The organism is Methylobacterium litchii, from assembly GCF_038442315.1.
Taxonomy (GTDB): domain Bacteria; phylum Pseudomonadota; class Alphaproteobacteria; order Rhizobiales; family Beijerinckiaceae; genus Methylobacterium; species Methylobacterium litchii.
Genome location: NZ_JBBXMY010000003.1, coordinates 112,825 through 167,140, shown reverse-complemented (window position 1 = coordinate 167,140; position 54,316 = coordinate 112,825). Strand labels below are relative to the sequence as shown.

56 protein-coding genes (2 of these 56 running past the window's edge) are annotated in these 54,316 nt (G+C 69.8%); 23 read left to right on the top strand and 33 right to left on the bottom strand.

The window, feature by feature from the left end:
- On the top strand, nucleotides 1-457 hold the final stretch of the coding sequence (locus tag AAHF99_RS08210) for a gamma carbonic anhydrase family protein (protein ID WP_342163666.1). It extends 566 nt beyond the left edge of the window; only the last 457 of its 1,023 coding nucleotides appear in the window; its start codon lies off the left edge, out of view; the stop codon is at nucleotides 455-457.
- 19 nt (nucleotides 458-476) lie between these two features.
- Here AAHF99_RS08210 and AAHF99_RS08205 read toward each other — a convergent pair whose 3' ends face one another.
- The 10 genes from AAHF99_RS08205 to AAHF99_RS08160 all read right to left on the bottom strand — a co-directional run bounded on the left by AAHF99_RS08205 (nucleotide 477) and on the right by AAHF99_RS08160 (nucleotide 9,725).
- Nucleotides 477-1,205, bottom strand: coding sequence for an amino acid ABC transporter ATP-binding protein (locus AAHF99_RS08205; RefSeq protein ID WP_342163919.1), 729 nt, complete (start codon nucleotides 1,203-1,205; stop codon nucleotides 477-479).
- Between the two features lie 148 nt (nucleotides 1,206-1,353).
- Nucleotides 1,354-2,046: an amino acid ABC transporter permease gene (locus AAHF99_RS08200; RefSeq protein WP_342163665.1), complete on the bottom strand. Its 693-nt coding sequence runs from the start codon at nucleotides 2,044-2,046 to the stop codon at nucleotides 1,354-1,356.
- A 58-nt stretch (nucleotides 2,047-2,104) separates the two neighbouring features.
- Nucleotides 2,105-2,827 (bottom strand): amino acid ABC transporter permease, encoded by a 723-nt coding sequence (locus tag AAHF99_RS08195; protein ID WP_342163663.1) that lies wholly within the window; start codon nucleotides 2,825-2,827, stop codon nucleotides 2,105-2,107.
- Between the two features lie 77 nt (nucleotides 2,828-2,904).
- Nucleotides 2,905-3,828, bottom strand: coding sequence for an amino acid ABC transporter substrate-binding protein (locus AAHF99_RS08190; protein WP_342163661.1), 924 nt, complete (start codon nucleotides 3,826-3,828; stop codon nucleotides 2,905-2,907).
- A 380-nt stretch (nucleotides 3,829-4,208) separates the two neighbouring features.
- The gene (locus tag AAHF99_RS08185) at nucleotides 4,209-5,330 is read right to left on the bottom strand and encodes a branched-chain amino acid ABC transporter substrate-binding protein (protein WP_342163660.1); all 1,122 of its coding nucleotides are present in this window, start codon (nucleotides 5,328-5,330) and stop codon (nucleotides 4,209-4,211) included.
- A 57-nt stretch (nucleotides 5,331-5,387) separates the two neighbouring features.
- A complete protein-coding gene (locus AAHF99_RS08180) occupies nucleotides 5,388-5,741 on the bottom strand; it encodes a DUF6867 family protein (protein WP_243956267.1) in 354 nt (117 codons plus the stop codon).
- A complete protein-coding gene (locus AAHF99_RS08175) occupies nucleotides 5,734-6,540 on the bottom strand; it encodes an ABC transporter ATP-binding protein (RefSeq protein ID WP_342163659.1) in 807 nt (268 codons plus the stop codon). Before AAHF99_RS08175 ends, AAHF99_RS08180 begins: the two co-directional genes overlap by 8 nt.
- A gap of 10 nt (nucleotides 6,541-6,550) precedes the next feature.
- Nucleotides 6,551-7,411: an ABC transporter ATP-binding protein gene (locus AAHF99_RS08170; RefSeq protein WP_342163658.1), complete on the bottom strand. Its 861-nt coding sequence runs from the start codon at nucleotides 7,409-7,411 to the stop codon at nucleotides 6,551-6,553.
- The gene (livM, locus tag AAHF99_RS08165; RefSeq protein ID WP_342163657.1) at nucleotides 7,411-8,808 is read right to left on the bottom strand and encodes a high-affinity branched-chain amino acid ABC transporter permease LivM; all 1,398 of its coding nucleotides are present in this window, start codon (nucleotides 8,806-8,808) and stop codon (nucleotides 7,411-7,413) included. The genes AAHF99_RS08170 and livM overlap by 1 nt, the downstream gene beginning before the upstream one ends.
- A complete protein-coding gene (locus AAHF99_RS08160; protein ID WP_342163655.1) occupies nucleotides 8,808-9,725 on the bottom strand; it encodes a branched-chain amino acid ABC transporter permease in 918 nt (305 codons plus the stop codon). The genes livM and AAHF99_RS08160 overlap by 1 nt, the downstream gene beginning before the upstream one ends.
- Nucleotides 9,726-9,958: 233 nt before the next feature.
- Here AAHF99_RS08160 and AAHF99_RS08155 point away from each other — a divergent pair, with 233 nt between their 5' ends.
- The 7 genes from AAHF99_RS08155 to AAHF99_RS08125 all read left to right on the top strand — a co-directional run bounded on the left by AAHF99_RS08155 (nucleotide 9,959) and on the right by AAHF99_RS08125 (nucleotide 16,876).
- Nucleotides 9,959-11,239: a dicarboxylate/amino acid:cation symporter gene (locus AAHF99_RS08155; RefSeq protein ID WP_342163654.1), complete on the top strand. Its 1,281-nt coding sequence runs from the start codon at nucleotides 9,959-9,961 to the stop codon at nucleotides 11,237-11,239.
- Nucleotides 11,240-11,263: 24 nt separating this feature from the next.
- A complete protein-coding gene (locus AAHF99_RS08150) occupies nucleotides 11,264-12,178 on the top strand; it encodes an amino acid ABC transporter substrate-binding protein (protein ID WP_342163653.1) in 915 nt (304 codons plus the stop codon).
- 81 nt (nucleotides 12,179-12,259) lie between these two features.
- Nucleotides 12,260-12,916, top strand: coding sequence for a DUF1007 family protein (locus tag AAHF99_RS08145; protein ID WP_342163651.1), 657 nt, complete (start codon nucleotides 12,260-12,262; stop codon nucleotides 12,914-12,916).
- Nucleotides 12,907-13,908: a nickel/cobalt transporter gene (locus AAHF99_RS08140; RefSeq protein WP_342163649.1), complete on the top strand. Its 1,002-nt coding sequence runs from the start codon at nucleotides 12,907-12,909 to the stop codon at nucleotides 13,906-13,908. Before AAHF99_RS08145 ends, AAHF99_RS08140 begins: the two co-directional genes overlap by 10 nt.
- Nucleotides 13,909-13,973: 65 nt before the next feature.
- Complete coding sequence (locus AAHF99_RS08135; protein WP_342163648.1) at nucleotides 13,974-14,876, top strand: beta-keto acid cleavage family enzyme; 903 nt, start codon at nucleotides 13,974-13,976, stop codon at nucleotides 14,874-14,876.
- Between the two features lie 94 nt (nucleotides 14,877-14,970).
- Nucleotides 14,971-16,194 carry an ABC transporter substrate-binding protein gene (locus AAHF99_RS08130; protein WP_342163647.1) on the top strand — a complete coding sequence of 408 codons (1,224 nt, stop codon included), beginning with the start codon at nucleotides 14,971-14,973 and terminating at the stop codon, nucleotides 16,192-16,194.
- A gap of 142 nt (nucleotides 16,195-16,336) precedes the next feature.
- Nucleotides 16,337-16,876, top strand: coding sequence for a YciE/YciF ferroxidase family protein (locus AAHF99_RS08125; RefSeq protein WP_342163646.1), 540 nt, complete (start codon nucleotides 16,337-16,339; stop codon nucleotides 16,874-16,876).
- A 37-nt stretch (nucleotides 16,877-16,913) separates the two neighbouring features.
- Here the strand turns inward: AAHF99_RS08125 and AAHF99_RS08120 are convergent, their stop codons facing one another.
- Entirely contained in the window at nucleotides 16,914-17,075 is a 162-nt protein-coding gene (locus AAHF99_RS08120) for a hypothetical protein (RefSeq protein WP_342163644.1), read from the bottom strand.
- A 275-nt stretch (nucleotides 17,076-17,350) separates the two neighbouring features.
- The gene (locus tag AAHF99_RS08115) at nucleotides 17,351-17,947 is read right to left on the bottom strand and encodes an LOG family protein (protein ID WP_342163642.1); all 597 of its coding nucleotides are present in this window, start codon (nucleotides 17,945-17,947) and stop codon (nucleotides 17,351-17,353) included.
- A 230-nt stretch (nucleotides 17,948-18,177) separates the two neighbouring features.
- Here AAHF99_RS08115 and AAHF99_RS08110 point away from each other — a divergent pair, with 230 nt between their 5' ends.
- From AAHF99_RS08110 to AAHF99_RS08090, 5 genes are all read left to right on the top strand, one after another.
- Nucleotides 18,178-19,578, top strand: a complete 1,401-nt coding sequence (locus AAHF99_RS08110; RefSeq protein WP_342163640.1) for a LysM peptidoglycan-binding domain-containing protein — start codon at nucleotides 18,178-18,180, stop codon at nucleotides 19,576-19,578.
- A gap of 87 nt (nucleotides 19,579-19,665) precedes the next feature.
- Nucleotides 19,666-21,567 carry an ABCB family ABC transporter ATP-binding protein/permease gene (locus AAHF99_RS08105; protein WP_342163639.1) on the top strand — a complete coding sequence of 634 codons (1,902 nt, stop codon included), beginning with the start codon at nucleotides 19,666-19,668 and terminating at the stop codon, nucleotides 21,565-21,567.
- Nucleotides 21,568-21,721: 154 nt separating this feature from the next.
- Nucleotides 21,722-22,693, top strand: coding sequence for an ABC transporter substrate-binding protein (locus AAHF99_RS08100; RefSeq protein ID WP_412759857.1), 972 nt, complete (start codon nucleotides 21,722-21,724; stop codon nucleotides 22,691-22,693).
- A gap of 4 nt (nucleotides 22,694-22,697) precedes the next feature.
- Entirely contained in the window at nucleotides 22,698-23,507 is an 810-nt protein-coding gene (locus AAHF99_RS08095; protein WP_342163637.1) for an ABC transporter permease, read from the top strand.
- Nucleotides 23,508-23,513: 6 nt separating this feature from the next.
- Entirely contained in the window at nucleotides 23,514-24,308 is a 795-nt protein-coding gene (locus AAHF99_RS08090; protein WP_342163636.1) for an ABC transporter ATP-binding protein, read from the top strand.
- Between the two features lie 6 nt (nucleotides 24,309-24,314).
- Here the strand turns inward: AAHF99_RS08090 and AAHF99_RS08085 are convergent, their stop codons facing one another.
- The 3 genes from AAHF99_RS08085 to AAHF99_RS08075 form a co-directional block, all read right to left on the bottom strand.
- On the bottom strand, nucleotides 24,315-24,689 hold the full coding sequence (locus AAHF99_RS08085; RefSeq protein WP_342163635.1) for a helix-turn-helix domain-containing protein: 375 nt from the start codon (nucleotides 24,687-24,689) through the stop codon (nucleotides 24,315-24,317).
- A 32-nt stretch (nucleotides 24,690-24,721) separates the two neighbouring features.
- Nucleotides 24,722-24,979: a type II toxin-antitoxin system RelE family toxin gene (locus AAHF99_RS08080; RefSeq protein ID WP_342163634.1), complete on the bottom strand. Its 258-nt coding sequence runs from the start codon at nucleotides 24,977-24,979 to the stop codon at nucleotides 24,722-24,724.
- A 146-nt stretch (nucleotides 24,980-25,125) separates the two neighbouring features.
- Nucleotides 25,126-26,016 (bottom strand): NAD(P)-dependent oxidoreductase, encoded by an 891-nt coding sequence (locus tag AAHF99_RS08075; RefSeq protein WP_342163633.1) that lies wholly within the window; start codon nucleotides 26,014-26,016, stop codon nucleotides 25,126-25,128.
- A 62-nt stretch (nucleotides 26,017-26,078) separates the two neighbouring features.
- Between AAHF99_RS08075 and AAHF99_RS08070 the strand changes: the two genes are divergently transcribed.
- From AAHF99_RS08070 to mscL, 5 genes are all read left to right on the top strand, one after another.
- Complete coding sequence (locus AAHF99_RS08070) at nucleotides 26,079-26,309, top strand: hypothetical protein (RefSeq protein WP_342163632.1); 231 nt, start codon at nucleotides 26,079-26,081, stop codon at nucleotides 26,307-26,309.
- Nucleotides 26,306-26,620 carry a type II toxin-antitoxin system RelE/ParE family toxin gene (locus AAHF99_RS08065; RefSeq protein WP_342163631.1) on the top strand — a complete coding sequence of 105 codons (315 nt, stop codon included), beginning with the start codon at nucleotides 26,306-26,308 and terminating at the stop codon, nucleotides 26,618-26,620. Before AAHF99_RS08070 ends, AAHF99_RS08065 begins: the two co-directional genes overlap by 4 nt.
- Nucleotides 26,621-26,680: 60 nt before the next feature.
- Nucleotides 26,681-27,391, top strand: a complete 711-nt coding sequence (locus AAHF99_RS08060; RefSeq protein WP_342163630.1) for a phosphatidylserine decarboxylase — start codon at nucleotides 26,681-26,683, stop codon at nucleotides 27,389-27,391.
- Between the two features lie 10 nt (nucleotides 27,392-27,401).
- Nucleotides 27,402-28,238 (top strand): CDP-alcohol phosphatidyltransferase family protein, encoded by an 837-nt coding sequence (locus AAHF99_RS08055; RefSeq protein ID WP_342163628.1) that lies wholly within the window; start codon nucleotides 27,402-27,404, stop codon nucleotides 28,236-28,238.
- 73 nt (nucleotides 28,239-28,311) lie between these two features.
- On the top strand, nucleotides 28,312-28,740 hold the full coding sequence (mscL, locus tag AAHF99_RS08050) for a large conductance mechanosensitive channel protein MscL (protein ID WP_342163627.1): 429 nt from the start codon (nucleotides 28,312-28,314) through the stop codon (nucleotides 28,738-28,740).
- A gap of 4 nt (nucleotides 28,741-28,744) precedes the next feature.
- On the opposite strand, the gene AAHF99_RS08045 is transcribed toward mscL, so the two are convergent.
- The 14 genes from AAHF99_RS08045 to AAHF99_RS07980 all read right to left on the bottom strand — a co-directional run bounded on the left by AAHF99_RS08045 (nucleotide 28,745) and on the right by AAHF99_RS07980 (nucleotide 42,669).
- The gene (locus AAHF99_RS08045; protein ID WP_342163625.1) at nucleotides 28,745-29,014 is read right to left on the bottom strand and encodes a hypothetical protein; all 270 of its coding nucleotides are present in this window, start codon (nucleotides 29,012-29,014) and stop codon (nucleotides 28,745-28,747) included.
- Between the two features lie 137 nt (nucleotides 29,015-29,151).
- A complete protein-coding gene (locus AAHF99_RS08040) occupies nucleotides 29,152-29,565 on the bottom strand; it encodes a DUF1236 domain-containing protein (RefSeq protein ID WP_342163623.1) in 414 nt (137 codons plus the stop codon).
- A 158-nt stretch (nucleotides 29,566-29,723) separates the two neighbouring features.
- A complete protein-coding gene (locus AAHF99_RS08035) occupies nucleotides 29,724-30,458 on the bottom strand; it encodes a NepR family anti-sigma factor (protein WP_243956321.1) in 735 nt (244 codons plus the stop codon).
- 150 nt (nucleotides 30,459-30,608) lie between these two features.
- Complete coding sequence (locus AAHF99_RS08030) at nucleotides 30,609-31,406, bottom strand: class II glutamine amidotransferase (RefSeq protein ID WP_342163621.1); 798 nt, start codon at nucleotides 31,404-31,406, stop codon at nucleotides 30,609-30,611.
- Nucleotides 31,407-31,475: 69 nt separating this feature from the next.
- Nucleotides 31,476-31,787, bottom strand: a complete 312-nt coding sequence (locus AAHF99_RS08025; RefSeq protein WP_243956325.1) for an oxidase — start codon at nucleotides 31,785-31,787, stop codon at nucleotides 31,476-31,478.
- Nucleotides 31,788-31,789: 2 nt separating this feature from the next.
- A complete protein-coding gene (locus AAHF99_RS08020) occupies nucleotides 31,790-32,455 on the bottom strand; it encodes a cytochrome c oxidase subunit 3 (protein WP_342163620.1) in 666 nt (221 codons plus the stop codon).
- A complete protein-coding gene (locus AAHF99_RS08015; RefSeq protein ID WP_342163619.1) occupies nucleotides 32,452-34,128 on the bottom strand; it encodes a cytochrome c oxidase subunit I in 1,677 nt (558 codons plus the stop codon). Before AAHF99_RS08015 ends, AAHF99_RS08020 begins: the two co-directional genes overlap by 4 nt.
- Nucleotides 34,125-35,093 (bottom strand): cytochrome c oxidase subunit II, encoded by a 969-nt coding sequence (coxB, locus tag AAHF99_RS08010; protein ID WP_342163618.1) that lies wholly within the window; start codon nucleotides 35,091-35,093, stop codon nucleotides 34,125-34,127. Before coxB ends, AAHF99_RS08015 begins: the two co-directional genes overlap by 4 nt.
- Complete coding sequence (locus AAHF99_RS08005; protein ID WP_342163617.1) at nucleotides 35,090-35,575, bottom strand: hypothetical protein; 486 nt, start codon at nucleotides 35,573-35,575, stop codon at nucleotides 35,090-35,092. Before AAHF99_RS08005 ends, coxB begins: the two co-directional genes overlap by 4 nt.
- Nucleotides 35,572-36,615 (bottom strand): hypothetical protein, encoded by a 1,044-nt coding sequence (locus tag AAHF99_RS08000; protein WP_342163616.1) that lies wholly within the window; start codon nucleotides 36,613-36,615, stop codon nucleotides 35,572-35,574. The genes AAHF99_RS08005 and AAHF99_RS08000 overlap by 4 nt, the downstream gene beginning before the upstream one ends.
- Nucleotides 36,612-37,145: a c-type cytochrome gene (locus tag AAHF99_RS07995; RefSeq protein WP_342163615.1), complete on the bottom strand. Its 534-nt coding sequence runs from the start codon at nucleotides 37,143-37,145 to the stop codon at nucleotides 36,612-36,614. Before AAHF99_RS07995 ends, AAHF99_RS08000 begins: the two co-directional genes overlap by 4 nt.
- Entirely contained in the window at nucleotides 37,142-39,118 is a 1,977-nt protein-coding gene (locus AAHF99_RS07990) for a quinol:electron acceptor oxidoreductase subunit ActD (protein WP_342163613.1), read from the bottom strand. The genes AAHF99_RS07995 and AAHF99_RS07990 overlap by 4 nt, the downstream gene beginning before the upstream one ends.
- A gap of 3 nt (nucleotides 39,119-39,121) precedes the next feature.
- Nucleotides 39,122-42,064 carry a TAT-variant-translocated molybdopterin oxidoreductase gene (locus AAHF99_RS07985; RefSeq protein WP_342163612.1) on the bottom strand — a complete coding sequence of 981 codons (2,943 nt, stop codon included), beginning with the start codon at nucleotides 42,062-42,064 and terminating at the stop codon, nucleotides 39,122-39,124.
- On the bottom strand, nucleotides 42,061-42,669 hold the full coding sequence (locus AAHF99_RS07980) for a cytochrome c3 family protein (RefSeq protein WP_342163917.1): 609 nt from the start codon (nucleotides 42,667-42,669) through the stop codon (nucleotides 42,061-42,063). Before AAHF99_RS07980 ends, AAHF99_RS07985 begins: the two co-directional genes overlap by 4 nt.
- Before the next feature lie 199 nt (nucleotides 42,670-42,868).
- Between AAHF99_RS07980 and AAHF99_RS07975 the strand changes: the two genes are divergently transcribed.
- From AAHF99_RS07975 to AAHF99_RS07965, 3 genes are all read left to right on the top strand, one after another.
- Nucleotides 42,869-45,433, top strand: a complete 2,565-nt coding sequence (locus tag AAHF99_RS07975; protein WP_342163611.1) for an ABC transporter ATP-binding protein — start codon at nucleotides 42,869-42,871, stop codon at nucleotides 45,431-45,433.
- Nucleotides 45,434-45,545: 112 nt separating this feature from the next.
- Nucleotides 45,546-46,706, top strand: coding sequence for a L,D-transpeptidase family protein (locus AAHF99_RS07970; RefSeq protein WP_342163610.1), 1,161 nt, complete (start codon nucleotides 45,546-45,548; stop codon nucleotides 46,704-46,706).
- Between the two features lie 271 nt (nucleotides 46,707-46,977).
- Nucleotides 46,978-47,901: an MBL fold metallo-hydrolase gene (locus AAHF99_RS07965; RefSeq protein WP_342163608.1), complete on the top strand. Its 924-nt coding sequence runs from the start codon at nucleotides 46,978-46,980 to the stop codon at nucleotides 47,899-47,901.
- Between the two features lie 14 nt (nucleotides 47,902-47,915).
- Here the strand turns inward: AAHF99_RS07965 and AAHF99_RS07960 are convergent, their stop codons facing one another.
- On the bottom strand, nucleotides 47,916-48,110 hold the full coding sequence (locus tag AAHF99_RS07960; protein ID WP_342163607.1) for a hypothetical protein: 195 nt from the start codon (nucleotides 48,108-48,110) through the stop codon (nucleotides 47,916-47,918).
- 189 nt (nucleotides 48,111-48,299) lie between these two features.
- On the opposite strand from AAHF99_RS07960, the gene AAHF99_RS07955 reads away from it, so the two are divergent.
- Complete coding sequence (locus AAHF99_RS07955) at nucleotides 48,300-49,490, top strand: complex I NDUFA9 subunit family protein (protein ID WP_342163605.1); 1,191 nt, start codon at nucleotides 48,300-48,302, stop codon at nucleotides 49,488-49,490.
- On the opposite strand, the gene AAHF99_RS07950 is transcribed toward AAHF99_RS07955, so the two are convergent.
- The 3 genes from AAHF99_RS07950 to AAHF99_RS07940 are packed head-to-tail and all read right to left on the bottom strand — an operon-like array spanning nucleotide 49,487 to nucleotide 52,378.
- Complete coding sequence (locus tag AAHF99_RS07950) at nucleotides 49,487-50,686, bottom strand: CaiB/BaiF CoA transferase family protein (RefSeq protein ID WP_342163604.1); 1,200 nt, start codon at nucleotides 50,684-50,686, stop codon at nucleotides 49,487-49,489. The two genes, AAHF99_RS07955 and AAHF99_RS07950, sit on opposite strands and share 4 nt — an antisense overlap.
- Before the next feature lie 10 nt (nucleotides 50,687-50,696).
- Complete coding sequence (locus AAHF99_RS07945; protein WP_342163602.1) at nucleotides 50,697-51,485, bottom strand: IclR family transcriptional regulator; 789 nt, start codon at nucleotides 51,483-51,485, stop codon at nucleotides 50,697-50,699.
- A complete protein-coding gene (locus tag AAHF99_RS07940) occupies nucleotides 51,482-52,378 on the bottom strand; it encodes an NAD(P)H-dependent flavin oxidoreductase (protein WP_342163916.1) in 897 nt (298 codons plus the stop codon). Before AAHF99_RS07940 ends, AAHF99_RS07945 begins: the two co-directional genes overlap by 4 nt.
- A 395-nt stretch (nucleotides 52,379-52,773) precedes the next feature.
- Between AAHF99_RS07940 and AAHF99_RS07935 the strand changes: the two genes are divergently transcribed.
- On the top strand, nucleotides 52,774-54,316 hold the 5' portion of the coding sequence (locus tag AAHF99_RS07935) for a 3-hydroxyacyl-CoA dehydrogenase NAD-binding domain-containing protein (protein WP_342163601.1). 530 nt of this gene lie beyond the right edge of the window; the window shows 1,543 of its 2,073 coding nt (coding positions 1-1,543); the start codon lies at nucleotides 52,774-52,776; the stop codon falls past the right edge of the window.

The following is a 54,316-nucleotide window of genomic DNA, read 5'->3' as shown; positions in this document are numbered from 1 at the left end:
GCGCCTGCGCGGGCGCGTCGGGCTGGGGGCGGGGGCGAGCGTGCTGTTCTGCTGCGCGCTGGAGGCCGAGGCCGGACCCATCGTGGTCGGCGCCGACACCAACATCCAGGACAACACGGTGATCCGCTCGCGGGGCGAGGGCGTGGTGATCGGGCGCGACACCACCATCGCGCACAATGTCCGCATCGCCGATTCCCGCATCGGCGCCCGCAGCCTCATCGGCATCGGCGCGGTGATCGCACCGGGCACGCTGATCGCCGACGACGTGATGGTCGCCGCCGGGGCCACCACCGATCCCGGCCAGATCCTCGAATCCGGCCATCTCTGGGGCGGGCGCCCCGCGCGCATCCTCGGGCCCCTCGACGCCGAGCGGCGGTCGATGATGCTGCGCATCGTGGAGAGCTATTGCCGCCACGGTCGCGAGTACCGGGCGGCGCAGGAGGAGCTGGCGGGCTAGCGACCGCGCCCGCCGCCGTTCAGTGCTGCAGGATCTTCGACAGGAAGGTCTGCGCGCGCTCGGAGCGGGGGCTGCCGAAGAAGTCCTCCTTCGTGGCGTCCTCGACGATCTCGCCCCGGTCCATGAAGATCACCCGGTCGGCGACCTTGCGGGCGAAGCCCATCTCGTGGGTCACGACCATCATGGTCATGCCCTCCTTGGCGAGTTCGACCATCACGTCGAGCACTTCGCCGACCATCTCGGGGTCCAGCGCCGAGGTCGGCTCGTCGAACAGCATCACCACCGGGTTCATGGCGAGCGCGCGGGCGATGGCCACGCGCTGCTGCTGGCCGCCGGAGAGCTGGCCGGGGAACTTGTGCGCGTGGGCGCCGAGCCCGACGCGGGCCAGCAGGTCGAGGCCGCGCTTCTTGGCATCCTCGGAGCCGCGCCCCAGCACCTTGCGCTGGGCGATGGTGAGGTTGTCGGTGATCGTCAGGTGCGGGAACAGCTCGAAATGCTGGAACACCATGCCGACCCGCGAGCGCAGCTTCGGCAGGTTGGTGGACTTGTCGAGCACCTTCGTGCCCGCCACCGTGATCTGGCCCTTCTGGAAGGGCTCCAGGGCGTTCACGCACTTGATGAGCGTCGACTTGCCCGAGCCCGAGGGGCCGCAGACCACCACCACCTCGCCCTTGGCGACCTTGGTGGTGCAATCGGTCAGCACCTTGAAGTCGCCGTACCATTTGCTGATGCCGTCGATGGCGATCATCGTCTCGCCCGGCGCGCCCTTCGGCAGGCCGGAGACGAGGCTGCCCGGCTGGAGGCCGGGATCCTTCGGGGCGTGGTCGGCGTCGACGGCGGGCTGCGAGGCGGTCGGGGCCGGCATCGGGGAAGAGGTCATGGTGAAAGTCCCCTGATCAGCGGATGATGGCGACGCGGCGCTGCAGGCGGCGCACGAGGAACGAGGCGGCGAAGCAGATCGCAAAGTAGACGAGCGCCGCGAAGATATACATCTCCACCAGACGCCCGTCGCGCTGGGCGACCTTCGAGGCCGCGCCCATGAAGTCGGTGAGCGACAGGACGTAGACCAGCGACGTGTCCTGGAAGAGCACGATGGTCTGGGTCAGCAGCAGCGGCAGCATGTTGCGGAAGGCCTGGGGCAGCACGACGTTGCTCATCGTCTGCCAGTAATTCATGCCGAGCGCCTGCGCGGCCCCGGTCTGCCCCTTCGGCACCGACTGGATGCCCGCGCGCATGATCTCGGCGAAATAGGCCGCCTCGAACGCCGTGAAGGTGATGAGCGCCGAGGGAAAGGCGCCGACCTGGATCGGCGTCGTCGAGCCGACGACGTAGGCGCCGATATACGGCACCAGGAAGTAGAACCAGAAGATCACCAGCACGAGGGGCAGGGAGCGGCACAGCTCGACATAGCCCTTGGCGAGGTGCCAGACGCCGGGGATCCCCGAGAGCCGGGCCATGGCGAGCAGGGTGCCGAGCACCACGCCCCCCGCCGCCGCCATGGCGGTGAGCGACAGGGTGAAGACCATGCCCGTCCCGAACAGGTAGGGCAGGGCGGTCAGGATGACGGAGAAATCGAAGTTCGAGAGCATCGCGGCCTGCGCATCATCGCCGCCTCGTCGGCGGCCGGTTGCAGCGGGGTTCGGGCGGTCAGCGCTGCCCGGGGATGGTGACGGCGCGTTCGAGGAGGCTCGCGCAGACGACGACCACGAGGTTGATCGCCACGTAGAGGAGCGTCGCGGCGGTGAAGGCCTCGAACACCTGGAAGGAGAATTCCTGCATCGAGCGCGCCCGGCCGGTGAGCTCGAGCAGGCCGATGGTCAGCGCCACGGACGTGTTCTTGAGGTTGTTCAAGAACTCGGAGGTCATCGGCGGCAGGATGATGCGGTAGGCGTTCGGCAGCAGGACGTAGCGGTAGGTCTGCGCCGTGGTGAAGCCCATGGCCGTGGCCGCCATCCGCTGCCCGCGCGGCAGGGCCTGGATGCCGGCGCGGACCTGCTCGGCCACCCGCGAGGCGGTGAAGAAGCCCAGGCACACCACCGCCGTGTAGAACGGCGCATCCGGCATCTGCTTCACGGAATCCCCGAGCCCGCGCGGCAGCACCTCCGGCAGCACGAAGTACCAGAGGAACATCTGCACCAGCAGCGGCACGTTGCGGAAGATCTCGACATAGGTCGTGCCGATGGCGTTCGCCGTCTTGCTCGGCAGGGTGCGCAGCACGCCGATGATCGAGCCGAGGGTGAAGGCGATCGCCCAGGCGCACAGCGCCGTCACGATGGTCCAGTACAGGCCGGACAGGAGCATGTCCGCGTAGGTGCCGGTCCCCTCTGGGGACTGGTCGAAGAAGATGCTCCAGTTCCAATTGTAGTTCATCGCCCGCCCGGCCCCGCTGCCGTTTCTTGGTTCGCCCCGCGGATCGTGCCGCGGGGCGCTCGTTCAGGTGCGAAGGCTCAGTAGGCAGCCGGATCGGGGCTGTCGATCGGCTTCGTGAACTGCTTCTTCATCTCGTCGCTCATCGGCAGGTTCAGGTTGATGTTGCGCGGCGGGATCGGCTGCGTGAACCACTTGTCGTAGAGCGCCTTGCCCTCGGGGCTGGTGTAGAGCTTGGCGGTGGCCTCGTCGGCGACGGCCTTGAACGGCGCGTCGTCCTTGCGGAGCATGATGCCGTAGGGCTCCGGCTTGGAGAGGGCTTCCTTCGAGATCTCGTAGGCGCCCGGATCCTTCGAGGAGGCGACCAGCGAGGCGAGGAGCACGTCGTCCATCACGAAGGCGACGGCGCGGCCGGTCTCGACCATCAGGAACGCCTCGGCGTGATCCTTGGCGGGCAGAATGGTCAGGCCGAGCTTCTTCTCGGTGTTGGCCTCGTTGATCTGCCGGATGTTCGTGGTGCCGGAGGTCGAGACGACGGTCTTGCCCTTCAGGTCCTCGATCGTGTGCAGGTTCGAGGACTTCTTCGAGACGAAGCGCGTCGCGGTGAGGAAGTGGCTGTTGGTGAAGCCCACCTGCTTCTGGCGGTCGGCGTTGTTCGTGGTCGACCCGCATTCGAGGTCGATCGTGCCGTTGGCCATCAGCGGGATGCGGGTCGCCGAGGTGACCGGGTTCAGCTTCACGTCGATCTTCGGCAGGCCGAGCTTGTTCTTCACCGCGTCGGCGATCTTGTAGCAGATGTCCATGGCGTAGCCGACCGGCTTCTCGTCACCGCCGAGGTAGGAGAACGGCACGGAGGAGTCGCGGTAGCCGATGGTGATGGCGCCGGAATCCTTCACCTTCTTGAGGGTGCCGGTCAGGTCCTCGGCGCCGGCGGCCAGGGGGGCGACGGCGAGGCTCAGGCCAAGCGCCGCGGCGAGGCCACGGCGAGCGTTAACGAACTGCATCGGTACGGAACTCCTGGGTCTGGCCGAACGTCGTCGGCAGGCGGTGTCGGGTGCAGGCCCGCCCGCTCGAGCGAGCCTTTGCAACGTTGATGCCGGAGAGACAGGTCTGAATACGAGATACCGGTCGGCGCGCGGTCTGGAGGCCGGTGAACCGGCCGTCCTGAACCGCATCGATCCATCCGGAGCCACACTCGCCGCCTCTCCGACACTCGGAGCCGGGCCGAGCGCCCGCGCGAGCGGCATGTTGCATGATTTTAAGGCGGACGCATCGGGGCGCGTCACGGAGCCCACAGGCTGCGCCTGACGATCCGGCCGATGTCGCAATGCGAAAGCCGCCCCGCAGCGTGGCGGGACGGCATCCGGTCGGCGTGCGTGAAACGTTACTGGGTCAGTTCATTGCCGGCATAGCCGATCTGGCCGTCCTTGCCCTTCTTCCACTCGTAGATCACGTAGTCGGGCTTGGTGATGTCGCCCTTCTTGTCGAGGGAGATCGGGCCGAGCACCGTCTGGAACGGCTTGCCCTCGCGCATGTAGGCGGCGACCTTCTTGCCGTCCGTGGACTTCACGGCGTCCGCCGCCTGCTTGAAGATCTGCGCGGCGGCGTAGGCGTAGAGGGTGTAGGCCTCGGGATCGATGCCCTTCGCCTTGAAGGCGGCGACCGCGTCCTTGGCCGCCGGGTTCTTGCGGGCGTCCGGCGGGAAGGTGGTGAGCGTGCCCTCGGCAGCCGGGCCGGCGATGGCGACGAGCTCGCGGTCGACCATGCCGTCGCCGCCCATCATCGGCGCCTTCAGGCCCTGGTCGCGCATCTGGCGCAGGATCAGCCCGGCCTCGGTGTAGTAGCCGCCGAAATAGACGATATCGACGCCGTTCTGCTTCAGCTTGGAGACGAGGGCCGAGTAGTCCTTCTCGCCCGGGTTGATGCCCTCGTAGAGGGTTTCCTTACCGCCCTTGGCCTTGAACGCCTTCAGCGTCTCGTCGGCGAGACCCTTCCCGTAGGGGGTCTTGTCATGGACGATGGCGACCTTCTTCCCCTTGAACTTGGTGGCGAGGTAATCGCCCGCCACCGCGCCCTGCTGGTCGTCCCGGCCGCAGGTGCGGAAGGTGTTCCACAGGCCGCGCTCGGTGAACTTCACGTTGGTCGAGGCTGGGGTGATCTCGACGATGTTGGCGTCGGCATAGACGTCCGAGGCCGGGATCGAGACGCCGGAATTGAAGTGACCGACCACGAACTTCACCTTGTCGGAGGCGAACTTGTTGGCCACCGACACGCCCTGCTTCGGATCGGAGGCGTCGTCACCCACGACCAGCTCGACCTTCTCGCCGTTGATGCCGCCGGCCTTGTTGAAGTCTTCCACCGCCTGGGCGGTGCCGTTCTTGAGCTGCGCGCCGAAGGCCGCGCTGTTGCCGGTGATCGGCGCACCGACGCCGATCTTGACCTCCGCCAGGGCGGGGCCGGAGGTCAGGACGCCGAGCGCGAGGCCCGCCAGAAGTACCGATCGCATCGCCACACTCCCCTTCATGCGCCCCGGACAATCAGGGCGAACCGAATCGTCGAAGGCTCAAGACCCGCGCGGACGCCATGTCAGCGGCGAGGTCTTCTCGTAGAGCCAGCGGTACTGGCTCGTCATCTGGCGGGTGCGCGTCGCACGAAACCCCGCCGAGCCGATCAGCAGCACCACCAGCGCGTCCACGGCATAGTAATGCGCCGACAAGAGCGTCCCGCCGAACAGGGCGAAATGGATGAAGCGCACGGCGGCCGCCACGAGGAGCAGGGCCGGCACGCAGTGCCAGTAGGGCCGCCAGCCCTTGGCGATGCCCCGCGCCGCCATCCAGCCTGCCCAGCCGCCCATCACCACCGTGACAAGGAGGAACAGCCAGACCGAGCCTTCCTCGAACAGCAGGCCGTCAAGCATGGTCGCCCCCCGCAGGCGCGGCGTGGCCGCCTTCGAGATAGGCCGCCTTCACCGAGGGGTCGTCCAGCAATTGCCGGCCGGTGCCGCTCATGGTGATGCGCCCGTTCACCAGCACGTAGCCGCGATGGGCGAGCTTGAGGGCGTGGTAGGCGTTCTGCTCCACGAGGAAGATGGTCATCCCGTCCTCCCGGTTGAGGCGGCGGATCGCGTCGAAGATGCCCTTCACCACCAGCGGCGCGAGGCCGAGCGACGGCTCGTCCAGCAGGAGCAGCTTCGGCCGGCTCATCAGGGCGCGGGCGATGGCCAGCATCTGCTGCTCGCCGCCGGACATGGTGCCGGCGCGCTGGTGCAGCCGCTCACCGACGCGGGGAAACAGGGTGACGACCTTCTCCAGATCCTCCGCGAAGTAGCGCCCGCCATGGAGGGCGGCACCCATCTGCAGGTTCTCGTGCACGCTCATGCGCGGGAAGACCCGGCGGCCCTCCGGCGACTGCGCGATCCCGAGGCGGGCGATCTCGTGGGTCGGCACGCGGGTGATGTCGCGCCCCTCGTAGGTGATGGTGCCCGCCCGCGCCTGGGGGGCGCCGAACACGGTCATCATCAGGGTCGACTTGCCGGCGCCGTTGGCCCCGATCAGCGTGACGATCTCGCCCTCGCCGACATCGAGATCGACGCCCCTCAAGGCGGCGACGCTGCCGTAATAGGTCGAGACCCCGCGCACGGTGAGGAGCGGCGGCTTGCCTCCCGCCTGGATCGCGCGGGTCTCCTCCACGAGCACGTTGATGCCGGCGACGCTCAACGGTCGGCCCTCATGCGGGATGCCCTTCGTGCGGCAGGGACAGGCCCACCTCGGCCTCCACCGCCTCGACCTCCTCGTCCTCGACGCCGAGATAGGCGGCGATGACGCTCGGGTTGGTGCGGATCTCCTCCGGCGTACCGTCCGCGATCTTCTTGCCGTAGTCGAGCACGACGATGTGGTCGGAGATCTCCATCACCACCGACATGTCGTGCTCGATGAGCAGGACCGAGGTGCCCTCGTGGTCGCGGATGTGCCGGAGCAGGGCGTTCAGCTCCAGCGACTCGCGCGGGTTCAGGCCGGCGGCGGGCTCGTCCAGGCAGAGCAGCACCGGATCGGTGCACATCGCCCGCGCGATCTCCAGCCGCCGCTGCGCCCCGTAGGGCAGGCTCCCCGCCGGCTCGTCGGCCCGCGCGAGCAGGTCGATCCGCGTGAGCCAGCCCTTGGCCTTCTCCACCGCCGCCGCCTGCGCGTCGCGAAACCCCTTGAAGCCGAGGAGCCCCAGCACCGTGTAGCCGGAGGCGCGCATCAGCGTCTTGTGCTGGGCGACCAGCAGGTTCTCCAGCACCGTCATGCCGGGGAACAGGCGGATGTTCTGGAAGGTCCGCGCCACCTGCGCCGTCCGGTTCACCTGATGGTTCGGCAGGCGCTCCAGCAGGTGTTCGCTGCCGTCCTCGTGGGTGAGGGTCAGCATCCCCTCGGTCGGCTTGTAGAAGCCGGTGATGCAGTTGAAGACCGTGGTCTTGCCGGCCCCGTTCGGGCCGATCAGGGCGGTGATGTCGCCCCGGCGCGCTTCGAAGGACAAGTCGGCGATGGCGGTCAACCCGCCGAAGCGCATGGTCAGGTGATCGACCGTGAGGACGGGGGCCGCCATCAGCCGTGCCCCTCGCTCACATGGGCGCCGGAGATCGCGCGCCGCTCCCCCAATGTCACCGAGGGCATCCGCACCGAGATGAGCCCGCGCGGGCGCCAGACCATCATCGCCACCATGGCGAGGCCGAACAGCAGCAGCCGGTACTCGTTGGGATCGAACCCCTCGCCGAACACCGCCTTCAGGCTGCCGAGGTTGCGCAGCATCTCGGGGCCGGCGACCATCGCCACGGCCGCGATGGCGACGCCGAACTGGCTGCCCATGCCGCCGAGCACCACGATCGCCAGGATGATCGCGCTTTCCAGGAAGGTGAAGCTCTCCGGCGAGATGAAGCCCTGCCGCACGGCGAAGAACGAGCCGGCGATGCCGCCGAAGGCCGCGCCGAGCGCAAAGGCCGTGAGCTTCGTCGCCGTGGTGTCGATGCCGAGCGACCGGCAGGCGATCTCGTCCTCGCGCAGGGCCTCCCAGGCGCGGCCGATGGGCAGGCGGCGCAGGCGCAGCGTCACGAGGTTGGTGATCAGCGCCAGCACGAGGATCAGGTAGTACAGGAACACGACCCGGTGCATCGAATCGAATTCGAGGCCGAAGCGGGCGGCGAACCCATCCTCGTCCGCCGTGAAGGGGATGCCGAAGAAGGTGGCGCGCGGAATCGAGGACACGCCCGCCGCGCCGCCGGTCACGTCCGTCCAGTTGATGAGGACGAGGCGGATGATCTCGCCGAAGGCCAGCGTCACGATGGCGAGGTAGTCGCCCCGCAGCCGCAGGACGGGGAAGCCCAGCAGCATCCCCCACAGGCCCGCGAACAGGCCGGCGAGCGGCAGGCACACCCAGAAGGACAGGCCGAAGGTCGTCGAGAGCAGCGCGTAGGAATAGGCGCCGACCGCGTAGAACGCGACGTAGCCGAGGTCGAGGAGGCCCGCGAGGCCCACGACGATGTTCAGCCCCCAGCCGAGCATCACGTAGGTGAGGATGAGGATGCCGAGGTCGATCCAGTAGCGGGCCGAGCCAAGATCGCCGGTGGCGAGCGTCGCCAGGACCGGCAGGGAGAGCGCCACCGCCACGAACAGCCTCAGGCCGACCTTCGAGACCTTCTGCCCGGCATCGGGCTCGCCCCCCACGGCCTCGGTGGCCTGGGCGGGGGCGGGCGTCAGCGCCCGCCGCGCATCCCGGCGCAGCAGGAGCAGGCGCTGGCCGAGGCGCACGCCGAAGGTGATCGCGCAGAGGATCGCCACCAGCCCCCAGCGGGGGACGAGGACGAGGTCGCTGCCCGGCCCCGGATCCATCCGGTAGGCGATCAGCGGCAGGCAGAGGCCGAGGGCGACGAGGGCGCAGAGGGCGGCGTCGCGCAGGATGGCGCCCATGGCGCTGTCCGGCAGGGCGTCGGTGGCGGGGCGGGCCATCAGACCTTCTCGACCTCAGGCCGCCCGAGGATCCCCGAGGGCATGAAGATGAGCACGATGGCCAGGATCGAGAACGCGGCCACGTCCTTGTACTCGATGGAGAAATAGGCCGACCAGAAGGTCTCGATCAGGCCGATGATCAGCCCCCCGAGCACCGCGCCGGGCAGGGAGCCGATGCCCCCGAGCACCGCCGCCGTGAACGCCTTCACGCCCGGCACGAACCCGTCCGAGAACGAGACCACGCCGTAATACATCACGTAGAGCACCCCCGCGACCGCCGCGAGGGCGGCGCCGAGGACGAAGGTCAGGGAGATCGTCCGGTCCACGTCGATGCCGAGCAGGGCGGCCATCTTCCGGTCCTGCTCGCAGGCCCGCTGGGCGCGGCCGAAGGGCGTCCGCTGGACGAGGTACCAGAAGCCCGTCAGCAGCACCGCCGTCACCACCATGATGAGCCCCTGCTTGTAGGACAGGACCACGGTGTACCCCTCCCGCTCCAGCACGGTGATGCCCCCCGAGAGCACCGGCGGCATCGACTTGTTGCGGGCGCCCTGCACCACCTGCACGAAGTTCGACAGGAAGATCGAGACGCCGATCGCCGAGATCAGGGGCGCCAGCCGGAAGGAGCCCCGGAGCGGCCGGTAGGCCACCCGCTCGATGGCCCAGCCCCAGAGGGCGGTGAGCGCCATCGCCAGCACCAGCACCACGAGGAAGGCGAGCACGATGGAGGAGACGCCGAGCCACGTCGTCAGCAGCAGGAACAGGATCAGGGAGATGAAGCAGGAGACCATGAAGACGTCGCCATGGGCGAAGTTCACCATGCCGATGATGCCGAAGACCATCGTATAGCCGATGGCGATCAACCCGTAGATCGAGCCCAGCGTCAGGCCGTTGATCAACTGCTGCAGGAAGACGTCCATACACCCGTCCGCTCGATGCCCCAGCGCGTTGTGATCCTCCGGGGTCGGTCCGCAAGACCCGTACCGTAAGCGTAGCCTCGACGCCACAGGGGGTCCGGGGGCGTCATCGACACAAATCCGGGCATTTGCCGCACAAATTTCAGCAAGCGGGCTTGCGGATGGCATGGTGTCTGCTGGACCGTTACCAGAAATTGTAACCAATCGACCCGGGCGGGTGCGGGGAGGGATCAGCAATGTCGGGATCGAGACTGACCACGCTCATCTTTGTCGGCATGGTACTCGGCATCGCGGTGGGTTACGCCTGCAGCATCACTTGGCCGGATCCGCAGACCGCCAAGGAGATCGCTGGATACATCGCACTGGTGTCCGATATCTTCCTGCGGCTCATCAAGATGATCATTGCGCCGCTGGTGTTCTCGACGCTGGTCGTGGGCATCGCGCACATGGGCGATACTGCTTCCGTCGGGCGGGTCGGCGGCAAGGCGCTGCTGTGGTTCGTCGGCGCCTCGTTCTGCTCGCTGCTGCTCGGGCTCGTTCTGGTGAATTTCCTCCAGCCTGGCCACAACCTGAACTTGCCGCTTCCCGATGCCGGAGCGGGCACCGGCCTGAAGGCCGCCTCGCTCTCCCTCAAGGAGTTCGTCACCCACCTCGTGCCCAAGAGCGCGGTGGAGGCGATGGCCAACAACGAAATCCTGCAAATCGTTGTGTTCTCGATCTTTTTCGGCGTCGCCCTGGCCTCCCTCGGGGAGAAGGGCCAGTTCCTCGCCAGGGGAATCGAGGGCGTCGCCGACGTGATGCTCAAGGTCACCGGCTACGTGATGCTGTTCGCCCCCGTCGCCGTCTTCGCGGCCATCGCGGCGACCATCACAACCCAGGGCATCGGCGTCCTCGTCACTTACGGCAAGTTCATGCTGATGTTCTACTTCGGCCTGTTCTGCCTGTGGATGCTATTGATGGGCGTCGGCACGCTCCTCGTCGGCACAGGCGGGATCAGCCGGCTCGTGAACCTGATCAAGGAGCCGTTCGTACTGGCCTTTTCCACCGCGTCGAGCGAGGCGGCCTATCCGAAGCTGCTCTCGAACCTCGAACGCTTCGGCGTGCCGAACAAGATCACCTCGTTCGTGCTGCCGATGGGCTACTCGTTCAACCTCGACGGCTCGATGATGTACTGCACCTTCGCGGTGATGTTCATCGCGCAGGCCTACAACATCCCGCTGAGCTGGACGCAGCAACTGACGATGCTGCTCCTGCTGATGGTGACGTCGAAGGGCATGGCCGGCGTGCCGCGCGCCTCGCTGGTGGTGATCTCGGCGACCCTGTCGCAGTTCAATATCCCCGAGGCGGGGCTGCTGCTCATCATCGGCATCGACCAGTTCCTCGACATGGGCCGCTCGGCGACCAACGTCCTCGGCAACAGCATCGCCACCGTCGCCGTGGCGAAGTGGGAGGGCCAGCTCACCCTGGAGGACCAGCGCCTCGATCACATGCCCGGCGCCGCCGCGCCGGCCGAGTAGGGCGACGGGGAGGGGATGGCCGACATGGCTACGCGGAACCGGCTCCTCGCCCTCGCGGTCGCGCTGACCCTCGCCGCCTCCCCCGCAGGGGCGGTGGAGGTCCTGACCGGCACGCTCAAGACCGCCGCCGAGCGGGGGGAGATCGTGATCGGCTACCGGGAGAGCTCGATCCCGTTCTCCTTCGTGGAGGGCAAACGCGCCGACGGCACGCCCCGGGTGGCGGGCTACGCCATCGACCTGTGCGGCGAGATCGTGGACGACGTGCAGACGGCGATCGGTCGCCCCCTCAGGGTGCGCTACGAGCCGGTGACGTCCGAGACGCGCATCGGCGCCGTCACCTCCGGCAAGGTCGATCTCGAATGCGGCTCGACCACCGCCAACGCCGAGCGGCGCAAGCAGGTCGCCTTCTCGCCCGTCGACTTCATCAGCGCCACGAAGCTCCTCGTAAGGAAGGGCTCGACGCTCGCGTCCTACCGGGACCTCGGCGGCAAGACGGTGGTCGTCACCGCCGGCACCACCAACGAGCGTATCCTGCGCGATCTCCTCGCGCGGCTGAAGATCGACGCGCAGGTGGTGACGGCGCCGGACCACGCGGCCTCCTTCGCCCTGGTGAAGGCCGGCAAGGCCGATGCCTTCGCCCTGGACGACATCCTCCTCTACGGGCTGATCGCCACCGACCCGGCGGAGGGCTCCTCCTACACGGTGCTGCCGGACAAGCTCTCCTTCGAGCCCTACGGGATCATGTTCCGCAAGGACGACCCGGAATTCGCGTCCCTGGTCGCCGACACCTTCCGGCGGCTCGCCGAATCCCGCGAGTTGCGCTGGACCTACGAGCGCTGGTTCCTCAAGCGACTCCCGAACGGCGAACGCCTCGATGTGCCGATGTCGGACGACCTGCGGGTGAGCTTCCAGCTGATGGGATTGGACGCGGGGCAATAGCGCGCCTCGCTTTCGCCCCACGGCCGGGCGAACAAGCGCGCGTTCATCCTTCGTTGACCCATCGCCGCGAGCGTGCCGCCCATGCCGACCGCCGCCCTTCGCAGCCTCCTCGCCGTCGCCGCCTGCTGTGCCGTGACGGCCGCGCAGGCCCATCCCCACGTCTGGGTCTCCGCTAGGGCGCAAGTCGCCTACGCGGACGGCAAGGTCACGGGCGTGCGCCACACGTGGTCGTTCGATCCGGAATACTCGGCCTACGTCACCCAGGGGCTCGATGCCAACAAAGACGGCAAGCTCAGCCCCGACGAGCTGGCCTCCCTCGCGACCACGAACACCGAAAACCTTGCGGAGTTCGGCTACTTCACGAAGCTGAAGGTCGCCGGCAAGGAGCAGGCCTTCGCCGAGCCCCGCGAGGCGGCGATGCGGATGGAGGGCAACGCCCTCACGCTCAGCTTCCTCCTGCCCCTCAAGAGCCCGGCGGCGCCGGGACGGGGCGTGGCGGCGCTCGAAGTCTACGACCCGACCTATTTCGTCTCGTTCGGCTTCGCGGAGGGGCAGGATGCCGTGACGCTGACGGGTGCGCCGCAGGGCTGCACCGCCTCGGTGACGCGGCCGAAGAACGACCAGACGAAGGTCGCCGACGCCAAGACCGGCATGAGCGAGGCCTTCTTCGAAGCCCTCACCGCCGCCTCGAATTACGGTGAGCAATTCGCCAACCGGGTGATCGTCGCGTGTCCGTAGGGCTCGGCCTCGCCCCCGCCGCGCCGGCCTCGCGCCTGCCCCAGCGCCTTGCGCTGATGGCCGGGGCGGTCGCCTTGGCGGCCCTCGTCGTCGCCCTGCTGGCGTGGCTCATCGCCCCCGGTATCGCGACTCCGCCGCCGCGCTCGCCCTTCGGCATCGGATTCCGCGAGGCCGCCCCCGCCGCCACCGGACTCGGCGGGCTCATTCTTTCGCTTCAGTCCAGCTTCTCGCGGGCCATGAACGCCGCCGTCACCGCCCTGAAGGGCGGGGGCGACTGGACGCCGCTGATCGGCCTCGCCTTCGCCTACGGCGTCTTCCACGCCGCAGGGCCGGGGCACGGCAAGGCGGTCATCGCCGGCTACATCCTGGCGGGGGAGCGCGCCTTCCGCCTCGGCTGCGCCCTCAGCGCTTGCGCCGCCCTGTTGCAGGCCGCCGTGGCGATGGCCCTCGTGGGGGTCGGCAGCCTCGTGCTCAACGCCACCGCCGCGACGATGACGCGGGCCGGCACCTTCATCGAGACGGCGAGCTTCGCCCTGGTGGCCGCCGCCGGCCTCGCCCTGACCTGGCGCAAGGCCGGGCACCTCGCATCGGGCCACTTGGCCCAGAGCGCCTGCGGGCCGGATTGCGCCCACATGCCGGCGGCCGAGCGCATCGACTCTGCGCGGACCTGGCGGGCACGGGTGGGAATCGTTCTCGCGGCGGGCTCGCGGCCCTGCGCCGGGGCGGTGCTCGTGCTCGTCTTCGCGATGGCGCAGGGCGTGCCGCTCGCCGGCATCCTCGCCGTCCTCGCCATGGCAGTGGGCACCGCGCTCACCACCACGGCCCTCGCCGCGCTCGCCGTCTTCGCCAAGCGCGCCGCCCTGGCGCTCGCCGGAGGACGCGGGCAGGCCGGGGCGATGGCGATCGGCGGGCTCGAATTGCTGGCCGCCGCCTTCGTGCTGGTTCTGGGTGTCGCGATGCTCGCCGGTGTCGCTACGGGCGTCGGCGGCTAGGGCGCGACGCCTCGCCAGCCTCCCGCCGCCGTGCCACTCTCGCGCAAAACGCGGGAGGAGTGGACATGACCGACAGGACGATCGTCACCTGCGCGCTGACGGGCTCCTTCGACACCCCGAAGAAGAACCCGGCCGTGCCGGTGACGCCCGAACAGATCGCGCGCTCCGCCCTCGACGCCGCCGCGGCGGGGGCGGCCATCGTCCACATTCACGTCCGCGATCCCAAGACCGGGGCGCCGAGCATGGAGCTTGCCCTCTACCGCGAGGTCGTGGAGCGCATCCGCGAGCGCAACGGCGACGTCATCCTCAACCTCACCACGGGCGCGGGCGGACGCTTCGTGCCGGGGGAGGCGGACCCCGCCGTGGCGGGGCCGGGCACCACCTTCGTCACGCCCGAGGCGCGGACCCGGCATGTCGGCGCGCTGAAGCCCGAGATCTGCACCCTCGACATCGCCACGATGAACTTCGGCGAGCACCTGTTCCTCAACACGCCCTCGCACCTGCGGGCGATGGCGCGGGCGATCCGCGAGGCCGGGGTGAAGCCCGAGGTCGAAGTATTCGACCTCGGCCATATCGAACTTGCCCGGCACCTCATCACGGAGGGGCACCTCGCCCGGCCGCCGCTGTTCCAGCTCTGCCTCGGCATTCCGTGGGGGGCGCCGGCCACGCCTGAAACCCTCGTCGCCCTGCGCGCCCGCCTGCCGGAAGACGCGGTCTGGTCGGCCTTCGGCATCGGACGCGCCGAGTTCCCGATGCTCGCCGTGGCGGCGGGGATGGGCGGGCATGTCCGCGTCGGGCTGGAGGACAACCTCTATCTCGGGCGGGGGCAGCTTGCCCCGAGCAACGCGGCCCTGGTCGAGAAGGCGGTGAGCCTGCTCGCTCATATCGACCGCACGCTCGCGACGCCGGCCGAGGCGCGCGCCATCCTGGGCCTGACTCCGGGGACGCTTCCTCAACCTGAGGCATAGGCAACAGCCGAACACGCCGTCTAAGCTGCATCCGTCATGCAAACCCGCCGCACTGAACGTGGCGGGATCGTCATGCCCCTAGGGAGAGAGACCGATGCCGACCCGTACCCTCGCGGCGGGGGCGCTCGCCGCGTTCTGCACGCTCGCCGCCGCCCATCTCAGCGCCCGTGCCGCCGACCTCGTGCCGGTGAAGATCGGCGTCCTGAACGACCGCTCCGGCGTCTATTTCGACTCGACCGGCGAGGGCGCGGTGGTCGCGGCGCGAATGGCGGTGGAGGATTTCAAGCCGGAGCAGCACGGGCTCAAGGTCGAGGTCATCGCCGCCGACCACCAGAACAAGCCCGATGTCGGCGCCTCCATCGCCCGGCAATGGTACGACCGCGACGGGGTCGACGCGATCTTCGACGTGCCGACCTCCTCGGTGGCGCTCGCCATCGCGCAGATCACCAAGGAGAAGAACAAGGCCTTCGTGAATTCGGGCGGCGGCACCGCCGACCTCACCGGCCCGGCCTGCACGCCGAACACCGTCCATTGGACCTACGACACGGCGGCGCTCGCCAACGGAACCGGCAAGGCCCTGCTGAAGCGCGGCGGCAAATCCTGGTACTTCATCACCGCCGACTACGCCTTCGGGCTGGCGCTCGAACGCGACACCAAGGCGGTGGTCGAGAAGAACGGCGGCAAGGTCGTCGGCGGCGTGCGTACGCCCTTCCCGAACCCGGATTTCTCGTCCTTCCTGCTCCAGGCCCAGGCCTCCGGCGCGCAGGTGATCGGGCTGGCCGATGCGGGGCTCGATGCGGCCAACGCGATCAAGCAGGCGCATGAATTCGGCATCCGCCAGGGCGGGCAGCAACTCGCCGCGCTGCTGATCGCCATCACCGACATCCATTCGCTCGGCCTCGACGTGGCCCAGGGGCTCCAGTTCACCGCCTCGTTCTACTGGGACCTGAACGACGCCACCCGTTCCTTCGCCGACCGCTTCGCGCAGAAGATGCCGGGCAAGAAGCCGACCTCCTATCAGGCGGGCGTCTATGCCAGCACGCTCCATTACCTGAAGGCCGTCGAGGCCCTGCACTCGGCCAAGGACGGCGCGGCGGTCGTCGCCAAGATGAAGGAGATTCCCACCGACGACCCGCTCTTCGGCAAGGGGACGATCCGGCCGGACGGGCGCAAGATCCACCCGATGTACCTGTTCGAGGCGAAGGCGCCCGCCGAGTCGAAGGGCGAGTGGGACCTTTACAAGGTGCTGGAGACGATCCCCGCCGATCAGGCCTTCCGCCCGATGAGCGAGGGCGGGTGCCCGATGATCGCTAAGTAAGCGAGACCGAACGCGGCGATCCGGAAAGTTCCTGCGGACGGCGAGAATAAAGGCGGGACCCGCAGAGCCGAGCTGGGGTTGGCGGGATGTGGCCGCTTTCACCCGCTCGGCCATTCCACAGCCCGCAGGAGTTCCGATCGCCATGGCCACCAAGCAGAAGACGCTTCACGACGCGTTCTACGAGACCCTCAAGGACGTCTACTACGCCGAGAAGCAGTCGGTGAAAGCCCTCAAGAAATCCGCCAAGGCGGCGGAGCATGACGAGCTTCGGCAGGCCTTCGAGACCCATGCCGAGGAGAGCGCCCATCAGGTCGAGCGCCTGACCCAGGTCTTCGAGATCATCGGCAAGCCGGCCCGCGCCAAGACCTGCGAGGCGATGCAGGGCATCACCTCGGAGATGGAGGAGGATCTGGAGGATTTCGGCGACAGCCCGGCGGCCGATGCCGTCCTCGCCGCCTGCGCCCAGGCGGTCGAGCATTATGAGATCGCCCGCTACGGCACGCTCAAGACCTGGGCGAGCCAGCTCGGCTACGCGGATGCCGCGAGCCTCCTCGACGAGACCCTGCAGGAAGAGAAGAAGACCGACGCGCTCCTGTCTAAGATCGCCGAGACCATCAACGTGGCCGGCATCGAGGACAGCGCCGAGCCGGCTTCGAAGGCCAAGACGAAGGCGGCGCGCTGACGGAAAGGGCGGCGCCCCCTTTCGGAGCGCCACCCTGTCACTGTCCACTGCGTGAGGCCCAGAACCGGTCGGTGAAGTTGCCCTTCACCGCCTGGTCCTGGCCGCGCACGCCTACCGTCAAGGCGCCGAGATCGGAATCGCGGGCGAAGCCACGCAGCGCCGCTGGTCTCGGCAATGCCGTCCAGGTGGATGCCGACATAGGCGCCGCCGACGAAGCGCTCGATGTAGATCAGGGAAGGCTGCACCGGCTGAGGCGGGCGCCACCGCCGGGATCGGGACGTTACCGGCGGTGGTCGTGTGGGTGGCTGCACCGTTGGCGAAGTAGTTCTTCGCCACGCCGTGATCGGCGGTGAACACGGTGTAGGCTTGGTTCAGCAGGTTCAGAACGTTGACGTTGGACGGTGCGGTGTTGACCGTCTGGTCCTGAACGGCCGATGGGCCGAACGCCGCCAAGGCGAGCGCGGCGATGATCGACTACATTTTCGTGACGACGAGTTCCTCGGCGCGGCCGTCCGGCTCGTGGCCGGCGGCCTGAAGGAGCGGCACCACGGCGGCCGCGTCCTTCGCCACGAGGTAGCTCAGGTCCAGCCCGTCGCGGATGAAGCCGTGGTCGCGCATGTGGTCGAACAGGCCGAGCAGGGGCGCCCAGAAGTCATCCACTGAGACGAGCACGACTGGCTTCTTGTGTCGTCCGAGCTGCGCCCAAGTCAGCTGCTCGACCAGTTCCTCCAGCGTGCCGATCCCGCCGGGGAGGGTGACGAAGGCGTCCGAGCGCTCGAACATCAGGCGCTTGCGGGTGTGCATGTCTGGCACGACGATGGTCTCATCGACGGCGTCCAGCATGTTCTCGCGGGCCTGGAGGAAGTCCGGGATGATGCCGGTGACGTGGCCGCCCGATTCCAGCACGGCGCGGGCGACGGTGCCCATCAGCCCGACATCGCCGCCGCCGTAGACGAGGGACATGCCGGCCTGCGCGAGCGCGGTGCCGAGCTGCTGCGCCGCCTCCTTGAAGGCCGGATTCTTTCCGAACCCGGAGCCGCAATAGACACAGACCGTCCTCACCAGGGCCATCCGGCGCCCTCCTTCGCGCATTCTGGGGGCCGCCACGAAGGTCCTGCATCCGGGTAAAGTTGCAGCAAAGTGCTGAATTCCCGCAGGATTCGCCAACCACAAGGGTAGGGCGGCTTGGTGCCCGGCCCGTGTACGTTATTATAGGCCGTGCAGTCGACGGGTTTCCACGAGGAGGTCCGCGAAGTTTTGAGTTTTCGTCCCTTGACGGTGGGGCGGCGGGGGAGGGGAACGTGGTGACGTCGGGTCGGCTACGGCACGGAATCGTCCTGACGCTCGTCGGCCTTCTGGCGGGTCTCGGGATCGTGCTGGGCCTCTACGGGACCGGCGGATTGTCGCGGGTCGAGCAGGCGGCCCAGGGCAAGCTGTCCGCCCTCTCCCCCGATGCGCCGCTGCCGGGCAAGGATACGGACAAGTCCGCCCAGGAGACGCTTCGGCAGGACTCGCCTCGGCAGGAGACGCCGCCGCAAGACAAGCCCGCCGAAACGAAACCGAATCCCGGCTCGGGCAGCCCCCCCGCCGCAGGGGCGGAGCCGGGCAAGGCGGCCGAGGCCGCCGTCGCACCGAGCTTCGACATCGTCCGCGTCGAGCCGAACGGCGACGCGGTGGTGGCGGGGCGGGGCCGTCCGAACACGGTCATCGAGATGCTGGTCGACGGGAAGCCCGTCGCCAAGGCGCTCACCGATCCCAACGGGCAATTCGCCATCGTTCCGCCGGCCCTGCCGAAGGGATCGAGCGAGATCGTGCTGCGGTCGAGGACGGCGGATGGCCAGGAAGTCCGCTCGCCGCAGAGCGTGGCCGTCTCGGTGGCGCCGGAGGGCAAGAGCCGCCCCCTCGTCGCCCTCTCGACTCCCGATGCGCCGACCGTGGTCCTCTCCCAGCCCGGCACCCCCGAGACGGCCCAGGCCGGTCGGGTGGACAAGCCCGCAGGCGGGGGCGGGACGGCCCCGTCCGGACGCCCCGTCCAGGACGCGACGACGCGGATCGTCAGCGTCGATGCCGAGCCCGGCGGGCGCCTGTTCGTGACGGGCACCGGCAAGCCCGGCACGGATGTCAGGCTCTATCTCAACGACACGCTCATCGCCCCGGCTCGCATCGGGCCGGACGGCCGCGTGACCTTCACCATCGGACGGGGCGTCGCGCAGGGCCAGTATCAGGTCCGGATCGATGAGATCGATCCGAAATCCGGCCGCGTCCTGCACCGCGCGGAGGTGCCCTTCGCCATGCCGCAGCAGGTCGCCGAAGCGGGCCGCGCGGATCACGGCCAAATGGATCACGGCAGGGGGGACCACGCCAAGCCGGAGCAGAAGCCTGTTTCGGCGCCGCGCGGCGAGCCCATGGCGGCCACGCTTCCGTCGTCACCGTCATCGCGGTCCCTCCCGGTGCCGCCGTCGGCCGCGAATGGCCTCGCCGAAGCCCAGGAGGATCCCGCCGCGTCGGGAGCGGTGTTCGTGCCCGCCATCGCCACGGCGCGGATCACCCGGGGCGACAACCTTTGGCAGATCAGCAAGCGGATCTACGGGCGCGGCGAGCGCTACACGGTGATCTACGACGCCAACCAGGGGCAGATCCGCGATCCGGACCTGATCTATCCCGGCCAGATCTTCGTCCTGCCGGACGACCGGCGGGGATAGACGAAAGGCCGTTGGCCCGCTGGACGGGGTGCGGGTGCGCCCGCACGTGCCTATATGCGCCTTAATCCCGCGCCAGAACCCCAGTCCATGTCCGATGCCACCCCGTCCCCGTCCGGGACGACCCCGCCCGCTCGCCCCGGCCTGATCGAGACCTACCGCCGCCTGTGGCCGCATCTCTGGCCACACGGGCGCCCGGACCTGCAGCGGCGGGTCTTCATCGCCTTCGGGCTGCTCCTCGTCGCCAAGGCGGCGACGATGGTCACGCCCTTCACCTTCAAATGGGCGACCGATGCCCTCGTCGCGGCGGTGGGCGGACAGGAGAAGGGCGTGCCGGCCGGGCTGATCGCCGCGCCGATGCTGCTCATCGGCCTCTACGGCCTGTCGCGGGTGGCGATGGCGCTGCTCACCCAGGTCCGTGATGGGCTGTTCGCCAAGGTCGCGATGCACGCGGTACGCCGCCTCGCACTGATGACCTTCACCCACATGCACGCCCTGTCCCTGCGCTTCCATCTGGAGCGCAAGACCGGCGGCCTCACCCGCGTGCTGGAACGGGGGCGCTCCGGCATCGAGGACCTGTCGCGCCTGATGGTGCTGACCCTGGTGCCGACCATCGTCGAGTTCGCCCTGGTGCTCGGCATCCTCGCCTACGAGTTCGACTGGCTCTATGCGCTCACCGCCTTCCTCACCGTGGCGGCCTATCTCGGCTACACCTACAAGGCGACGGAGTGGCGGATCGCCATCCGCCGCCGGATGAACTCCTCGGACACCGACGCCAACACCAAGGCCGTCGATTCGCTGCTCAACTACGAGACGGTGAAGTATTTCGGTGCGGAAGGCCGCGAGACCGCCCGCTACGACGTCTCGATGGCGAAATACGAAAAGGCTTCGACGCAGACCTACGTGTCGCTCGCGGTGCTCAATGCCGGACAGGCGGCGATCTTCACCGCCGGCATGACGGTGGTGATGTGGCTGGCGGCGCGGGACATCCTGGCCGGGCGGACCACGATCGGCGGATTCGTGCTGGCCAACACGATGCTGGTGCAGCTCTCGATGCCTCTCAACTTCATGGGCATGATCTACAGGGAGATCAAACAGGCCCTCATCGACATCGACGACATGTTCCGCATCCTCGGGCAGAACCCCGAGATCGCCGACAAGCCTGGGGCGAAGCCCCTCGCGGTGGCCGGCGCCACGGTGCGGTTCGAGGATGTGCGCTTCGCCTATACGCCGGAGCGGCCGATCCTGCGCGGCGTCTCCTTCGAGGTGAAGCCGGGCCAGACGGTCGCCATCGTCGGCCCCTCGGGAGCGGGCAAGTCGACCCTCTCCCGGCTGCTGTTCCGGTTCTACGAGCCGCAATCCGGCCGGATCAGCATCGACGGACAGGACATCGCCACCGTCACGCAGGAGTCGCTGCGCGCCGCCATCGGCATGGTCCCGCAGGACACGGTGCTGTTCAACGACACGATCGGCTACAACATCCGCTATGGCCGCCCCAACGCGAGCGACGCCGAGGTGCAGGAGGCGGCGCAGCTCGCGCAGATCGACCGCTTCATCTCGGGCCTGCCGGAGGGCTACGAGACGCCGGTCGGCGAGCGTGGCCTGAAGCTGTCGGGTGGCGAGAAGCAGCGGGTCGCCATCGCCCGCACCATCCTGAAGGGGCCGCCGATCCTCGTCCTCGACGAGGCGACCTCGGCGCTCGATACCTTCACCGAGGCCGAAATCCAGGACGCCCTCGACCGGGTGGCGCGGGGGCGCACGACCCTCGTCATCGCCCACCGCCTGTCCACCGTCGTCAACGCCGACGCCATCCTCGTCCTCGACAAGGGCGTGGTGGCCGAGCGCGGCACCCATGGCGAGCTCCTCGACAAGGGCGGGATCTACGCCGCCCTCTGGGCCCGCCAGCGGGAGGCCGACGCCGCCCGCGAGGTGCTGGCGCGGGAGGCGGATGCGCCGGCGCTCCCCCGCTCCGAGCCGGTGGCGGCGGAATGACCGCCCCGGGCAAGGGCGGCAAGATGTATGCAGAATCCGGTTCGTCCGGCCTCGACCGGGATTAACTCGGCCGCCGAAGCGATATACCCCTGACACAACACGGCCCAGCAAGAAGGCCGGTCGGACATCGTTCAGTCCCGGGGAGAGTATCGTGATCAGACATCTGCTGGCGGCCTGCGCCGCCGCCGTTGCGCTCGCCGCGCCGGCCCGCGCCGAGGACGTCGTGCGTCTCGGCAACCTCAAGTTCGCCCATTACGGCGCCATCTCCTACATGAAGGAGATCGCCCCGAAATACGGTCTGAAGATCGACGAGCGCCAGTTCGCCAAGGGCGCCGACATCTACCCCGCCATGGCGGTGGACCAGATCGACATCGCGGCCTCCGGCGGCGACGGGGCGGTGGCGGCGCGCGGCAACGGCGTGAAGCTCCTCGTGGTGGCGGGCTTCGCCGATGGCGGGGTGCGCATCCTCAAGCGGCCGGATCTGCCGGCGAAGACCGCCGCCGACCTGAAGGGCCTCAAGGTCGCCACCGTCCGAGGCGGCACGCAGGATTTGATGCTGCTCGCTGAACTCGACAAGCACGGGATGACGTGGTCCGAGCGCCCCGGCAAGGACGTGCAGCTGACCTACTTCAACAACTACGCCGACCTGAACCAGGCGCTGGCGCAGAAATACGTCGACGTGATCTGCCAGTCCGAGCCGCAATCGACACAAGCCATCAGCGCCGGCTGGGGCGTCGAGCTGGTGAAGCCCTACGACACGCCCATCGGCAAGCCGGTGCGCCCGCTGGTCATGACCGAGAAGATGTACACCGAGCGCCCGGAAGTGGCGCAGAAGGTGTTGAACCTCTTCGTCGCCGCGACCAAGGCCTTCATCGACGATCCGGCGCTCGCCGAGAAATACGTGCGCGAGCAGGTGTTCAAGGGCCAGCTGTCCGCCCAGGATTTTCGCGATGGCATGGCGAACGCCAGCTACACCTACGTGATGCCGGCCGGGCACATGCAGACCACGACCGATTACATGGTGAAGTACGGCCTGGGGAAGATGCAGAACCCGCCGAAATCCGACGCCGAGTGGGTCAAGCTCGACCTGCTCGAGAAGGCCAAGGCCAACCTGAAGGTCAACTGAGCCGATGGCGCTCTCGTCCTTCCGTGGCGTCCTGGTTCCGGTGACGCTGCTCCTCCTGTGGGAGGTCATGAGCCGGAGCGGCGTGGTCTCTCCGGTGGTGCTGCCTCCGCCCTCGGCGGTGGCGGTGAAGTGGTGGTACGGCCTCCAGCCGGCGCTGCCCTACGATCCCGGCCAGGAGAGCTACCTCTCCTGGCTGTTCTCCGGCGAGATGCCGCACGACGCGGTCTCGAGCCTCGGCCGGGTCCTGGCGGGCTTCGCCATCGGCGCCGGGCTCGCCGTGCCGACCGGGCTGCTCCTCGGCACCAGCGACCGGCTCTACGGCCTGTTCAACCCGCTGTTGCAGGTGCTGCGTCCGATCCCGCCCATCGCCTATATCCCGCTCGCCATCGTCTGGTTCGGGCTCGGCAACCCGCCGGCCCTGTTCCTGATCGCCCTGGGGACCTTCTTCCCGGTGCTGGTGAACACCATCGCCGGGGTGCGGCAGGTCGATTCGATCTACATCCGCGCCGCCCGCAACCTGGGGGCCGGGCGCTGGACGATGTTCCGCCGGGTGATCCTGCCCGCCGCGAGCCCCTTCGTGCTGGCGGGGATGCGGATCGGCATCGGCACCGCCTTCATCGTGGTGATCGTCGCCGAGATGATCGCGGTGTCGGACGGGCTCGGCTACCGCATCCTCGAAGCCCGCGAATACATGTGGTCGGACAAGATCATCGGCGGCATGCTGACGATCGGCATCCTCGGCCTGATCATCGACGGCGCCATGAGCCGCCTGAACGACCATCTGCTGCGCTGGCACCGCGGCCTCGAACGGTAGGACATCATGTCGGCAGAGATCGTCGTCTCGAACGCCGTCAAGGTGTTCGGCAGCGGAGCCGCGGGCGTGCCCGCGTTGCAGGACATCACCGCCACGGTGCCGGAGGGGCAGTTCCTGTGCCTGCTCGGCCCTTCCGGCTGCGGTAAGTCCACCCTGCTCAACGCCATGGCGGGCTTCACCCCGCTCACCTCCGGCGCGATCACCATCGGCGGCAAGCCGGTGGTGGAGCCGGGGCCGGACCGGGGCATGGTCTTCCAGGAATACGCCCTGTTCCCGTGGATGAGCGTCGAGGACAACGTCCGCTTCGGCCTCGACGTGAAGGGCGTACCCCGCGCCCAGGCCGACGCGACGGTGGCGCGGATCACGGAGAAGCTCGGCCTGTCCGACTTCCTGAAGCGCTATCCGAAGGACCTCTCCGGCGGGATGCGCCAGCGGGTGGCCATCGCCCGCATCCTCGCCCTCGACCCGCCGGTCATGCTGATGGACGAGCCCTTCGGCGCCCTCGACGCGCTGACCCGGCGGACCCTGCAGGACGAGTTGCTGCGGATTTGGTCGGAGTACCGCAAGACCATCGTCTTCGTGACGCACTCCATCGAGGAGGCAATCTATCTCGCCGACCGCATCCTCGTGATGACCTACCGCCCCGGCCGTATCAAACGCGACGTGACCGTGCCGATGCCCCGCCCGCGCGATCCGGCAAGCGCCGAGTTCAACGCAATCAAGCGGGAGCTCGGCCAATTGGTCATGGAGGAGCAGGCCCGCTTCACCGACGCGGAATTGCACGCGCCGGCGGTGGATTGAGGGATTCTATCCCGCCAGATCGTCCAGGGTGACACCGAGGGCTTCGGCGAGCTTGCGATAGGTCTCCACGGTCCCGTCACGCTTGCCGGTCTCGATCTGCGAGAGGAAGGCCTGCGCGATGCCGGCCTTTGCGGCCAGTTCCGATGCCTTGAACCCACGGTGCTCGCGCCAGACGCGGACGCGGCTCTCCCCGGAGAGGAGGCGGTCCACAACCGCCGAGGGTACGAGTTCCTCCTCGCCCGCCGCCAGCCGCTGGCGGAACGCGGCGACGGCGGCACGGTCACCATTGTCCTCCGCCGCTTCGACGAGCGCCGCATAATCGGCCTCGGCCATAAGGACGAGGCGTTCCCCCGCCGGGGTGGTGATGGTCTGGACGTTCACGGGCACCTCCATGGCCGGCTGTCGAAGCAATCTCATCGGTCGTACACGCTGCCGCGCGTTGCGATGCAAATGACGGCGATCACCACGCCGTCTTCCGTAAACAGGACGCGCCAGTCGCCCATCCGCAACCGCACCACTCCGGGCTCTCCTTTGAGCATTTTCACGTTGTTGGCGAGGGCGCTAGGATCGGCGGCGTAGTGTTCTATTTTGCTGCGGATCAACCGGGAAATGTTTGCCGGCATGCGGCTCAACGTGCGGATGGCATCCCGGCTGTAGACGACCTGCGGCATCGCTTCTCATAACATAGTGCGAATCAAATATATAGCGATATGCTATGGCTCCCGTTTCCGTAATCCAGGGCAGCGGGACGGTCTGAAGCCGTGGCGGATCCCTGGATTGCTTCCCTACGTTCGCAATGACGGCGAGGCGGCAGCGCTCACCCCCGCACCTTCACCCCCAGCAGGGTCTCGAACGGCAGGACCATAGCGCCCTTGTCGCGGTCGCCGTGACCCTGACGCAGGGCAGTCTGATAGGTGGCGGTCGCCGCCGCCGTGACGGGGAGGGGGAAGCCGTGCTCGGCAGCCACCGTCGCGGCGCTGACGAGGTCCTTGTAGGCCTTGGCGAGGGGGTAGCCCTCGTCGAACCCACCCTTGAGGATGCGCGGCACGAAGTATTGCGAGGCGTAGCTGCGGCTCGTGCCCGTCGTGACGACTTGGCCCAGTTGGGCTGGGTCGAGCCCCATCGCCACGGCCATCGGCAGCACCTCGGCCAGCGCAGCGATGTTGATGTCGTAGAGCACGTTGTTGACCGTCTTGGTGAGCTGCCCCGCCCCCGCCGGGCCCATGTGCAGCACCGTCGCGCCGAACCGTTCGAGGAGCGGACGCATGGCTGCGAAGACCTCCGGCGCGCCGCCGCACATCACGGTCAGCGTCCCCGCCTCCGCCCCGGCCGGCGCGCCTGAGACCGGTGCGTCGAGGAAGCGCCGCCCGCCTGCCTCCAGCGCCCGGCCGATGCGCAGGGCCTCGGCATGGGTCGTCGTGCTGAGATCGACCACGACAGCGCCCGGCGCGAGGCGCTCCGCGACGCCGTCCGGCCCGAACAGGGTCGCCTCCACCACCGCCCCGTCCGGCAGGCACAGGAACAGCACGTCGGCCCCCGCGATCCGGCCCCGGTCGGTGGTGACCACCAACTTCGGCCCATCGAGGCCGGCGAGGCGGGCGGGGTCGGCATCGCAGGCCGTCACGGTCTCGGCCCCCTTGGCCGCCAGATGCCGGGCGATGGGCGCACCCATGGCACCGAGGCCGAGAAAGGCGATGTGCTGGCTCATGGGCGCCTGAACTCCGAACGGGAATCGCTTCTTTTCCTAGCGATGGCGTGTATCATGCCGCCATGACCGAGCTACTGGAACGAGCCATCGCGCGCGTCCGCGCGCTCCCGGAAGCCATGCAGGACGATGCGGCCCGGATGCTGCTGGTGTTCGCCAGCAGCGAGGGCGAACCGGTGTATCACCTGTCTCTCGAGGAGGAGGCGTCGCTGGCGAAGTCGCGCGCCCAAGCCGCGCGCGGGGAGTTCGCTGCGGACGAGCAGGTTCGGGCGCTTTGGGCGAAGTATGGCGCGTGAAGCTCCGCTTCACACCGGACGCTCTCGCCGAGATGGATGCCGTCCTCGGCGGCGTTGCCGATAAATCGCCGATAGGGGCTTCGAATGTCCGCCGACGAATCGAGGCCACTCTGGACCGGCTGATCGATCACCCCCTTTGCGGCGCCCGCACCAGTTCGCCGCCGCTGCGCCGTATCCTGGTCCGGCCTTACCCCTATCTGATCTTCTACGAACCGAGGGACGACGCGGTCATTGTGATCGCCGTGCGGCATGCTGCCCGGGATCCGTTTTCGATGCCCGGCGACCAACCCGATCCCGACCCCAAAAGTTGACGCCGGCCTAACGGGCTGCCATCCGCCCGGCAGAGATCTGATCCCCCGAGCCCTTTCAGAATGACCGACCTCATCGAGACGATCCGGCGGACGCTGGTGCCGATCCACAAGGAGGGCTACCCCTTCATCCTGATCGGCATCGTGCTGACCGTGCTGGCGGGCTACTTCTCCCAGTTCTTCGGGTGGATCTTCCTGATCCTCACCCTCTGGGTCTGCTACTTCTTCCGCGATCCCGAGCGCGTCGTGCCCACGGGCGACGGCCTCGTCGTGTCGCCGGCCGATGGGCGGGTGAACCTCATCGCCACGGTCCTGCCGCCGCCGGAACTCGACCTGCCGCAGGTGCCCACCCTCCGCGTCTCCGTGTTCATGAACGTGTTCGATTGCCACGTGAACCGGATGCCGGTCGCGGGCCGGATCGGGCAGATCCACTACACGCCCGGCCTGTTCCTCAACGCCGAGTTGGACAAGGCCAGCGACGACAATGAGCGCAACGGGCTCGTGATCGAGGCAAGCCATCGCGGCACGCCGACGCGGATCGGCGTGGTGCAGATCGCCGGGCTGGTCGCGCGGCGGATCGTCGGCTTCGTGTCGGCGGGGGACACGATGGCGGCGGGCGACCGGTTCGGGCTGATCCGGTTCGGCTCCCGCGTCGATGTCTACCTGCCGGCCGGCACCCGCGTCCTCGTCGGCCTCGGCCAGAAGGCGGTGGCGGGGGAGACCGTGCTCGCCGACCTCGGCGGCGGCCCCGAGCGCAGCTTCCGCCGGATCTGAGGGGGACGCCGTGGACGACCTCTTCCCGCCCTTCGCGCCGGATCCGAACGAGCCGCGCCCGCGCCGGTTCAAGCCGGTGCCGTTCCGCATGATCGCGCCGAACATGATCACCCTGATGGCGCTCTGCCTCGGGTTGACGGCGATCCGGCTGGCCTTCGAGGGCAAGTTCGAGCCGGCCGTTATCTCCGTGGTGGCGGCGGGCGTCCTCGACGGCATCGACGGGCGGGTGGCGCGCCTGCTCAAGGGCACCTCGCGCTTCGGCGCGGAGCTCGATTCGCTGGCCGACTTCGTGAATTTCGGCTGCGCCCCGGCGCTGATCCTCTACGGCTTCGTTCTGTTCCACCTGAAGTCGCTGGGCTGGATCATCGCCCTGATCTTCGCCATCGCCATGGGCTTGCGCCTCGCACGGTTCAACGCGATGCTGGACGATCCCTCGCGGCCGGAATGGAAGAAGGACTTCTTCGTCGGCATGCCGGCCCCCGCCGGGGCGCTGACGGCGATGCTGCCGCTCTACCTTCACTTCCTCGGCCTCACCTTCGATGCCTGGGCGGCGCCGGCGGTGCTGGCCTACGTGCTGTGCATCGCGCTGATGGTCGTCTCCACGGTGCCGACCTTCTCCGGCAAGACCATGGGCAAGCGGGTGCCGCGCGGCCTCGTCCTGCCGATCTTCCTCCTCGGCGTCGCGGCTTTCGGCATCCTCATCAGCTATCCGTTCGAGGCGCTGGTGGCAGTGAGCGGGGCGTATCTCGTCACCATCCCCGTGGGCGCCGCGCAGTATCGCCGCCGGGCCAAGGCCGAGCAGGCCACCCTCAGCGACGAGAGGGGCACCGCAACCGACGGTGGATAGCGCGTGAGACCCGGTTCCCACCCACCCGGGGCGTGAGGCACGGTCTCACGCATTCGCCGGAGCGGAGGTGGGGATGCTCGAGGAATTCAAGAAATTCGCCTTGCGGGGCAACGTCGTCGATCTTGCGGTCGGCGTCATCATCGGCGCGGCCTTCGGTGCGATCGTCACCTCGGCGGTGCAGGACCTGTTCATGCCGGCCATCGGCGCGATCACCGGCGGGCTCGATTTCTCGAACTACTACCTGCCGCTGTCCTCGAAGGTGCAGACGGGGCTCGCCTATACCGAGGCCAAGAAGCAAGGCGCGGTGTTGGGTTACGGACAGTTCCTCACCGTCTTGCTGAACTTCGTCATCGTCGCCTTCGTGCTGTTCATGGTCATCCGCGCCATGAACAGGCTGCAGCATGCCGAGGACAAGAAGCCCGAGGCCGTGGCCGAGGTCCCGGCCGACGTGAAGCTGCTCGGCGAGATCCGCGACATCCTCGCCACGAAGCCCAAGGTCTGAGGCGTCACGCGTCCTTCGACGGCTCCGGCGTCACGCCGAACGCGTCGAGGATGCGCTCCAGCGCCTCGCCGACGGCCTCGGTGCCTTCCTCGTGGGTCTTGAGGCGGGTCTCCAGGCGGCGCAGCTGCGGCTCGAACTCGCCGGGAATCTCCGGCTCGTCGCCGAGGAAGCGCGGCTTGTCGGCCACGGGGATCGTGCCGCGCAGTTGCTGGCCGAGATGGTCCCGTACCGGCTCGGGCAGGACCGGCCTGCCTTCGGCGCCGTCGTCGATCATGGGGAAACCTCCTCCGTTGGAATGCCACACGCGAAAAGGGCCCCGAAGCCGACGCGCTTCGGGGCCCAGGGCCACACTCATCCCGCCGGAGCGGTGGTCGTTCCGGCGGGACGTGCCCTCGGGCGAACCCGGAACGCTTAGTCGATCACCTCGACGATGCGGTGGCTGCGGTCCACGAGCACCGGACGGTCGTTGACGACGGTGTAGCGGTAGCCCGGCTGCACGCGGTACTCGTTCGGGACCTCGTAGTAGGTCACGCCCGAGGACGGCAGGGTGGAGCCCACGGCGACGCGGCCGTCGTAATCGTAGGAGCGGACGTTGCGCTCACGGACGTAGCTGCGGAAGCGCGGGGCCATGTCGACGCCGAGGATGCCGCCCACGGTGCCCGTGGCCGCGCCGACCGCGCCACCGACGATCCCGCCGATCGGGCCAGCCGCATCCGCGCCGGCAGCAGCGCCGCGCTCGGCACCGGGGACGAGGCCCTGCGCCTGGGCGGCGAGGGGCAGCGAGAGGGCGAGGGCCGAAGCGGCCAGGAGGGTCTTGAAGGTCATACGGATGCTCCGTTTCCGTGTCGTTCCGCCGCATGGACGCAGCGAAGCTCGGGCCAACAACGCCCCATCCCCGGATTCGGATGCATCGATTTTTGCGGCCCTCTACCGGGCCGATGCCGTCATGGTGTCCGAACGGTTCACCGCTCGGACGACGTCGTTCACGCGTCGGGCATGGCCGACTGGATGAACCGGTCGGAGCCCAGATCCTCCTCGTCGTAGCCGAGGAGTTCGGCCAGACGGCCTCGGGCGCGGCTCACGCGGCTCTTCACCGTGCCGACCTTGCACCCCATGATCGTCGCCGCCTCCTCGTAGGAGACGCCCTCCGCGCCGACCAGAACCAGCGCCTCGCGTTGGTCCGGCGGGAGCTTGGCCAGCGCCGATTGCAGATCCTCGACGTCGAGCCGGTCGCCCTGGTGCGGGGCGGTGGCGAGGCGGGCGGCGTAGGAGCCGTCCTGATCCTCGACCTCGCGGACCCGCTTGCGGTGATCCGAGTAGAAGATGTTGCGCAGGATCGTGAACAGCCACGCGTTGAGGTTCGTGCCCGGCTGGAAGCGGGCGCGGTGCTGCCAGCCCTTGAGCAGGGTGTCCTGCACGAGGTCGTCCGAGCGGGCCGGATTCGAGGTCAGCGACAGGGCGAAGGCGCGCAGGGATGGCACCGCCGCGAGAAGGCCGTCGCGGAATTCCGGCTCGATCGCCTCGCCGCGCGCGCGCAGGGCGGCTTCGAGCCGGTCGATGAGTTCGGCGAAGCGAACCGGCATCGTCTCTTCGTTGAGCCGGTCATAGGCGGTGCGCAGATGCTCGCCGAGATGGGTCCGGATCGAGGACGACAGGTTCGGACGCTCGTCCGAGGAACCGTCCTGCGCGTGCAGGACGGCGTTGTCTTCGCGGGTCATGCTCGTCGCACTCGTCAGCTTGTCGTGACCCGGCCGCCGGTCCAAAGCGGCCGAGGAGCGCGCTTGAGGGCCGGTGACTGGGTGAACGCCCGACCTATGCGCGCCTGTTACCTGGGTTGTAGCGCATCGGAGCCGCGCATGCACCCTCGCTCAGGTCGCATGTGCGCAACCGTTGCGCCCCCTCAACACCCGCACCTCGCCCTCGCGCAGGGTGAGCATGTCCCCGCGCTCCACCACGGTCCAGCTTTCGTCGCGGGTCAAGGCCTGTGTGGCGACCACCGTCACGACGTCGTTGGCGGTGGTCTCGCGGGCGAAATCGATGGTCCAGTCCTCGTCGATCAGGGTGGCCTTGCCGAAGGGCGAGCGCCGCGTGAGGTAGCAGAGCCGCTTGCCGCAATGGGCATAGAGAGTGCGGCTGTCGGACATCAGCATGTTGAACACGCCGAGAGCGTGCAATTCGGCGCAGAGGTCGGCGACGATCCGGTCGAGGGTGGCGGGCCGGGGCAGGGTCTCGAACCGGGCGTGCAGGCGCCCGAGCATCCAGCAGAAGGCGTGCTCGCTGTCGGTAGTGCCGATGGGGGTGAAGGCGCCGAGTTCGAGGCGCTTCACGCCCTTCAATTGTCCGTTATGGGCGAAGGTCCAGCGGCGGCCCCACAATTCGCGGGAGAACGGGTGAGTGTTCTCCAGGCTGACCCGGCCGCGATTCGCCCGGCGGACATGGCCGAGGACGATGCAGCTCTTGATCGGCATGTCGCGCAGGAGCCGCGCGAGCTGGGAGCGCGAGCTCGGCTCCGGCTCGTGGAAGCTGCGGGTGGTGCGCCCCTCGTAGAAGCTGATGCCCCAGCCGTCCGCATGCGGTCCGGTCTCGCCGCCGCGCCGGGCGAGGCCCGCGAAGGAGAAGCGGATGTCGGTCGGCACGTTGGCGCTCATGCCGAGCAGTTCGCACATCGGACCGGACGGAGGTGAGGGGAGGAAGGCAGCCGTTTAAGCGCCTTGGCCTATCCGAACAACCGGAAATCAGCGTCCGAGGTAATCGGTGAGGGTCATGCCGACCATGATGCAGACCCAGAAGAAGCCGAGTCCCGAGAACAGCCGGATCAGCGGCGGCTCCTCGATGACCTCCATGGAGACGAGGAGGATGGTGGCCGCCATCAGCGCGACGACCCCGAGTTCGATGGCCCAGACATGGGCGAAGGGCAGGGTGGCACCGAGGGTGACGTTGACGGCGAGCAACGCCAGCAGCGCCAGGAAGGTCAGCACCGGCTTGCGCATCCGCTGCTTCAGCTGCGCCCGGTCGGCCGGGGTGAGGGTCGAGAGGGGGGTGCGCATGGTCAGGTCCCCCGGTTGACGACGTAGAGGATCGGAAAGGCCAGGATCCACACGAGATCGATGAAGTGCCAGTAGAGGCCGTAGATCTCGATCCAGTTCTGGTGCCGCGACAGGAACCCGGCCTTGGCCGCCATCCAGGTCATACCGAGGAGCAGCGCGATGCCGGTGAACAGGTGGATCGCGTGCAGCATGGTCGCGACGTAGTAGAGGTTCACGAAGAGCCGCGCGGCGGGCGTCTCCTCCAGCGCGAAGGGGCGCGAGGACAGGAACGGCATCATGTGCTCGTCCCAGTCGGCGTAGTACTCGTAGCCCTTGAGGACGAGGAACAGGGTCCCGAGGGCGGCGGTGGCCAGCATGGCGCGCACCATCGCCCGCTGCCACCCCATCCGCGAGAACTCGATCGCCATCGACATGGTGAGGCTCGAACAGATCAGCACCACCGTGTTGGCGGCGCCGATCCAGAACTTCAGGTGCCGGGCCGCCGCGACCGTCGCCTCGGGATGCTGGATGCGCAGGATCAGCGCCACGAGGAACAGCGCCGAGAAGAGCAGAAGCTCGGTGATGAGCCACGCCCAGATACCTAGCGTCGTGGCCTCGCGCTGCTGAGCCACGCTCTCGAAATGATGGGCGCGGGCGATCCCGACCCCCTTGGCGAGCCCCTCACTCATCGGTGCTGGTCTTTGGCTTCGGTGGCCTGGATCGGATAATCGTAGGGGATGCGCGGCACCTCCGGCGGGCTGACGAAATTCAGCGTCGGCGGCGGGGAGGAGGTCTCCCATTCCAGCCCCTTCGCGTCCCACGGGTTGGCCGGCGCCTTGCGGCCGAACCACAGGGAATAGACGAGGTAGAGCATTGGGAAGATGTAGCCCGCCGCCAGGATCGTCGCTCCGGCCGAGGACAGCACGTTGAGGAGCTGGAATTCCGGCGGGTAGGTCGCGTAGCGCCGGGGCATCCCGAGATACCCCAGGATGAATTGCGGGAAGAAGGTGACGTTGAAGCCGAGGAAGATCAAGATCGCCGAGACCCGGCCCCACGGCTCGCTGTACATGCGGCCCGTGAATTTCGGCCACCAGAAGTGCAGGCCGCCGAGGAAGGCCAGCACCGTGCCGCCAACCATGATGTAGTGGAAATGCGCGACCACGAAGTAGGTCGCGTGGATGTGCTGGTTGATCGCCAGCGTCGCGAGGTAGAGCCCGGTCAACCCGCCCAGGACGAACAGGCCGATATAGCCCATCGCGTAGAGCATCGGCGTGTCGAGCCGGAGGCTGCCCTTATGGATCGTCGCGGTCCAGTTGTAGACCTTCACCGCCGAGGGCACCGCCACCGCGAAGGAGAGCGCGGAGAAGACAAGGCTCGCCAGATCGCTCTGGCCGTTGATGAACATGTGGTGGCCCCACACGAAGAACGTGACCGAGGCGAGCCCGATCGAGGCGTAGGCCACGAACCGGTAGCCGAACAGCTTCTTGCGGGCGAAAGCCGGCACGATCTCCGAGATCACCCCCATGCCCGGCAGCACCATGATGTACACGGCCGGGTGCGAGTAGAACCAGAACAGGTGCTGGAACAGCACCGGGTCGCCGCCATAGGCCGGATCGAACACCCCGACATGGAAGGCTCGCTCGGCGATGAGCAGGATCAGGGCCGTGGTGATGACGGGCGTCGCGAGGAGGAAGATCAGGCTCGTCGCGTAATGCGTCCAGACGAAGATCGGCAATTTGAACCACGTCATGCCCGGCGCGCGCATGGTGTGGATCGTCACGACGAAGTTGAGCCCCGTCAGGATCGAGGAGAAGCCGACGATGGTCACGCCGATCAGCGCCGGCAGCACCCAGGTGTTCGAGAAGGCGGTGGAGAGCGGCGCGTAGAAGGTCCAGCCGGTGTCGACACCGCCGAGCACCACCGAGACCAGGGTGAACAGCGCCCCGGTCATGAACACGTACCAGCTCGTCAGGTTGAGCTTGGGGAAGGCGAGGTCCTTCGCCCCGATCATCAGCGGGATCAGGAAGTTGCCGAAGGTCGCGGGGATGGAGGGGATCAGGAAGAACCACACCATCACCACCCCGTGGATGGTGAAGGCCTTGTTGTAGGTGTCGTTTGTCATGATCGCGCCGTTCGGCACGACCAGCGCCAGCCGCACCACCCCCGCCGCCAGGGCGCCGATGACGAAGAAGCCGGTGATCGAGGCGAGGTAGAGCAGCGCGATGCGCTTGTGGTCCGTGGTGAAGAACCACGAACGCAGGGTCGATTCCGCGTGAAGGTAGTCGGGCTTGCGCCCAATCGTGCCCTCCGGCGCGTGCGGCTCGCGGTGCGCCGCGCCTTCGATGGTGCCCGATGCGCTCATCGCGTCGCCTCCGCGGATTGGCCGGGCCTTGGATAGGCCTTGATGAAGTCGACGATCTTGTTGAGCTCGTCCTCCGGGATCCGCCCGGCGAAGCTCGGCATCACCTGCTTGCCCCCGCCGGCGAGCTTGTCGCCGTTGGGGTTCAGGATCTTCTGGCGCAGCCAGTCGTCGTCCGCGACGACACTGCGCCCGTCCGCGAGGGCGACCTTGCTGCCGTAGAGGCCGGCGAGGCTCGGCGCCTTCACCGGGGAGCCCGGCTCGTGGCAGGAGGCGCAGCCATAGGCCTCGTAGAGGGCGCGGCCGGCGGCGACGACGCCTTGCTGCGCCCCGGCATGGACCAGCCAATCCTGATAGTCGCCGGGGTTCATGAGGGTCAGCTTGCCGCCCATCACCGAATGGTCCGAGCCGCAATATTCGGAGCAGTAGAGGTGGAAGGTGCCGACCTTGTCGGCCTTGAACCACATCTCGGTGTAGCGGTCGGGCAGGGCGGCGACCTGCATCCGCACGGCGGGCAGGTAGAGGGCGTGGATCACGTCCTGGCTGATGATCCGCAGCTTGATCGGCTGGCCGATGGGCAGGTGCAGGTTGTTGATCTCGGACTGGCCGGTGGGATGCTGGAACTTCCACATCCATTGCCGGCCGATCACCTCCACCACCATCGCGTCCGGCGGCGGGTTCTTCGAATCGATGAAGAGCCGCGCGCCCCACACGAAGAACACCAGGGTGAGCAGGAACGGGATCAGCATCCAGCTGATCTCGATGAGGTTCGAGCGGATGCCCGAGGGCGACCGGTCGGCCTCCGAGCCCTCCCGGTATCGCAGGGCGAACCACGTGATGGCGATGAACACCGGCACGGTGAGCACGAGCGTCAGCACCGTGAAGGCGAGGATCAGCTCGTCGGCCTCGACGGCGCTCGCCGAGGCGGCGACGGGCCAGAGTTGCAGGGCAGCGTGATCGGGTGTCATCGCGACGGCCCCCCACCGTCGAGGGAGCGCCCGACCGCGATGGTCATCGCCCGGTCGATCGGGATGCGGGCGCGGGTCCGGGCGGGGTCGAGGTAGCCATAGCCGTCGATGGCGGCGCGGGCGGCATCCCGCTGCCGGTCGAGGTCGGCATAGGGGTCGGGCTGAAGGTTCGGCGGCGGCGGCACGAGGCGGGTCGTCTGTTGCGGGGTGAGCGTCGGCAGGGCCGCGCGCTGGCGCGATTCCGTGACGCGGATGAACAGCACCATGCCGCCGATGACGGCGGCGGCCGACAGGGCGAGGCCGCCCATCACCAGCACGGTGTTGCGAACGTTGACGTCGCTGGTCTCGTGGCCCGGCCCGTCCGGCCGGCGGCTGGACTTGCCCGCCTCCGCCCGGCGGCGCACGAGGCCGGTGGCCTTCAGCGCCAGGGCCGCGAGCATGGCCGGCACGAGCCCGGCCGGGCGTTGTCCCTCGCCGCTCATCGGGCCTTCCTCCGGCGGGGCGGCGCCCAGCGCCGCGCGAGGAGCGGATGCAGCAGCCCGGCGAGGCAGGCGACGGCGACGCAGGCGAGCACGTCCGCCGGGCGGATCGCGAACCGGTCGCGCACGGAGGGCGTGACCAGCCAGAACATCTCCACGGCGTGGACCGCGATGGCGGCGGCGGCCAGCGCCCGGGTGATGACCCGGCCGGGCCGCAGGGTGGCGAGCCCGGCGAGGCTCGCCACCACGCCGGAGGCGATGGCGAGGCTACGGCCGGTCCAGCCGCCGCGCGCCGAGTACCACGCGACCTCGGCGGGAAGGTTCGCGGACCAGACGATCAGCGCCTGCAGGAAGTGCATGTAGGCCCAGAGGCCGAGGAGCACGACGAGGGGGATGAGCCGCCCCCGCCCCGGCACGGCGCGGCCCCGGCCGATGGGTTCCGGCTCCTCCCAAGCGAGGAGGATCGCGGCGGCGAAGGCGAGCCCGCTCCAGGCGGTCATCAGCAGGAGGCCGAGGAGGGCGGAATCGAGCCTCGGATCGAGGGCGGCGACCACGTCGATGGCGAATAGCGTGCCGATGAGCGCGTGCAGGGCGACCGCCGGCACGGTGCGGCCCTCGCCGGGGGCCTCGAAAGGCCGGGCGAAGCGCAGGCACAGCCATGTCCAGACAGCGAGATAGAGCGCCGCCCGCACGAGGAAGAACGGCGCGGTGAACCACAAGGCGGCGAGCGGCGTGCGCGGCGGCTCGTTCATCCACGGATAGAGGAGGAGGCTCGCGACCAGCACCGGCACGCCGAGGAGCGCAGCGGCCGGCATCAGCGCCATGAGGCGCCGCAGGCCGGCGAGCATCTCGACGCCGCCGCGCTCGCGCACCTTCTTGCCGAAGCGCTCGGCCACCACCGTGATCGGCAGGGCACCCACGGGCAGGGCGAGGAGCACGAGCCACGCCGCGAGGCAGGACGCCGCCGCGCCCCGGCTTCCGCCGGCATAGAGGGCCAAAGCGAGCGCCCCGGCGCCGAGCAGGGCGAAGAGAGGCAACCTCATCGCGCCGCCTCCAGGGCCGCGCGGTCGGTCTCGGGCAGCGCCGCGACGGGCACGTCCCGACTGATCTGCAGGGCGCGGACATAGGCGACGATGGCCCAGCGATCCGCCGGTGGGATCATCTGCGCCATGCCGAACATGCTGCGGTAGCCATTCGAGATGGCCCCGTAGATTTCGGGCGCTCCGGCGGCGCGCAGCCGCTCCGAGCCGAGGTCGCCCGCCGGGGCGAGGCCGCGATCCACGATCATGCCCGCGCCCTTGCCGTCCTGCCCATGGCAGGGGGTGCAGAACACCGAATAGCGCTGGCGCCCGCGCTCCACGAGGGCGGCGGTGATGGTCGCGGGCTGGGGCACCTCGCGGGCCGGATCGAGGCGGGGCACCGTCCCGGCCACCGGATGGCGCATCGTCATCTCTTTGGGGAAGAACGGGTTCTTGTCCCAGCTGCGGGCCTTGGCCTGGTCGTCCATGTTGGCCTCGCCGCAGGCGGCGAGCGGCAGCACGGCCAGAAGGGGCAAGAGGAGGCGCCGGCTCATCGCGGGATCCTCGCGATGGCGAGGGGGCGCCCGCCGCCCTGGGGCAGGGCGGCGAGGCGACGCTCGATGCGCGCGGCCTCCGGGCTGTCGCCCCGCAACTCGGCGGCGAGGAAGAACCGGTCCTGCGAGGCGTTCAGGAAGCCGGGGATGTTGAAGGCCGGGTGGTTAAGGCGCGGCAGGCGGTTCAGCCAGAGCAGCGCGGCGTGGACGGCCAGACACCCGGTGAGCATCGCGAAGGACACGCTCGGCACCACGAAGGAGGGCCAGGAGAAGCGCGGCCGCCCGCCGATCAGGAACACGTAATCGTAGGCCGTGGCGTAGATGCACATCCCGTAGAAGGCCGCGCCGCCCGCGAGCGCCCCGCCTAGCGCATAGGGCAGGATCGAGCGCCCCTCGAGGCCCAGAGCCCGCAGGGTGCGGGGCATCGGCACGGGGCCGTAGCCGTCGAGGTGGATGCGGTCCCGCAGGGAGGACAGCGCCTGCAGGGCGGCGGCGAGTTCGGCCTCGCTCGGGAAGGAGGCGGCGACGCCCCAGAGGGGCGCGTCCCGCTCTCCCTCCGGCCGCCGTGTCGACGCGGCGGAGGCCTGCGCGCCGGTCGGCACGAGGCGGCGGATCTCGGTGATCGAGACCGAGGGCAGGTAGCGCACGAACAGCAGGATCAGGGCGAGGAACAGCCCGATCGAGCCGACGAAGGTGGCCACGCCCCAGTGATCGACCGAGTAGGGCAGGCGTGAGGAGGGCAGGAAATCCTGCGTCAGGGTGACGACGAGGATCATCACGTGGTCGGCATAGGCGCCCGCCGCCACGAGGAGCCCGACCACGGCGAGGATCAGCGGCGAGCGCCGGGCGCGGGCGGACCAGAAGGCCTGCGGCGGCAGGGTGAGACCGATCACCGCCGCCCAGAAGGCGAGGGCGTGTCCGCCCTCCATCCGGCGCACCAGCACGGCGCGGCCGGCGGCATCGCCCGCGAGGAACGTGTCGAAGATCTCGGCGCCGTAGCAATAGGCGCTGGCGCAGCCGAGGCAGAGCATCAGCCGCGCGAGCACGTCGAGATGGCGGTCGGTGACGAGGCTCGACAACCCGTAGACCCCGCGCACCAGCATCATGAGCGCCGCCGTGACGCCGACGCCCGAGAGCACCGCGTGGACCAGGAAGCTCACCGGCATCAGCGTGCCGTGCCAGCCCGGCATCACCGAGCCCGCCAGCATCACCGAGGCGCCGGTCTGCACCGAGACAACGAGGAGCACCCCGAGAAGCGCGACGATCCGGTAGGCCTGCCCCCGGATCTGCCAATGGGCGGCCGAGCCGCGCCAGCCCGAGGCGAGGATGCCGTAGGCGCGCGCCCGCAGGAGGGCGGTTTTCCGGGTCGGAGCCACGGCCTCGATCTGCCGCGCGGCCTCCGCGTAGGCGCGGTCCCGCAGGCAGGCGATGTCGGGCAGGAGGCCGATGTACCAGAGGCTCAACGCCACCACGAGGAACGACACGATGTCGATGGCGTCCCACAGGAGCGGCGAGCGGAATTGCGGCCAGAGGCCGAAGGTGTTCGGGTAGGGCAGGTTCCAGTAGAAGTACCAGGGCCGCCCGAGATGGATGATCGGGTAGAGCCCGGCGGCGGCGGTGGCCAGCAGCCCCACCGTCTCCGCGACGCGGCTCACCGGCCCCCGCCACTCGACGCCGAGCAGCAGCAGGATGCCGGAGACGAGCAGGCTGCCGCAGGCGACGCCGATCCACCAATCGTAGCTCGCGATATCGAGCGCCCAGACGACAGCGTTGTTGTTGTCCCAGATCCCGACGCCCTCGTAGAGGAGGTAGCTGAGGGTCAAGGCGAACAGGCCGAGCAGGGCGGCGGCGCCCGCGAAGGCGATCCACCACGTCCGGCCGGCGGGATGGGCGAGGGTGATCGCCGTCACCGCCTCGCCGACGGAGCGCATGTCCTCGCCGGGGCGGATCGCGGGGGCGGGCTCGCGGATCATGCCTCAGCCCTCCCGCCCGCCGGGGACGAGCCCGGCGAGGTAGGTGGTGCGCGGCTTGGTGTTGAGGTGCCCGAGCAGCGAGTAGTTGCGCGGGTCGCGCTTGGCGGCGGAGACTTGGCTGTCCGGGTCGGCCACGTTGCCGAAGGTGATCGCCCGCGTCGGGCAGGCGCCCTGGCAGGCGGTCTCGACCGTCCCGTCGGGGATCGGGGCGTGGGCGTCCTTCGCGGAGTCGATCCGGGCCGCCGCGATGCGCTGGATGCAGTAGGTGCACTTCTCCATCACGCCGCGCGCCCGCACCGTCACCTCCGGGTTGCGCTGCTGCTGCGTCACCGGGGGCATCCCGCCGGAATAGTCGAGGTAGTTGAAGCGCCGGACCTTGTACGGGCAGTAGCTCTGGCAGGTCCGCGTCCCGACGCAGCGGTTGTAGACCTGCAGGTTCAGCCCCTCGCTGTCGTGGAGCGTCGCCTCCACCGGGCAGCCGAGTTCGCAGGGCGCGGACTCGCAATGCATGCAGTTCACGGGCTGGAAATGCGTCGCCGGAGCCTCCGGGTCGCCCTCGTAGTAGCGGTCGATGCGGATCCAGCCGAGCCAGCGCCCGCGTGCCACCTCCTCGCGGCCGACCACGGGGATGTTGTTCTCGGCCTGACAGGCGGTGACGCAGGCGTTGCAGCCGGTGCAGGCGTCGAGGTCGATCGCCATGCCCCATTGCGCGGCGGTCCAGCGGTCCTGAGACTCGGGCGGCGGGTAGAAGGAGGGCGGGTTCGCGTCCTTCGGATCGCCCGCCGGGGCGCCGCCGGGCACCTGGGTGCGGATGATCTGCCGGCCCTCCTCGTCGTCGGGCAGGGCGCCGAGATGCTGGGTCGTGGCGGGCATCCGCCGCTCGCCGGTGCGCACGAGGCGCGCGCCCGACAGGCGCCAGGGCGTCTCGGGGGAGCGCAGGGCGCCGGCATCGTAGCCGAGGCCGAGGGAGAGATGGTCGGGCACGTTCCGGCCGTAGCCGAGGCTAAGCGTCACGGTGTCGGCGGCCTGACCGGGCAGGATCCAGGCCGGGCCGGTGACGGAGCGCCCGCCCGCCTCGATCCGCACGAGGTCGCCGTCGGCGAGCTTCTCTCGGGCGGCGAGCGCCGGGCTCACCGCGACGACGTTCTCCCACACCACCTTGGTGAGCGGCTTCGGCAATTCCTGAAGCCACGCGAGGTCGGCATGGGTGCCGTCGTAGAGGGTGCCGTCCGGCCGGAACACCACTTCGAGGCCGCCTGCCGGGGCGGCGGGCGTCGCGGCGGCGCCGGTGAGCGTGACCGCCTCGGCGGGCGCGGCGCTGTCGGGCAGGAAGCCGGTGCGCAGGGCCTCGGCGAAGCGTGCCTCGAAGGCGGCGTCGTCCTCGCCTTGCCCGCGCCAGCGCGCCTTGAGCAGGGCCAGGGGATCGGCTGCCCCGTCCGCGCGGGCGAGGAAGGCGACGATCTCCTGCGGCGTATGGCCGTTGTAGAAGGGTGAGACGGTCGGCTGGATCAGTCCCACCGTCCCGTCGAGGGAGCGCACGTCGCCCCAGGATTCGAGCGGATGGGCCAGCGGCAGGTGCCAGTCGGCATGGGCGCCGGTCTCATCGAAATACAGCCCGACATGGATCTTGAGCGGCACCCGCTCCATCCGCGCGGCGAAATCGAGGGCGCCCGGCGCGTCGTAGACCGGATTCGTGCCGAGCACGATCAGGGCCTTCACCTCGCCCCCGTCCATCGCCTTGGCGAGGTCGGCGAGGGAGCCCGCCCCGTCAGCCACGGACGGCGAGACATGGCGGAGCGTCGCGCCCTCGTTGCCGAGCGCCCCGTTGAGGCGGTGGACGAGGTCGTGCAGGGCGGGGCTCGCGGTCAGCCCCGTCGTCACGATGCCGGCGCCCCGCGCGGCGTTCAGGGAGTCCCAGGCGCGGCGGGCCCAGCGCGCGGCCGGGTCGGTGCCCTCGGGCGCGGCCCCGCCGGAGGCGGCGGCGAGCATCGCCCGCGCGATCTCCTCCAGCCGCCCGGCGGAGACGGGCAGGGCGTCGTCGGCCTTGGAACTGGTGAGGCCGGGCGTCGGCGCGGCGGAGAAGAGCGGCAGCAGGCGTCCCTGCGCCAGGGCGGCGCGGCGGGCGTCGGCCCAGCGCCGCGACAGGCCGACCTGCCCCGGCCCGAGATCGAGGAAGTCGCCGTCGAGGGCGACGATGGTCTTCGCCTTGGCGAAGTCGGGCAGGGTCTCCACCGGGCGGCCGAAGGCCCGGCGGGCGCCCTCGTGGATCCCGTCGCGGGTCGAGCCGGCGTACCAGCGCATCTCCGGGTAGGCCGCGCGGAGCTTGTCGAGTTCGGCCGCGAGCGTCGGGGAGGTGACGGGGCCGGTGAGCAGGGCGACGCCCTTGCCGCGCGCGGCGCGCCAGCGTTCCGTCTCCCCCAGCATCGCGGCTTCAAAGGACGCCCAGGAGGCGGGTCGTCCGAGATGCTGCACCGCTTGGCTGCGGAACGGGTCGTAGAGGCCGAGGACCGAGGCCTGGGCGAGCACGTCGGTGCCGCCGCGGCTCCAGGGGTGCTCCGGGTTGCCCTCGATCTTCAGGGGCCGCCCGTTGCGGGTGGTGACGAGGATGCCGTTGCCGAACCCGTCGAACTGCGCGCTCGACGCGTAGGACAGGGCGGCGCCGGGCACGATCCGCTCCGGCTCCTTCACGTAGGGCACTTCGTAGTCGCGGCCGTCCGGCCCCCCGCAGGCGGCGAGGCCGCCCAGCGCGAAGGACGCGGCCATGAGCTTCAGGAAACCGCGCCGCCCCGGCTGCGCGGCCAGCCGCGTGGCGGCCGGGAACTCGGCCGCGAGATAGGTGCGGAACTCCTCCGAATCGGCCACCGCGTCGAGGCTGCGCCAGAAGCGCGGGCCGTCGCCGCCCTCCAGCCGGGCGCGCAGGGCCGTGAGGTCGGGCACGCCTGTCATCGGTGGCAGATCCCGCATTCGGTGAGCCGTTCGCCGCCGCGCACGTGGTACTGCGCGGCGAGCTTCGGCCCGAGGCTCGCCTGGTCGGCGGCGGGCTTCCAGTTCATGTTCCAGACTTCGTCCGGCGTGCGGAGGTACTTCTCGGGCGCCCGGTGGCAATCGAGGCAGAACTGCATCTCGAAGGCGTTGGCGCGGTAGGTCATCTGCATCGAGGTCACGTCGCCGTGGCAGGTCGAGCAGCCGACGCCCTTGGTCACGTGGACCGAGTGGTTGAAGTAGACGTAGCCCGGCAGCTTGTTCAGCCGCTGCCAGACGAGGGGCTTGTCCTGCGTGTAGCTGTCACGCACGGGCTTCAGCATGTCCGAGCCGGTCCAGATCTGTGAGTGGCAGGTCATGCAGGTATGGGTCGGGGGGAGCCCGGCGCTGGCCGTCTTCTCGACGCCCGTATGGCAATAGCGGCAATCGACGCCGAGTTCGCCCGCATGGTGCTTGTGGCTGAACGGCACAGGCTGGCTCGGGGCGATGCCCACGCCCGTGACGTAGCTCGACCGCACGATGCCCGCGCCCAGCACCGGCACCGCGACGAGGCAAGCGACCAGCGTCATCAGCACGAGGCGGTAGATCGCGTCGGCACCGGGGGTGAAGAGCTGCGCCGTCGCAGGGCCCTCTGGCCGGTCGTCGGCGTTCCCGTTCAAAAACCAGCCCTCCGGTGCGCTGCCGCGAAGGTAGCGCCGTTGGGATAGCGCGCCAGCCCTGCGGCTGCGGCCAATCGTGCTGCGCCGCGTCGGCTGTATAAGGGAGCGCATGGATACCGATCCCCTGCGCATCACCTGGCGGAACGCGCGGCGCCTCCATGCCGCGGCGACGGCGCTGGCGGTGGGCCTCGGGGCGCCGCTCTGCACCCTGGCGCTGCTGTGCCTACGCGATCTGATCGGCGTGATGCCCCGCGACGAGGCGCCGAGCGTGCCGTTCCTGCGGCTCACGGTGGGGATACCGCAGGGGGAATGGGTGCTGGCGAAGGGCTGGCCGATGCGGCCGGCGGACCTGGAACTCGCGGGCTTCCTCGGCATCGCCGGCTGCGCCCTGGCGCTGGCCGCCGTCGGCTGGCTGGTCGCGGTGCTGTGCTTCCGCGCCCAGAACCGCGCGGCGGACGCCGTCCGCGACCGGGCGATCCGGGCGGTCATCGCCTCGCCGGCCACGGCGCGGGACGACCTCCGGGGCATCGCCCGGCTGGTGGGTGAGGTCTTGAGCCGCACCGAGCGACTGCTGGCAGCGGGCATCGTCGTGCCGGCGATGACCCTCGTGGCGGTCGCCCTGGCCCTGGCCTTCGCCGCCCTCGCCGCGCCGCGCCTCGTGCCGACGGCGGCGGTGGGCCTCGCGGCAGCCGCCCTCGCGGACGCGCTGATGCTGCGCCGGGGCCGCGAGCGGCAGGATCTGCGCATCCGCACCGCCGCGCGGGTGGAGGCCGGTCTCGGCGACCTCGTGCGGCGCCTGCCCGCCGTGCGCAACCACGGGGCGGGCGCTCTGGAGATGGCGCGGATCACCTCCCGCGTCGCGGTCAACCGCGCCAAGATCGCCCGCGCCGAGGCGCGCCTCGCCTATGCGCGCGGCCCCGCCGTGGCCCTGGCGGCGATCCTGCCCGCGCTCGCCATCGGCACGGCCCTGTGGCGCTCCGGCCTGAAGGGCGAGGCCGCCTCGCCGCCGGTGGAGCCCGCCGACCTCGCGGCGGCGGCGGGTGCCTTCGGCGTGGCCGCGTGGCTCGTCGGCGCCTGCGTGCGGCTCTGGCTCACGCGTCAGGCGGTGCGGCCCCGCCTGCGGGACCTCGCCCGCGCGGTCGCCGCCCTCGACGGCCGCACCGGCTCCCGCCCGGCGCCCCCCGTGACGCGACGCCTGCCGGAGGCCGGAACGCTCGCGGCGCAGGATGTCGGCGCCTTCGATCCGGCCACGGGCGAGCGGCTGGCCCGCTCCGACGTGGCGGTGACGATGCCGGGCCATGTGGCGATCACCGGGGGGCGCGGCAGCGGCGCGCGGGTGCTTGCGGCGGTGCTCGCCGGGCAGATCGAGCCCACCGCCGGCGCCGTGACCTATGCCGGGCTCGACCTGACGTCCCTCGACCCCATCCAGCGGGCGCGGCGCATCGCCTTCGCGGGGGGCGAGGCGATCCTCGTGGAGGGGAGCCTGCGCCAGAACCTGCTCTACGGCACCAAGCCCGGCCAAGCCCCGGACGACATCGCGCTCATCGGCCTCTGCCGCCTCACCGGCCTCGACGGCTTCGTCTACAGCCGGGGCCTCGAAGGTAGGCTCGATGCAAAGACCGATCCCGACCTCGCCGCCGCCATCGTCGCGGCCCGGCGGGGGATGCAGGCGGCGCTGGCCGCCGAGGGGGCGGGCCGGCTGATCGAGCCGTTCGACCCGGAGCGCTACAACCACCAAGCCAGCGTCGGCGAGAACATCCTGTTCGGCACGCCGGTCGGGGGCGCCTTCGCCCCGGCCCGGCTCGCCCGCAACCCCTACATGCGCGCGGTGCTGGAGGCGGAAGACCTCGTGCGCCCGCTCACCGAGATCGGCCTCACGGTGGCGCGCATGACCGTCGAGATCTTCTCGGAACTGCCGAACGACCACCCGCTCTTCGATGCCTACTCGCTCTTCCCGGCCGCCGAGCGGGGCTATTTCGAGGATCTGGTGGTGCGCCTGCCCTCCGCCACCGGCCTGCGGCGGGGGCCGGCGGGCCAGCGCGACCGGAAGCGGTTGATCGGCCTCGCCCTGCGCTACAGCGAGACGCGCCACCGCTTCGGCCTCATCGACCCCGCCTTCGAGGAGAGGCTGCTCCAGGCTCGGCGCTCCTTCGCGCGGATGCTGCCGGCGCACCTCTCCGGGGCGGTCGAGTTCCATGATCCGGCGCGGATCAACCCGGCGGCGAGCCTGGAGGAGAACCTGCTCTTCGGCCGGGTGAGCCTCGGCGAGGCCAATGCCGAGCCGCGCGTGCGGGCGCTGCTCCGGCGCTTCCTCGCCGACGAGGGGCTGGAAGCCGCCGTCTACCGCCGGGGCCTCGACAGCGAGGTCGATCCCACGGGCGGCGGCGCCCTGTCGGACGGGGCGATCGGCGCCCGCGACCGCATCGCCATCGAACTCGTGCGCTGCCTCGCCCGGGAGCCGGACATCCTCGTCATGGCCGTCCTCGAAGCCCGGCAGCCGGACGATTTCGCCGCGCGCCTCGCCGGGCTGCGGCGCCTGCGCGCCGGGCGCGGCCTCATCGTCTGCCTGCATGGCCCCACGGTGCCGGACGGGCTCGATCCGTTCGACGCGGTGATCGCCGTGGAGAACAGCGCGGTGGTGCCGCAGGCGGACGCGGTGCTTGAACCTGCCTAGGCGGCCTCACCGGCGCCGCAAAGGGGGGCGAAGATCGCTGGCTTAACAGTCGGTTAAGCATGATGCGGCACCCCTCGGGACGCATCGCGCCCCTGGATCCCGCCCCCGGTTCATGCCTCTCCGGACAAGCCTCGCCGCCGGCCTCGTCCTCCTCGCCCTCGGCTCGGCCGCGACGGCGCAGGACAAGGCGACGGCTCCGATCCCGGCGGGCACGCTCGCGATCATGGCGTCGAAGGGCACCAGTGCCTCGGCGCCGGTCGTGTTCCGCGCCTACAAGCGCGAATCGGAACTCGAAGTCTGGAAGAAGGCGGCCAAGGGCTACGTCTTCATCAAGTCCTTCCCGATCTGCCGCTGGTCGGGACAGCTCGGCCCCAAGACCCGCAACGGCGACCGGCAGGTGCCGGAGGGGTTCTATTCCGTCGCGAAGCGGCAGATGAACCCGAACTCGCACTATCACCTGTCCTTCGACGTCGGGTACCCGAACGCCTACGACCGCGCCCATGGCAGCAGCGGCTCGGCGATCATGGTGCATGGCATCTGCTCGTCCATGGGCTGCTTCGCCATGACGAACGGGACGGTGGAGGAGATCTACGCCATCGCCCGCGAGGCCTTGGCCGGGGGGCAAGCGGCCTTCCAGTTCCAGGCCTTCCCGTTCCGCATGACGGCCGAGAACCTCGCCCGCCACCGGAGCGATCCGAACTTCGCCTTCTGGCAGAACCTGAAGGAAGGCGCCGACCGGTTCGAGGCGACCGGGGAGGAGCCGCAGGTCTCGGTGGTCGGCGGGCGCTACGCCTTCGCCCCCTCCAAGGACCCGAAGCGCGAGGCGGCCTACGTCACCCGACACGCCATGGAGGAGGCGCGGATCGCCGCCCTCGCCACCGAGGCGCCGGCCGTCCGCACCACCTATTCCGATGGCGGCCAGAACGCCTTCTGGGCGGCCTACGTGTCGCGCGGCGGCGCGGTCGGCGACATCAGCCGGCCGGAGGCCCTGGCCTTCGCCGCGCAGGAGGTCATCCTGACGCCAGCCCGCCGCCGGGCGGCCCCGGTGCCGGACTCGGTCTGGACGGGCTGGATCGCCGCCGCGCCCCGGCCGGGCGAGACGCCCTTCTTGCCCGCCTATGCGAGCCCGCGCGATTCCCTCGCCCGCCTCGCCGACCCATTCGAGACCCGCTACGCCGACAGCCTGCCGCGTCTTTTGCGCGACACTCTCGGCCAGGATGGCGAGCCGCGACTCAGCCGGCCCGGCCTCGTCGCCTCGGCGGCCCCGCTCTGACGCGCGGTGCGGCGGAATAAGTCATTGCCCGGCAAAGCTTCAGCGCCCGGCCCCAATTTCATGGCTGACCTGTGAGAAGGCCGGGCTCGGAGCCGGCCCCGTGTGTGCGCCCGCACATCGCGGCGCGGTTACATTCCCCAATTCATTGTCCATCAGGGACGAAACGGTAGTCCTGTAACGGACTTCTGCCGGACTTCGCCCTTTTTCTCTGGAACGACGACGGAGATCCGATCCTTGTTGCGGTCGGGAAGGTCCGTCCGAAGTGATCACCATGTCCCAGGATCCCGTGCCCCTTCCGGGCACAGCGAACGACGACCTCGTCCTCAGGTTCTGGGGCGTCCGTGGGTCGACCCCGGTCAGCGGGCCGCAATACGCCGAGTTCGGCGGAAGCACCCCGTGCCTGGAGGTCCGCTGCGGCGAACGCCTGTTCGTGATCGACGCCGGCTCGGGCCTGTACAACCTCGGCCAGAACCATCGGACCGACCTGCCGCAGCGGGTGGACCTGCTGTTCAGCCACCTTCATCTCGACCACACGGCGGGCCTGCCCTTCTTCAAGCCGGCGGTGCTGGACTGCAACCGCACCATCCGCACGTGGTGCGGCAACCTCGACGGCCAGTCGGCGAGCGAGGCCCTCGACAGGCTGTTCGCGCCGCCGCTGTTCCCGATTACACTCGACGCCCTGTGCTGCACGTTCAGCCATCACGGGTTCAAGGCCGGCGAGCCGCTGGTCTTCGAGGACGGGACGCGCGTGGACACGATCCTGCTCAACCACCCGCAGGGGTCGGTGGGCTACCGATTCGACCATAACGGCCGGCGCCTCTGCATCATCAGCGACATCGAGCACCGCGACCCGTGGCCGGACCCGGCCCTGGCGGAGTTCGTCGCGGGCGCGGACCTGATGGTCTACGACGGCATGTTCACGGATTGCGAATATCCGACCTGCCGGGGCTGGGGCCATTCCACGTGGCAGAAGGGCGTCGAGCTCGCCCACGCCGCCGGGGTGAAATCGGTGGCGATCATCCACCTGCATCCGGCCCATTCCGATACGACTCTGCACGCCATGGAAGCGGACATGCAGGCCGAAATGCCGAGCGCCTTCATCGCCCGCGAACATCAATCGGTGGTGGTGGGCGCGCGGAATGCGGACCTCCACGCCGTGGGCGGCGAGGCCCGTCCCCGCGTCCGCGCGGCCTGAACTCCGCATCCGAATCAGGCCGGGCGGTTTCCGCGCGCGGCGCTGAAGCGGCGGAAGGCGAACAGCACGAACAGGGCGGCCCCGACCGTCAGGATGCTCCATCCGAAGGGCGACACCGCCTGATCGTCGATCGGGTGGCCGATACGCCCCAGCGCCACGAGCAGTCCGAACACGGCGACCACGGCCGAGGCGAGCATCCCGAACATCATCGCATTCCCTGCAAGCGACCTGGGTGAGAGCGGGGGAATGTCCGCGCCGCCCCGTCGTTCCCCGGCGGAGACGGATCGGCTCATCACATCACCGCGCGCGGTCCTCGCCTCTCCCCTGCGGCGCCAGGTTGGGCTAAGGAGGCCCCGGCAGTGTTTCTTCCGCACTGCAAGGAGCCCGAGACGACGGTGATGACCGGCCAGGAAACGCATCTCGACCCGCAGCACGAGACGCCCGCCGGGCCGGCGCGGCGCCCCGACACGCAGCTCGTGACGATCTTCGGCGGTTCCGGCTTCCTCGGCCGCCACGTCGTCCGGGCGCTCGCCAAGCGCGGCTACCGGATCCGCGTCGCGGTGCGGCGGCCGGACCTCGCCCTGTTCCTCCAGCCGCTCGGCAAGGTCGGCCAGATCGTCGCCGTGCAGGCGAACCTGCGCTACCCGGATTCGATCACCCGCGCCGTCGAGCGGTCGGACGTGGTCATCAACCTCGTCGGCATCCTGCAGGAGAGCGGGCCGCAGCGCTTCGCGCGGCTCCAGGCGGACGGGGCGGGTGCCATCGCCCGCGCCGCCGCCGCCAACGGCGCGCGGATGATCCAGGTCTCGGCCATCGGCGCCGATGCGGACTCGCCCTCGGCCTATGCCCGCACCAAGGCGGAGGGCGAGGCCAAGGTGGTCGCCGCCTGCCCGGACGCGATCATCCTGCGCCCGTCGCTGATCTTCGGACCGGGCGACAGCTTCTTCAACCGCTTCGCCGGCCTCGCCCGCGCCCTGCCGGTGCTGCCGCTCGCCGGCGCGCAGACGCGCTTCCAGCCGGTCTTCGTCGGTGACGTGGCCGAGGCCGTCGCCAAGGCGGTGGACGGGCATGTCGCCGGGGGCAGGGTCTACGAACTCGGCGGGCCCGAGGTCGCGACCCTCGACCACCTCGTCCGCTACATGCTGAAGACCATCCAGCGCAGCCGCCTCGTTCTCGACCTGCCGCTGCCCATCGCCAAGATCCAGGCGCGGGCGCTGGAGATCGTGAACACCCTGACGCTCGGGATGCTGCCGGACGAGCTGAAGCTCACCCGCGATCAGGTGATCCTGCTCCAGACCGACAACGTCGTCTCCGACGCGGCGAAGGCGGAAGGCCGCAGCATCGAGGCGTTCGGCATCGTGCCGACCGCCGCCGAGGCCGTGGTGCCGGGCTACCTCTGGACCTTCCGCAAGGCGGGCCAGTTCGCGGAAGGGCGCGGCACCGAGGCCCAGGCCGGCGTGCCGGACATGATCGCCCCGGAGCCGATGGCTGCTCCCTCGACCCACCGCCCCGAGCGCGCCGCCGGCCCGGCCATCGGCGCCGATGCCGGCAGCAGCCCCATGGGCTCCCGCTGGGGAACGCGGCGCTAGCGCACCACGCCCTTCGCCTTCAGCGCTTCGCACTCGGCCGCCCCGAGGCCCAGGCGCTCCTCCAGGATCTCGGCGGTGGACCCGCCGAGATCGGGCGGCATCCGGCGGACGGGCAGGCGCCGCCCGTCGAGGCGGTAGGTCGGGGCGATGACATTGCCGCCGGTCTCACCGGAAACGATCAGCCCGGCCTCCTTCGCCCGCTCGCCGAGCAGCGCCTCGCGCAGGCCCGTCACCTCGCCGCAGGGGATGCCGCATTCCCGCAGCCGCGCGATGAGATCGCGGCGGGTCCATTTGGCGAGCTCGGCATCCAGCACCGGCACGAAGGCGGCGCGGTTCTTCGAGCGGTCGAGATTGGTCGCGAAGCGCGGGTCGGCGCAGAGGTCGGGCCGGTTCAGCACCCCCTCGCAGAAGCGCCGGTACTGGCCGTTGTTGCCCACCGTGATGACCAGCGGCCCGTCGCCCGCCTCGAACACGCCGTAGGGCACGATGGAGGGGTGGGCGTTGCCGTAGCGGGGCGAATCGAAGCCCTGCGCCAGGGATTCGAGCCCGTAATACGAGGTCAGCGAGACCCCGCTGTCGAACAGCGCGAGGTCGATCCTGCGGCCCTTGCCGGTGCGCTCCCGCTGGTAGAGCGCCGCGATCACCGCCTGCGCCGCGTATTGGCCGGTGAACAGGTCCACCGCCGCCACGCCGAACTTGAGGGGCGGCCCGCCCTGCTCGCCGTTCAGGGCCATCACCCCCGATTCGCCCTGCACGACGAGGTCGTAGCCCGGCCGCGTCGCCTCGGACCCGTCCGAGGCGTAGCCCGCCACCGAGCAGTAGATCAGGCCCGGGTTCTCGGCGCTGAGCGCGTCGTAGCCGAGGCCGAGCCGGTCGGCGCCGCCGGTCTTGAAGTTCTGCACCAGCACGTCGCTGTCGCTGGCCATCGCCTTCACCAGGGCGAGGCCCTCCGGGGCGGCGAGATCGACGCCGATGGAGCGCTTGTTGCGGTTCACGCTGTCGAAATACGAGGTGTTGCCCGGCGTCGTGCGCACGCCCCAGTCGCGGGTGTCGTCCCCCCGCTCCGGGTGCTCGACCTTGATCACGTCGGCGCCGAAATCGCCCAGCACCTGCGCGCACCACGGCCCGGCGAGCACCCGCGACAGGTCGAGGACGCGGATGCCGGTCAGCGGCAGGTCGTCGGGGTCGAACAGCATCGCGTCATCCTCAAGCGCCCATCACGCCGTCGAGGCCGCGCACGGCCTCGATCAGCAGCGGACGGGCCACCTCCATCAGGAAGCGCCCGTCGGTGATCACCGAGGGGGCGCCGCAATTCACCGACATCGCCGGCAGGCCGCCGCCGGGGTCGAACCCCACGGCGATGGCGCAGACGGTCTCCTGCCACTCGCCGAAGGAGGTGCAGCAGCCGATCTCCCGGTGCTCCCGCACGGCCCGGTCGAGCCCGGCGCGCAGCTTCGGCCACGCCACCGGGTCGAGGGATTTCAGGTCCTCGTAGATCCGCTCGCGCTCCCGCTCGGGGCAGACCGCGACATAGGCCCGGCCCATGGCGCTGCGGGCGAGCGAGATCCGCGAGCCGGTGTCGAGGTTCAGCGCGATGGCCGCCGGGCCGCGATGGCAATCGACGTAGCGCATGCTCAACCCGTCGCGGACGCCGAGCCCCACGGAGGCGTTCGCCGCCTCGGCCACCGCCCGCAGGGCCGGCCGGGCGATGGCGCGCACGTCGAGCCCGCCCAGCGCCGCCGAGGACAGGGCGATGGTCGCCGTGCCCAGCCGGTAGCGGCCCGATTCCGGCAGGTGTTGCAGGTAGTTGAGGCGGGTCAGGGTGTGGGTCAGCCGCGAGACCGTGGAGCGCGGCAGGCCGCAGGCCTCGGCGATGTCGTGGTTGGCGAGGCTCGTCCGCCCCGGCCCGAAACAGGCGAGCACGGACAGGCCCCGGGCCAGCGCCGTCACGAAGTGGCGGTCCTCTCCGGCCTCTTCCGCGGCGAGGTCGCTCATCCCGCGAGCCGGGCCTTCGCCTCGGCGTATTCCCGCGCGAGGCGGGCGACGAGGTCGGCGGTGGGGGGCGCGTCGTCGATGCTGCCGACGCCCTGGCCGGCGCCCCACACGTCCCGCCACGCCTTCACCTGGGCGCTGCCGAAGTTCATCGCGGTCTTGTCGCGCTCCGGCAGGGCGTTCGGGTCGAGCCCGGACTTGACGATGCTCGGCGTCAGGTAATTGCCCGGCACGCCGGTGAAATAGGGCGTGTAGAGGATGTCGGTGGCCGAAGAGCCGGTGATCATCTCCCGGTAGCCCGGCGCCGCGTTCGCCTCCTGCGTGGCGATGAAGCGGGTGCCCATATAGGCGAGGTCGGCGCCCATCGCCTGCGCGGCGAGGATCGCCGAGCCCGTGGCGATGGCCCCCGACAGGATGATCGGCCCGTCGTAGAAGCGGCGCACCTCCGAGACCAGGGCGAAGGGCGAGAGCGTGCCCGCATGACCGCCGGCCCCGGCGCAGACGAGGATCAGCCCGTCGACCCCCGCCTCCAGCGCCTTCTCGGCGTGGCGGACGGAGATCACGTCGTGGAACACCACCCCGCCATAGGCGTGGACCGGCTTGATCACCGCATCCGGCGCCCGCAGGCTGGTGATGATGATCGGCACCGCGTGGCGCACGCAGGCCTCGACATCCTGCGCCAGCCGGTCGTTCGAGGCGTGGACGATCTGGTTCACCGCGAAGGGCGCGACCTTGCGCGAGGGGTCGGCGGCCTGGGCTTCACGGAGCGTGGTGGTGATCCGCGTCAGCCACTCGTCGAGGACGGGTTGAGGCCGCGCGTTCAGCGCCGGGAACGCCCCGACAACGCCCGCGAGGCATTGCGCGATCACGAGGTCCGGCCCCGAGACGATGAACATCGGCGAGGCGATGACCGGCAGGGCGAGCCGGCCTCGCAGGACAGGCGGAAGCCTCGCCTCGGCGGCGGAGGGGACGAGCGCGTCGCTCACGGCCGGTCTCCCGGCATCGGACGGCGCGAAACGGGCATCCGGCTCTTCACGCGGGTCTCCTCCCTGGCGACCTCCGAAGGGGCCGCGCAACCGCAACGGACCGCCACGGGTTGAACCCCGTCTCGCGGCGGCGGAAGGGTTCGCATAGCCCCGCCGAGCCTGTCAAACCGGGTCCCTCGGCCCGTTCCGCCAGCCGAGACGGTGTTGCGTTCCAAACCTTCCACGCCTTGACAGGCCGGTCCCCAACCGGCCACCCTGGCGGAAATGCAGAACGACATTCCGCACAGCGGAACAGGGAGGGCCCGATGATCAAGCGTGACGACCACGGCGGCATCGCCGTGCTCACCCTCTCCAACCCGCCCGTCAACGCGCTCGGCGCCGAACTCCGCGCCCGGCTCGATGCCGCCCTGGCCGAAGTCCTCGTGGACGAATCCGTGCGCGCCGTCGTGCTGGCGGCCGAGGGCAAGCTGTTCGTCGGCGGGGCCGACATCAGCGAGTTCGGCAAGCCCCCGCAATCGCCGATCCTGCCCGACATCCTGGCCCGGCTGGACGCCGCCCCGAAGCCGGTGGTCGCCGCCATCAACGGCGCGGCGCTCGGCGGCGGGCTCGAACTGGCGCTCGCCTGCCACGCGCGGCTCGCCGCGCCGGGGGCGAAGCTCGGCCTGCCGGAGATCAAGCTCGGGCTCATCCCCGGCGCGGGCGGTACTCAGCGCCTGCCGCGCCTGATCGGCCCGGTCCCCGCCTTCGTCATGATGCTGACCGGCGAGCCGGTGAGCGCCGGCCGGGCCGCCGAACTCGGCTTCGTGGACAAGGTGGAACTCGGCGACCTCGTGGAGGCGGCGCGGGTTCATGCCCGCGAGTTGGCCGATGCCAGCCGGTTGCCCCGCGCCCGCGACCGGGACGAGCCCCTGACGGAATCCGCCCGCGAGGCCTTCGAGGCCAAGGCCAGCGAGGCGCTGAAGCGCGACCCGAACGCCACCAACGTCGCCGCCCTGGTGCGCGCCGTGCGCGGCGCGTTCGAGAAGCCGTTCGACGCAGCGGTGGCCGCCGAGCGCGAGGAATTCCGCGCCCTTGTGGACGATCCCCGCTCGAAAGCCCTGCGCCATGCCTTCTTCGCGGAGCGCGAGGCGGCGAAGGTGCCGGGCCTGCCGAAGGACACGCCCCGCCGGGAGATCGCCCGCGCCGCCGTGATCGGCGCCGGCACGATGGGCGGCGGCATCGCCATGTGCTTCGCCAATGCCGGCATCCCCGTCACGGTGATCGAGACCGAGCAGGGCGCGCTGGGCCAGGGGCTCGACCGGGTGCGCGGCCTTTATGCCGGCTCGGCCAAGCGCGGCTCCATTACCGAGACGGAGCGCGATGCCCGCATCAACCGCATCACCGGGGCGGTCGGCCTCGCCCATGCGGCGGAGGCCGACATCGTGATCGAGGCGGCCTTCGAGGAGATGGGCGTCAAGCGCACGATCTTCACCGAACTCGACCGGATCGCGAAGCCCGGCGCGATCCTGGCCACCAACACCTCCTATCTCGACGTGAACGCCATCGCCGCCGTGACGAGCCGGCCGCAGGACGTGCTCGGGATGCACTTCTTCAGCCCGGCCAACGTCATGCGCCTCGTGGAGGTGGTCCGCGCGGAGAAGACCGCGCCGGACGCGCTGGCCACCGCCCTCGACCTCGGGCGGCGCCTCAACAAGCTGCCCGTGGCGGTCGGCGTGTGCTTCGGCTTCGTCGGCAACCGCATCCTGGAGAAGCGCAGCAAGGCCGGCGAACGGCTGTTGCTCGAAGGCGCGCTTCCGCACGAGATCGACGCCGCCGTGACGGAGTTCGGCTTCCGCATGGGGCCCTACG

What these genes read in the sequence shown, in the direction of transcription:
- AAHF99_RS08015 (WP_342163619.1), bottom strand. Translation starts at nt 34,128, where the DNA reads ATGAGCGCATCGGGCACCATCGAAGGCGCGGCGCACCGCGAGCCGCAC.
- AAHF99_RS08180 (WP_243956267.1), bottom strand. Translation starts at nt 5,741, where the DNA reads ATGCTTGACGGCCTGCTGTTCGAGGAAGGCTCGGTCTGGCTGTTCCTC.
- AAHF99_RS08195 (WP_342163663.1), bottom strand. Translation starts at nt 2,827, where the DNA reads ATGAACTACAATTGGAACTGGAGCATCTTCTTCGACCAGTCCCCAGAG.
- AAHF99_RS08035 (WP_243956321.1), bottom strand. Translation starts at nt 30,458, where the DNA reads ATGACCCGCGAAGACAACGCCGTCCTGCACGCGCAGGACGGTTCCTCG.
- AAHF99_RS08115 (WP_342163642.1), bottom strand. Translation starts at nt 17,947, where the DNA reads ATGGCCCTGGTGAGGACGGTCTGTGTCTATTGCGGCTCCGGGTTCGGA.
- AAHF99_RS07980 (WP_342163917.1), bottom strand. Translation starts at nt 42,669, where the DNA reads ATGACGCTGGTCGCTTGCCTCGTCGCGGTGCCGGTGCTGGGCGCGGGC.
- AAHF99_RS08185 (WP_342163660.1), bottom strand. Translation starts at nt 5,330, where the DNA reads ATGCGATCGGTACTTCTGGCGGGCCTCGCGCTCGGCGTCCTGACCTCC.
- AAHF99_RS08075 (WP_342163633.1), bottom strand. Translation starts at nt 26,016, where the DNA reads ATGAGCCAGCACATCGCCTTTCTCGGCCTCGGTGCCATGGGTGCGCCC.
- livM (WP_342163657.1), bottom strand. Translation starts at nt 8,808, where the DNA reads ATGGCCCGCCCCGCCACCGACGCCCTGCCGGACAGCGCCATGGGCGCC.
- AAHF99_RS08125 (WP_342163646.1), top strand. Translation starts at nt 16,337, where the DNA reads ATGGCCACCAAGCAGAAGACGCTTCACGACGCGTTCTACGAGACCCTC.
- AAHF99_RS07995 (WP_342163615.1), bottom strand. Translation starts at nt 37,145, where the DNA reads ATGAGCCGGCGCCTCCTCTTGCCCCTTCTGGCCGTGCTGCCGCTCGCC.
- AAHF99_RS07945 (WP_342163602.1), bottom strand. Translation starts at nt 51,485, where the DNA reads ATGAGCGACCTCGCCGCGGAAGAGGCCGGAGAGGACCGCCACTTCGTG.
- AAHF99_RS08025 (WP_243956325.1), bottom strand. Translation starts at nt 31,787, where the DNA reads ATGCGCACCCCCCTCTCGACCCTCACCCCGGCCGACCGGGCGCAGCTG.
- AAHF99_RS08020 (WP_342163620.1), bottom strand. Translation starts at nt 32,455, where the DNA reads ATGAGTGAGGGGCTCGCCAAGGGGGTCGGGATCGCCCGCGCCCATCAT.
- AAHF99_RS07985 (WP_342163612.1), bottom strand. Translation starts at nt 42,064, where the DNA reads ATGACAGGCGTGCCCGACCTCACGGCCCTGCGCGCCCGGCTGGAGGGC.
- AAHF99_RS08155 (WP_342163654.1), top strand. Translation starts at nt 9,959, where the DNA reads ATGTCGGGATCGAGACTGACCACGCTCATCTTTGTCGGCATGGTACTC.
- AAHF99_RS08130 (WP_342163647.1), top strand. Translation starts at nt 14,971, where the DNA reads ATGCCGACCCGTACCCTCGCGGCGGGGGCGCTCGCCGCGTTCTGCACG.
- AAHF99_RS08040 (WP_342163623.1), bottom strand. Translation starts at nt 29,565, where the DNA reads ATGACCTTCAAGACCCTCCTGGCCGCTTCGGCCCTCGCCCTCTCGCTG.
- AAHF99_RS07950 (WP_342163604.1), bottom strand. Translation starts at nt 50,686, where the DNA reads ATGCTGTTCGACCCCGACGACCTGCCGCTGACCGGCATCCGCGTCCTC.
- AAHF99_RS07940 (WP_342163916.1), bottom strand. Translation starts at nt 52,378, where the DNA reads ATGTTCATCGTCTCGGGGCCGGACCTCGTGATCGCGCAATGCCTCGCG.
- AAHF99_RS08005 (WP_342163617.1), bottom strand. Translation starts at nt 35,575, where the DNA reads ATGAGCGGCGAGGGACAACGCCCGGCCGGGCTCGTGCCGGCCATGCTC.
- AAHF99_RS08030 (WP_342163621.1), bottom strand. Translation starts at nt 31,406, where the DNA reads ATGTGCGAACTGCTCGGCATGAGCGCCAACGTGCCGACCGACATCCGC.
- AAHF99_RS07965 (WP_342163608.1), top strand. Translation starts at nt 46,978, where the DNA reads ATGTCCCAGGATCCCGTGCCCCTTCCGGGCACAGCGAACGACGACCTC.
- AAHF99_RS08070 (WP_342163632.1), top strand. Translation starts at nt 26,079, where the DNA reads ATGACCGAGCTACTGGAACGAGCCATCGCGCGCGTCCGCGCGCTCCCG.
- AAHF99_RS08120 (WP_342163644.1), bottom strand. Translation starts at nt 17,075, where the DNA reads ATGTCGGCATCCACCTGGACGGCATTGCCGAGACCAGCGGCGCTGCGT.
- AAHF99_RS07975 (WP_342163611.1), top strand. Translation starts at nt 42,869, where the DNA reads ATGGATACCGATCCCCTGCGCATCACCTGGCGGAACGCGCGGCGCCTC.
- AAHF99_RS08090 (WP_342163636.1), top strand. Translation starts at nt 23,514, where the DNA reads ATGTCGGCAGAGATCGTCGTCTCGAACGCCGTCAAGGTGTTCGGCAGC.
- AAHF99_RS07990 (WP_342163613.1), bottom strand. Translation starts at nt 39,118, where the DNA reads ATGATCCGCGAGCCCGCCCCCGCGATCCGCCCCGGCGAGGACATGCGC.
- AAHF99_RS08150 (WP_342163653.1), top strand. Translation starts at nt 11,264, where the DNA reads ATGGCTACGCGGAACCGGCTCCTCGCCCTCGCGGTCGCGCTGACCCTC.
- AAHF99_RS08045 (WP_342163625.1), bottom strand. Translation starts at nt 29,014, where the DNA reads ATGATCGACGACGGCGCCGAAGGCAGGCCGGTCCTGCCCGAGCCGGTA.
- AAHF99_RS08145 (WP_342163651.1), top strand. Translation starts at nt 12,260, where the DNA reads ATGCCGACCGCCGCCCTTCGCAGCCTCCTCGCCGTCGCCGCCTGCTGT.
- AAHF99_RS07970 (WP_342163610.1), top strand. Translation starts at nt 45,546, where the DNA reads ATGCCTCTCCGGACAAGCCTCGCCGCCGGCCTCGTCCTCCTCGCCCTC.
- AAHF99_RS07955 (WP_342163605.1), top strand. Translation starts at nt 48,300, where the DNA reads ATGACCGGCCAGGAAACGCATCTCGACCCGCAGCACGAGACGCCCGCC.
- AAHF99_RS08105 (WP_342163639.1), top strand. Translation starts at nt 19,666, where the DNA reads ATGTCCGATGCCACCCCGTCCCCGTCCGGGACGACCCCGCCCGCTCGC.
- AAHF99_RS08095 (WP_342163637.1), top strand. Translation starts at nt 22,698, where the DNA reads ATGGCGCTCTCGTCCTTCCGTGGCGTCCTGGTTCCGGTGACGCTGCTC.
- AAHF99_RS07960 (WP_342163607.1), bottom strand. Translation starts at nt 48,110, where the DNA reads ATGATGTTCGGGATGCTCGCCTCGGCCGTGGTCGCCGTGTTCGGACTG.
- coxB (WP_342163618.1), bottom strand. Translation starts at nt 35,093, where the DNA reads ATGACACCCGATCACGCTGCCCTGCAACTCTGGCCCGTCGCCGCCTCG.
- AAHF99_RS08190 (WP_342163661.1), bottom strand. Translation starts at nt 3,828, where the DNA reads ATGCAGTTCGTTAACGCTCGCCGTGGCCTCGCCGCGGCGCTTGGCCTG.
- AAHF99_RS08170 (WP_342163658.1), bottom strand. Translation starts at nt 7,411, where the DNA reads ATGGCGGCCCCCGTCCTCACGGTCGATCACCTGACCATGCGCTTCGGC.
- AAHF99_RS08160 (WP_342163655.1), bottom strand. Translation starts at nt 9,725, where the DNA reads ATGGACGTCTTCCTGCAGCAGTTGATCAACGGCCTGACGCTGGGCTCG.
- AAHF99_RS08200 (WP_342163665.1), bottom strand. Translation starts at nt 2,046, where the DNA reads ATGCTCTCGAACTTCGATTTCTCCGTCATCCTGACCGCCCTGCCCTAC.
- AAHF99_RS08135 (WP_342163648.1), top strand. Translation starts at nt 13,974, where the DNA reads ATGACCGACAGGACGATCGTCACCTGCGCGCTGACGGGCTCCTTCGAC.
- AAHF99_RS08205 (WP_342163919.1), bottom strand. Translation starts at nt 1,205, where the DNA reads ATGATCGCCATCGACGGCATCAGCAAATGGTACGGCGACTTCAAGGTG.
- AAHF99_RS08080 (WP_342163634.1), bottom strand. Translation starts at nt 24,979, where the DNA reads ATGCCGCAGGTCGTCTACAGCCGGGATGCCATCCGCACGTTGAGCCGC.
- AAHF99_RS08000 (WP_342163616.1), bottom strand. Translation starts at nt 36,615, where the DNA reads ATGAGGTTGCCTCTCTTCGCCCTGCTCGGCGCCGGGGCGCTCGCTTTG.
- AAHF99_RS08060 (WP_342163630.1), top strand. Translation starts at nt 26,681, where the DNA reads ATGACCGACCTCATCGAGACGATCCGGCGGACGCTGGTGCCGATCCAC.
- mscL (WP_342163627.1), top strand. Translation starts at nt 28,312, where the DNA reads ATGCTCGAGGAATTCAAGAAATTCGCCTTGCGGGGCAACGTCGTCGAT.